Source organism: Bacillus sp. AP8, from assembly GCF_000321185.1.
Lineage (GTDB): Bacteria > Bacillota > Bacilli > Bacillales > DSM-1321 > Bacillus_AD > Bacillus_AD massilioanorexius.
Genome location: NZ_CAPG01000065.1, coordinates 57,672 through 115,342, shown reverse-complemented (window position 1 = coordinate 115,342; position 57,671 = coordinate 57,672). Strand labels below are relative to the sequence as shown.

The following is a 57,671-nucleotide window of genomic DNA, read 5'->3' as shown; positions in this document are numbered from 1 at the left end:
GAAACAAGCAATAAGGAGGAAAAAACGTTTGAAAAAGCGAATATTGCTTATAGTTGGTCTTGTTTTTGTTATGGCATTATTATCTGGCTGTACAGAAATTAACCAACCGATTAATGCTAAGAGTGAAGGTTTCTGGAACGAATTTATCGTATATCCGCTATCGATGTTAATCACTACTGTATCTCATGCATTGGGAAATAGCTTTGGAGCGGGAATTATCGTTGTTACGATTTTAATTCGTTTATTGATTTTACCGTTAATGATTAAACAAACTAGAAGTACAAAAGCTATGCAAGCAATTCAACCAGAAATGCAAAAGCTTAAAGAAAAATACGCATCAAAAGATGCAGCGACTCAACAAAAATTGCAACAAGAAACAATGGCTTTATTCCAAAAGCATGGAGTAAATCCATTAGCTGGATGTTTTCCACTGATTATACAAATGCCAATTTTAATTGGTTTCTATCACGCAATTATGCGTACAGAAGAAATTAAACAATATAGTTTTCTATGGTTTGATTTAGGAGATAAAGATCCGTATTTTATCTTACCAATTATTGCTGGTATAACAACTTTTATTCAACAAAAAATGATGATGGCTGGTCAACAAAACAATCCACAAATGGCAATGATGCTTTGGTTAATGCCAATCATGATCGTTGTATTTGCTATCAATTTTCCAGCAGCACTTTCATTATACTGGGTAGTTGGTAATATCTTTATGATTGTACAAACGTACTTCATAAAAGGTCCAGATTTGAAGAAAACACAAACTGGAAAAGCGGGAGGAGCGAAGAAGTGAGAGAAATAACTGCTACAGGACAAAATGTCGAAGAAGCAGTGGAATCAGCTTTAGCTCAGTTAAAAACAACAAGAGACCGCGTTGAAATTGAAATACTAGATGAAGGAAAAAAGGGATTATTTGGACTTATTGGCTCTCGTAAAGCGATTGTAAAAGTAACTCAACAACCTGATCCAGTAGAAGAAGCACATAAATTTCTGAAAGAAGTCTGTGAAAATATGGGCTTGAAAGTAGCAATTGATGTGGTAAAGGATGGAAAGTATATTACCTTTAAGCTTTCTGGAGAAAAAATTGCGCTTCTAATTGGAAAAAGGGGACAGACGTTAAATTCTCTTCAATACTTAACGCAATTAGTTGCAAATCGTCAGTCAAAACAATATTTAACAATTATGTTGGATGCTGAAGATTATAGGAAAAGACGAAATGAAACGCTTGTTCAGCTTGCGGAAAAAATGGCTCAAAAAGTTCTTAAAACTAGAAAAGAAGTTGCTTTGGAACCTATGCCTTCATATGAGCGAAAAGTAATTCATACTGCATTAATGAAGTATAAACAAATTGAAACATATTCTAGAGGAACAGATCCATATCGTCATTTAGTTATTACAAATAAAAAATAAGAGAAAAACCTTTTTAGTGAAAACTAAAAAGGTTTTTTTAAATTTCTAAAAATAATAGGGTCAATCAATATTAATAATCGCTGCTTGTGAATAATAGAAGGGTGAGTTCGGGGTTTGTTATTCACATGTGGATAAGTTACAATAATCGATGGAAACTAATAAAAAACAGCTTTGTGGATAACTGGGTTTAGAATGTAGTTTGACTTTTTTTCGAAAAAAGTCTGTGTTATTGTATTTATTTAGGACTTTATATTTTGTAAATGTCTATAATTGCTTAAATATAGATAACCTATTTAAGAGGTGAGGTGACAATATGGAATTTGATACAATTGCAGCAATTTCAACTCCAATGGGAGAAGGAGCAATTGCTATTGTTCGATTAAGTGGTGATGATTCATTAGCTATTATCGATCGAATATATAAAGGGGCACGTGGAAAAAAGCTTTCTGAAGTGCCTACGCATACTATTCATTATGGCCATTTATTTGATCCGAAAACAGAAAAAGTTGTGGAAGAAGTAATGGTTTCAGTAATGAAAGGACCGAAGACTTTTACAAGAGAAGACGTTGTTGAAATAAATTGTCATGGTGGACTCGTATCAGTCAAAAAGGTGCTTAATCTTGTCCTAACAAATGGTGCGAGATTGGCTGAACCGGGTGAATTTACAAAGAGAGCATTTTTAAATGGTCGGATTGATTTGTCACAAGCTGAAGCTGTAATGGATTTAATCCGCGCAAAAACAGATCGTGCCATGAATGTCGCATTAAACCAAATGGAAGGTCGCTTATCCAATTTAATTAGTAGGCTCCGACAGGAGATTTTAGAAACTCTCGCTCACGTTGAAGTAAATATAGATTATCCAGAATATGATGATGTAGAAGAAATGACTCATCATATGCTTATTGAAAAAGCATCTTATGTAAAAGATCAACTGAAAAAACTTTTGCAAACAGCGGAACAAGGAAAAATACTACGAGAAGGTTTATCTACAGTTATTGTTGGTCGACCAAATGTAGGAAAATCATCTTTGTTAAATAGTTTTGTTCAAGAAAATAAAGCAATTGTTACGGATATTCCAGGAACAACACGTGATGTTATTGAAGAATATGTTAACGTTAGAGGCGTACCATTACGATTATTAGATACGGCAGGAATTCGAGAGACAGAAGATATCGTTGAACGAATTGGTGTAGAGAAATCAAGAGCTGTTTTGAAAGAGGCTGATTTAATTCTACTTGTTTTAAATTATTCTGAGCAGTTAACAAAAGAAGATGAAAAGCTATTTGAAGCGATAAAGGGTATGGATTTTATTGTAATAGTTAATAAAACTGATTTACCTCAGAAAATTGATATTGATCGAGTAAAAGATTTGGCAGGTAATGCTTCTGTGATGACTACATCACTATTAGAAGATAAAGGTGTAAATGAACTAGAAGAAGCTATATCAGATCTATTTTTCGAAGGGGAACTAGAGGCTAGTGATTTAACATATGTATCTAATACTAGGCATGTAGCATTAATTTCTCAGGCGTTAAATACTATTGAAGATGCAATAGAAGCGATTGAAAATGGAGTACCAATTGACTTAGTTCAAATTGATCTAACAAGAGCCTGGGAACTACTAGGAGAAATTATTGGTGATAGTGTTAGTGAAAGTTTAATTGATCAGCTATTTTCTCAATTCTGTTTAGGAAAATAGAAAAGTTCTTTCTAATAGAAAATATGAGATTGCTGTACGGATATAAAAGTAAATTCTCAGTGATAAAAAATCACTATTATGCAAAGGAGAAAGAGAAATGTCATATGAAGCAGGTAATTATGATGTTATAGTTATCGGAGCAGGTCATGCGGGCTGTGAAGCGGGATTAGCAGCAGCAAGACTTGGAGCGAAAACATTAATGCTTACAATAAACTTGGATATGGTAGCTTTTATGCCGTGTAATCCATCTGTCGGTGGACCAGCTAAGGGAATCGTTGTACGAGAAATCGATGCTTTAGGTGGAGAAATGGGGAAAAATATAGATAAAACCCATATTCAAATGCGCATGCTTAATACGGGAAAAGGTCCGGCTGTACGTGCTTTGCGTGCTCAAGCAGATAAATTACTTTATCAACAAGAAATGAAGCTAACCATTGAAAAAGAAGAAAATCTATCGCTTATGCAAGGGATGGTTGAACGATTAATCATTGAAGATGGCAAATGTAAAGGTGTTATTACTCAAACTGGTGCCATTTATCATGCGAAATGCGTTGTTATTACAACAGGAACTTTCTTACGAGGAGAAATTATACTAGGAGAACTGAAATATTCTAGTGGTCCGAACAATCAACAACCTTCTATTAAGCTTTCCGAGCATTTAGAGGAATTAGGTTTTGATTTAGTGCGTTTTAAAACAGGTACACCTCCACGTGTAAATAGTGATACGATTGATTACAGTAAAACGGAAATTCAACCAGGTGATGATGTTCCACGCGCATTTTCTTATGAAACAACTTCATTTATTATGGATCAATTGCCTTGTTGGTTAACATATACTAGTGCTGAAACACATCAAATCATAGATGATAATTTACATCGTTCACCTATGTATTCAGGTATGATTAAAGGTACAGGACCGCGATATTGTCCTTCTATTGAAGATAAAGTCGTTCGTTTCAATGATAAACCTCGCCATCAAATCTTCCTTGAACCAGAAGGTAGAAATACAAAAGAAGTATATGTACAAGGATTGTCTACAAGTCTTCCAGAAGATGTTCAAAAACGTATGTTAGCATCGATTCCAGGTCTTGAGAACGTTCAACTAATGCGTTCAGGATACGCGATTGAATATGATGCAATTGTACCAACACAATTATGGCCAACATTAGAAACGAAAAAAATCGAATCTTTATATACAGCTGGACAAATCAATGGTACTTCAGGATATGAGGAAGCAGCTGGTCAAGGTTTAATGGCTGGTATTAATGCTGCTTTAAAAGCACTTGGTAAAGAAGAATTAATATTAGGGCGTGCTGATGCTTATATTGGTGTTCTAATCGATGATTTAGTAACCAAAGGAACCAATGAACCATACAGATTATTAACATCAAGAGCAGAATATCGTTTGCTTTTAAGACATGATAACGCTGATCTTCGTTTAACTGATATTGGAGCAAAAATTGGGTTAATTAAAGAAGAACGCTATCATGCCTTTGAAGAGAAGAAAAAGATGATTTATGAAGAAAAAGCTCGATTAAAAGAAGTGATGTTGAAGCCTACTAAAGAATTACAAGAGTTGATTGTCTCAGTTGGTGGTAGTGAGTTGAAAGATGGTATTAGAGCGGCTGATCTATTAAAACGTCCTGAAATGAATTATAGCCATATTGAACAATTAGTTCCGAGCGAATTACCTTTAACAGATGAAATAAAAGAACAGGTAGAAATTCAAATCAAGTATGAAGGATACATTGAGAAATCCTTACAACAGGTTGAAAAACTCAAAAAAATGGAAAATAAAAAAATTCCAGAGGATATAGATTATGATGCTATCAATAGTTTAGCTTCTGAAGCACGTCAAAAATTAAAACAAGTACGTCCGTTAACAGTAGCTCAAGCTTCTCGAATTTCAGGAGTAAATCCTGCGGATGTTTCTATTTTACTTGTATATCTAGAACAAGGAAAAATTGCTCGAATTACAAATTAAGCGTATAGGTGTGGAAAAGAATGAACGAACAAGTATTTAAGGATATGTTAGCGGAGAAGGGTATTATTCTTTCTCCGTGGCAATTAGAACAATTTCAACTATATTTCACTACTTTAGTTGAGTGGAATGAAAAAATGAACTTAACAGCCATAACTGAAAAAGAAGAGGTTTATTTAAAACATTTTTTTGACTCGATTTCTGCTGCATTTTATTTTGATTTTACAAAAGTAGACAAAATTTGTGATGTTGGAGCTGGAGCAGGTTTTCCGAGTATTCCATTGAAGATTTGTTTCCCACATCTCTCAGTTTCTATTGTTGATTCTTTAAATAAGAGAATTTCATTTTTACATCACTTAGCTGATGTATTAAAATTAGAGCATGTATCATTTTATCATGACCGTGCGGAAACATTTGGACAAAATCCAAAGCATAGAGAGCAGTATGATCTTGTAACGGCAAGAGCGGTGGCAAGGCTATCTGTATTAACAGAATTATGTCTTCCATTAGCTAAGGTAGATGGTTATTTTGTAGCCATGAAAGCTTCGAGTGCAGAGGATGAATTAAAGGTTGCTACAAAAGCTATAACAACACTAGGTGGAAAGTTAGAAAAAGTAGAAAGTATGAATTTACCTATAGAAAATAGTGAAAGAAATATTATTACGATAAAAAAAGTAAAAGCAACTCCAAAAAAATATCCACGTAAACCAGGTACACCTGGTAAATTACCAATTGAATAGAAATAGCTATACATTCATTTATTTTAGATTTAGTTTTGAAAACATGTGCTCGAAGTATACATATTTGAGTAGTAGAGAAATTTGTTAGTTTGTTAAAAAATTCATTTATAAGCTAGGGTTATTATTGATTCTAGCTTATGGATGTAGGAATGAATTAGAAATAGATTAGGAAAAGTAATAAATCTCTTAGTCTATTAAAATATGCTTTTTTAAGTTTCACGTGAAACTTAAAAAGTAATAATGAGTTTTTTGTTTGTTTTTGTCGTTAGAAAATAGAAGGAACTTGTCATTTCAATAAAGAATATGTATGAAGGGAGTTTCTTAAAGGTGGTGTTGGGGATATGAAGCATCCTTTTTCGCGATTTTTTGGTGTTAGTGAAAAAGAAGAAACAATTGTAGAAGAAGAGCAAGTGGAAGAGGTTAGTTCTAGTAATAATCAAGAAATAAAGCAAATTCCTATTTCAGATATTGTTCCAAACCGTTATCAACCAAGAACAATTTTTAACGAAGATAAAATTACTGAATTAGCCCAAACGATCCATACACATGGTATTATACAGCCTATCGTAGTAAGAGAATATGAAATAGGGAAGTTTGAATTAATTGCCGGAGAGCGACGTTTCAGAGCAATGCAGAAGCTTGGTTGGGAGTTTGCACCAGTTATTATTAAAAATTTCAATGATACTGAAACTGCGTCCGTTGCACTTATTGAAAACTTACAACGTGAAGAACTTTCTCCAATTGAGGAGGCAATTGCTTATAGTAAATTGTTGGAGCTCCATCAACTTACTCAAGAAGCGTTAGCACAACGATTAGGTATTGGACAATCAACAGTGGCTAACAAACTTCGATTACTTAAGCTTCCTAATGAAGTGAGAAATGCGTTATTAAGTAAGACAATAACAGAACGTCATGCTCGTTCATTAATACCATTAAAAGAAGAAGCAAAGCAAATTGCACTTCTTAATGAAATTATTGAAAAAAATCTTAATGTAAAGCAAACAGAAGAAAGAGTACAAAAATTATTATCAACTGCTGAAAAAAAACCTAAGCCAAAAAGAAAAGCTTTTAGTAAGGATATGAGAATTGCGGTTAATACAATACGTCAGTCTCTTACAATGGTTGTAGATAATGGTATTCAATTAGATTCTGAAGAAGAAGAGCATGAAGAGTACTATCAGTTTACGATAAAAATTCCAAAAACAAAGAAATAATTCAAAACTATCATTAAGTGTTTTTTCATTTGAAAAAGCTCGCTTTCCTCTGTATTTTTTTCATTGCTACTTTTTTAGAAAACGTGCAAGTAGTATTTAAAGAGTAAATAAAGGTAAACTACCAGTTTAGCCAATCATGAAAGGTTAATGAATAGTAGATTGATAAAAGGAGCTTAGTGTGGCAGAAAATAGCCAAAGCTCCTTTATTTTAATTGTAAAAGAGAAATATTTTTGCAGAAATAAGCCTTTTCCTCATAAAAATACAGAATTAATGAAGAATTTCCATTTAACTGATAGAAAAGTTATTGAATTTAAAAATATAAAGTTCAATTTTTATGTTAAAATGAGTTACATGTGAGATGTTTGTTTCTCTTAATTTAATAGTTTTACACTTTAATATACTTATTTGTATTTTATGAAGGAGTAAAGGTAGGTGACATCGTGGGAAAGGTAATATCCATCGCTAACCAAAAGGGTGGAGTAGGTAAAACTACTACTTCTGTAAATCTTGCTGCTTGTTTAGCGTATATAGGTAAAAAGGTATTAATGGTAGATATTGATCCACAAGGCAATGCGACAAGTGGTGTTGGTATTGATAAAGCTGATGTTGATCAATGTATTTATGATGTACTTGTTGATGATTTAGAAGCGGCTGATGTAATAAAACATGCTAAAGTAGAAAATCTACATGTCATTCCTGCTACCATTCAGTTGGCTGGTGCAGAGATTGAATTGGTACCTACTATATCTCGAGAAGTAAGATTAAAGCGGGCATTGGAGAAAGTAAAAGCTAATTATGATTATATTATTATCGACTGTCCTCCTTCTTTGGGATTGCTAACAATTAACTCACTAACAGCTTCAGATGCCGTGATTATTCCAGTTCAATGTGAGTACTATGCACTTGAAGGTTTAAGTCAATTATTAAATACAGTTCGTCTTGTGCAAAAGCACTTAAATGAAGACTTGAAAATTGAAGGTGTACTACTTACGATGCTGGATGCGAGAACAAATCTTGGTATTCAAGTAATTGAAGAAGTAAAAAAATACTTTCAAGACAAGGTATATCAAACGATTATTCCGAGAAATATTCGCCTGAGTGAAGCACCAAGTCATGGTGAACCAATTATTATTTATGATCCAAAGTCAAGGGGAGCGGAAGTATATTTAGACTTGGCAAAGGAAGTGATGTCAAATGGCTAAAGGATTAGGAAAAGGAATTAATGCATTATTTACTAGTATGGAGACTAGTAGAGAAGATGTAGTGCAAGAAGTGGCTATAAAAGAATTAAGACCCAACCCTTATCAGCCTCGAAAGATATTTACAGAAGAAGGAATTGAAGATTTAAAGCAATCTATTCTTTCACATGGCATTCTTCAACCGATTATAGTAAAGAAAAGTATTAAAGGGTATGAAATTGTTGTAGGTGAGCGTCGTTTTCGTGCAGCTAAAGCAGCTGGATTAAAAACTGTTCCTGTCGTTGTTAAAGACTTTAATAACCAACAAATGATGGAATTGGCTATTATCGAGAACTTACAACGTGAAGATTTAACACCGATAGAAGAAGCAGTAGCTTATCAAACTCTTTTAGATAAATTAGATGTTACACAAGAAGAACTTGCAAAGAGACTTGGGAAAAGTAGACCGCATATTACCAATCATATACGTTTGCTAGCACTTCCAGAGAATATCCAAGAGTTAATAACTCAAGGGAAAATATCAATGGGACACGGTAGAGCGCTATTAGGATTGAAAAAGAAAAATGTTCTCGAAGCAGTAGTTGAAAAAATTGTGAAAGATGGACTTAATGTTCGTCAATTAGAACAGCTTATACAACAAATAAATGAAAATGTTCCACGTGAAACGAAGAAAAAACCAATAAAAAAAGATATTTTTATTGAAGAACAAGAAGGTTTGTTAAGAGAGCGTTTTGGAACAACTGTTACTATTACTCAAAAGAAGAAAAAAGGAAAAATTGAAATTGAATTTTTCTCACCTGAAGATTTAAATCGAATATTAGAGCTATTAGATAGATAAAAAGGAGTTCCGAGGGTTTACCTCGGGTACTCTTTTTTTTTGCATCTAGCTTATTATATGAAAGTTAGAGAGCAAATTCATATATTATGACACTAACTTATCTGAAAATTCTTGAATTATGTGGTAAAATGGAGCATCTTCCTTTTTTATAAGTAGAATCTGTTTAATAATATAGATGATTTATAAATATAGTGAATAAATGCAATAGCAAGGATTGAGTGTTGAAAATACTCGGGAAAAAAAGGATTATGTCTAAAAAATCGACCTTGTTTAACAGGGCTTAGGAAATCGATTGAATATTTAGGAGATGCAATCATGGTATTACTAGGAACTATAGTTAATGGAATTTGTATCATTATGGGCACATTAATTGGAAGGGGTTTCCGTAACATACAGGAGAAGGTTAGACAAACTGTTATGTATGCTATTGGTTTAGCCGTAGTATTAATTGGCTTACAAATGGGCCTAAAGAGTGAACAATTTTTAATTGTCATCTTAAGCCTTGTAATAGGTGCTGTTTTAGGAGAATGGATTGATTTAGATGATAAGCTAAACAAATTAGGTCAATGGTTAGAAAATAAGCTTCAAGCTGAAAAAGAAAGCTATATTGCAGAAGGGTTTGTGACGGCCACTTTAATTTTTGTTATTGGGGCAATGGCCATTTTAGGAGCACTTGATAGCGGAATTCGTGGGGATCATAATATTCTTTATACGAAGGCTATTATTGATGGGTTTACAGCAATAGTACTAGCAAGTACACTCGGAATTGGAGTGATTTTCTCAGCGGTACCAGTGGTTTTATATCAGGGAACAATTGCTTTATTTGCCACACAAATAGACAAGGTGGTTCCTAGTCAATTAATGGATTTTTTTATTACTGAAATGACGGCAACTGGAGGGATAATGATTGTTGCTATTGGTTTAAATATTATGGGGATTACAAAGATTAGAGTGGCTAATCTATTACCAGCTATTATCATTGTAGCTCTGTTGACAACGATTTTTCATTATGTTCATATTCAAATATAAAATTTCGTATCTTTTAGAGAACAGAAGGAAGCGTTTATATATAAGGGTGTTTACCCGAACCAGTGACTGCAGATTAAAGTGAATTTTGCTTCCAGATGCTAGGCAGGCTTTTCACGGAGAAAGCGGTGAGCCTCCTCGGTGCATGGAAAGCCTGTGGAATCTCACCAATCTCGCTTTTCTTGGTTTTATTTATCGACCTTATGTTAAAACATCAATCTTTAAAACAGCTTAAAAAAGTTTAAGTCATCCTTTTTATTGACTAGCTTTTTCTGAATGTAACGGCCATTTTATTTGAGAAGAATAATGTTGAGTGGTAACACGCTGTCCGGCAAAATAAATACCATCAGCTATCGTTCTTGCCATATTTAAAACAAGAGATAATCTGGTATTTTGTAAGACAAAAAACTCCATAAACCCACTGACATTTACAATCCCATTTATATGTATGTTACCAACTTCAGGCAAGTCTTTATTTACGCCAGCTCCTGGTTTGACAGGTCCATTACAAACTTGAATACTACCAACATTTTTCATTCTACCTAAACAAGCATCGACAGCAATAATAAATGCATTTGGATGATTTGATTTTATTTCAAGGAGCTTCTCTTTTAAATTGACTGCATGAATAGGATCTTCTAGGGTACCGTATATATGGAAAGGAAGCTTTGTTTTTTCAGAAAGGAAGGTTCCAACTAATGGTCCAAGTGAATCTCCTGTTGAGCGATCTGTACCAATACATACAATAACAATAGGATTTTGATTATTAGTAGGAAGGTATGTTAATAGATTATTGGAAATTTGCTCTTTTGCGTTCGTTTCTTCAATTAAAATACGATTAGATTGACTACTGGTTTCAAAAAGCCTACGTTTAACGCTCATAATACTTCCACTCCTTTAATTCTGGTAGTAACAGTATACGGACATAAAGTAAAATGTATACGTACTTCGAAAAAAATGGCAAAGGTTTTTATGTCAAATTTCTAGTTTTTTCGCATATATATCTGTTAAAATATTGAGAATGTCAATACCTAAGCGTCATAGTAAAGAAAATGATATAAGTAGTAATCATAGGAGAAGGTGAAAAAAGTTGGATTTCTCAAGTAAAGTTGTCGATAGATTTATTAGTAAATTTACGGATGAAGAGCTATGGTTAAACATAATGGATGTTTCCATTAAGATTATGCTGATTTTAATTATTGCTGGAATCGTTGTTAAAATAGGGAAGAAAATTATTACGAATATATTTGTATTAAGAGATAAAAGCCCTTTACGAACTTCGGAACGAAGAGAAATAACAATGGCTAGGCTGTTAAAAAGTGTATTGTCCTATTGTATATACTTTATTGCGCTAATGACGATCTTAGATTCATTAGGTATTCCTGTTAAAGGACTAATCGCTGGGGCTGGGGTTCTGGGTCTAGCAGTCGGTTTTGGAGCGCAAAGTCTTGTGAAGGATATTATTACAGGATTTTTTATTATTTTTGAAGATCAATTTGCTGTTGGGGATTATGTGCGAATTGGAACAGTAGAAGGTACCGTTGAAGAGATTGGCCTTCGTACTTCAAAAATTAAAGGAATATCAGGCGAGCTGAATGTTATTCCAAATGGGAACATTTTAGAAGTTACTAATTTTTCCATTCATAATAGTGTAGCGATAGTTGATATAGGCATTGCTTATGAAGGTGATGTTGACCAGGCAGAACGAGTAATCAATCACTTACTTGAAAGTATGCCAGACAGATATGAAGATTTAGTAAAGGCCCCAGAATTATTAGGAGTTCAAAGCTTTGGTCCATCAGAAGTTGTACTTCGTATTACGGCGGAAACTCTTCCAATGCGACATTTTTATATTGCTAGACAGCTTCGTAGGGAATTAAAAGAAACATTAGATGCTAATGGTATTGAAATTCCATTTCCACGTATGGTCATGTATAATCGACAAGAGAAGGATCATAACGGCCAAACTGCTAAGCAATTGTAGGGGGAATTTGAATGGAAGACAAACAATATAATTTAAATGATATTGTTGAAATGAAAAAACCTCATCCATGTGGAGCAAATAAATGGAAAATCATTCGTTTAGGTATGGATATTCGTATAAAATGTGAAGGCTGCGGACATAGTGTGTTAATTCCACGTAAGGATTTTACGCGTAAGTTGAAGAAAATTTTGGTGAAGCATGAGGAGTAAATCATGCTTCTTTTTTTTACCGAACGGTATAATGTAGTCGTGAATTTTTATTCATATGTAGTACGTGGAAGGAAATAGCGAGCGTTTTGCACTTATTACAACCTTATTTCTTTATGGGAGCCTGATTATTAGAATAGTCTTTTTCAGTGTAGCTTGTTTTTTCTTATGAAGAATGGTTAGTGGTCTTTCTCAGTATCTATACTTGTCTTTTTTTGTGGTAATCTCTATAATTGGTAGAGATTTATGGTGGATTTTTTGTATTTAATTTTTATGAAAAACACCTTTAGAGCAATGATATTGTTTTTTATAAGAAGTATGAATTATCAAGATAGATATTAATGAAATATTTGCTACGGCTTTTGAAGAATTTTTGAGGATTTTTCGTTTGTAGTAGCTCAATTTATAGAGGAGTGAATGTATTTATGGCTTTAACAGCTGGAATCGTAGGTTTACCAAACGTAGGAAAATCGACATTATTTAATGCAATTACACAAGCGGGTGCGGAATCTGCCAACTATCCATTCTGTACAATTGACCCGAACGTGGGTATTGTAGAAGTTCCTGATGCACGTTTACAAAAATTAACTGAGCTTGTTCAACCAAAGAAAACTGTTCCAACTACATTTGAATTTACAGATATCGCTGGAATTGTTAAAGGAGCAAGTAAGGGTGAAGGCTTAGGAAATAAATTCTTATCACATATTCGTCAAGTGGACGCAATTTGCCAAGTAGTACGTTGTTTTGAGGACGAAAATATCACACATGTTGCTGGTAAAGTAGATCCGATTGAAGATATTGAAGTTATTAACTTAGAGCTTATTTTAGCTGACTTAGAATCTGTTGATAAAAGAATCGCACGTGTAGCTAAAATGGCTAAACAAAAAGATAAAGAAGCAATGTTTGAGCATGATATTTTAGTTCGTTTAAAAGAAGCTTTTGAAAATGAACAGCCAGCTCGTACAGTGGAATTTACTGAAGAAGAGATGCGTGTAGTCAAAATGATGCACTTATTAACGATAAAACCTGTTTTATACGTAGCTAACGTTAGTGAAGATGATGTGGCTGATCCTTCAGGAAATCCTCATGTTCAAAAAGTACGTGAATTTGCAGAAAAAGATAATGCTGAAGTAATTGTTGTATGTGCGAAAATCGAATCTGAAATTGCTGAACTTGAAGGTGAAGAAAAAGAAATGTTCTTATCTGAGCTCGGAATCGCAGAATCTGGTTTAGACCAATTAATTCGTGCAGCATACCACTTATTAGGTTTAGCGACGTATTTTACTGCAGGTGTACAGGAAGTACGTGCTTGGACATTTATCCAAGGAATGAAGGCTCCTCAATGTGCTGGAATTATTCACTCTGATTTTGAAAGAGGATTTATCCGTGCTGAAACAGTATCGTATGAAGACTTACTTGCAGGTGGAAATATGGCAGCAGCTCGTGAAGCTGGGAAAGTTCGTTTGGAAGGTAAGGACTATATTGTTAAAGATGGAGATGTTATTCACTTCCGTTTTAATGTGTAAAGATAGGTAACACCTTGATATTGAAATACCAGAGAAAGCCTAACTCTAATATGCGAGTTAGGCTTTGTTGTTTAACTGGACGGCTTTTTTTCTTGGAAAGAAGTTTGCTTGTTTCTTGATGATTGATAGGTTACACAAAGTAGGTACATGGTGTTATCAAAACAAATAATGCAGCGCATTGCATTAGTTAAAAACATATGATATAATTCATATTCGTGAGTAATTAATTTAAATTGCTCCTTGCCCATATATGGGCCGTTAGTCCAAAAGGAGGTGACAGTGATGAGAAAATACGAAATTATGTACATCATCCGTCCAAATATCGAAGATGAAGCTAAAAAAGCTTTAGTTGAACGTTTCAACACAGTTCTAACTGATAATGGTGCGGAAATTACAGAAACAAAAGATTGGGGTAAGCGTCGTCTAGCTTACGAAATCAATGACTTCCGTGATGGTTTCTACACTCTTGTAAAAGTACAAGCAGAAGCAGCGGCAGTTCAAGAATTTGATCGTCTTGCTAAAATTAGCGAAGACATCATTCGTCATATGGTAACTAAAGAAGAAGCATAATATAGATTTTAATATCGATTCAAAATATCAACGAAATATTTTGAATGGTAGGAGTTGATTCTGATGATGAACCGTGTTGTCCTAGTAGGACGCTTAACAAAAGATCCAGATTTGCGCTACACACCTAATGGAGTACCTGTGGCAACCTTCACTCTTGCAGTGAATCGAAATTTTTCGAATCAGCAAGGCGATCGTGAAGCAGATTTTATTAACTGTGTAGTTTGGCGTAAACCGGCAGAAAACGTAGCAAACTTCCTAAAAAAAGGTAGTCTTGCTGGTGTTGATGGCCGTATTCAAACACGCAACTATGAAGGACAAGATGGTAAGCGAGTGTATGTAACTGAAATAGTGGCTGAAAGTGTTCAATTCCTTGAACCTAGAAGCGCTAACGGTGGCAGAAACGAAGGCGGTTCGTTCGGTGCTGCACCAGGTCCAAGAGATGATTATTCTTCTTATGGTCAAGGTCAAAATCGAAATCAGAATCAAAACCAACGTAGTGGCAACTACACTCGTGTAGATGATGATCCATTTGCAAATGGTGGTCAAACGATTGACATTTCTGATGATGATCTGCCATTTTAAAAATATAAATAATTAAGGAGGGAAAAACCAATGGCAATGGGTGGACGCAGAGGTGGCCGTGCTAAACGTCGTAAAGTTTGTTACTTTACTTCAAACGGTATCACTCACATCGATTATAAAGATGTAGATTTACTTAAAAAATTCATTTCTGAGCGTGGTAAAATTTTACCTCGTCGTGTAACTGGTACAAGTGCTAAATATCAACGTAAATTAACAGTTGCTATCAAACGCGCACGTACTATGGCATTACTACCATACGTATCTGGTGAATAATAACGAATCAAAACACATGAAGGACTGCCTTCATGTGTTTTTTTTTACGATAAAATATAAGCACAAGTAGCCTTGAAACTTTCTAAGTGGTATATACATAACAAGTCATACAACAATGTTTTAAGCATTTGGCGCGTAAGTATGATTAAATAAAAAAAGCAGTTTTCTAAAAAGATTGTTGTTCCAATACGTTCAGTAATAAAACCAGTGGATAAAGAACTCTATTGATTGGAGCGTGCGGTACGAGACTTCTATGGGAGTGGCCTTGCCGAAAGTGAGTAACCTGGAGCAAAATTTGGCCTATATGTAAATTTACTGTTCATAGGCGATAAAGTTTGCAGAAACAGTCAATATAAAAGAAATAACGTTATTATTTGAGGTGAAAGAGTGAAGCAACATTTTACAATAGGGGAGTTTGCTAAATTACATGATATTTCAGAATCAACATTGCGATATTATGATCAAAAGGGAATTTTTCAACCCAAAAAGGTAGATCCTCATACGCAATATCGATATTATACGATTGATCAATTTCCAATGATGGATACAATTAAATTTCTTAGGCATCTAGATATCTCCTTAAACGAAATTAAAGATTATGTGGAACATCGAACACCAGATATTGCATTAGCTTTACTGGAGAAGCAAATGCAAAAATTGCTTGAAAGACAAAAAGAAATTGATCTTATGATGCTTATGACTCAAAGGAAAATCGATTTAATAAAAGATGGTACTAATCGTGAACCAGGGATCGTAACATATAAAAAGTTACCTAAACGGTTAATCTATGGTAGAGAAATTCAAAGCTATATATCGGATGATGTTTTCTTTATGTATCTAAATGATTTAGAAAAAAAACTTCATAAAATAGCTCCTATATTCGTTTTGAATAAGATTGGGATGTTTGTTTCAAAAGAAGGACTATTGAAGGGAGATTATCTAGATTATAGCGGCCTGTTCATTCCTCTTGATGGCATCGATTTCGTACCTGAGAGTAGTTCTTATATCAATGAAGGATATTGCATGTACATATCATATTGGTGATTATGAAAAGAATAGCCATACATATGACAGGTTTTTAGCAAACATTTCTCGTGATGGATATGAAATTATTGGTGACGCCATTGAGATTGGCATTATTGATTATTCAATTACGTTACAAGAAGAAGAATTAGTAATAGAATATCAAATACCTGTTAGAAAAATTAGGTAGTTGTGAGCCTTAAAAGACGACTTCTTCTATCATGATTCGTGATTACGAAAAAATTCTATGTTAACCTCTTGACCTTAAAGTAGCTTTAAGGTTTACACTAAGTAGCGTTACATTAGGAGGTTATACAATGACAGAATCAACTATAGAACTTCGAGAAACCCCTGTTAAAAAATTGTTTATATCTTATTTAATACCTTCTGTTCTAGGTATGTTACTCATGTCAGTAAATATATTAGTGGATGGAATCTTTGTAAGTCACGGTGTTGGAGAAGAAGCATTAGCAGGTGTAAATATTGCTGTTCCGATTTTTTCAGTATTTTTATCGATTTCTTTATGGATAGGAATGGGAGGCGCCACTCTTTATTCTATATCATTAGGAGAAAATCAATTTCAAAAAGCAAGAGCTATCTTTACACAGTCTTTTGTATTAGCGATAGTTATCGTTCAAGTTTTAGCGGTTTTAAGTTTATGGAAAGAAACTGAATTAGCGTATTTCTTTGGAGCGAATGATCATATTCTTCCTTACGTATTAGATTATTTACATGTAATCTTACTGTACGGAGTTGTATTTGTTTTAGAGAATATTTTCAGTATATTTGTTCGAAATGATGGAAATCCAAGATTAGCTATGATTGGTTTAATTATTACATCAATCTTGAATATTATTTTTAACTATATCTTTATTTTCCAAATGGGGATGGGAGTAAAAGGTGCGGCATATGCTACAGTTCTATCAGCAGCCATTGGTTTCATCGTATTACTGACACACTTTTTCCGTAAAAAAAGCGTATTGAAATTTGTAAAATTAAAATTTGAAAAAAACATCATTCATCAAATTTTAAATATTGGTTTTCCTAGTTTTGTGGTAGAAAGCTCTGCAGCGATTTTAACGATGGGTTATAATATTTCATTTATGCATTTTATTGGTGAAATAGGAGTTACATCATTTGCGGTAGTGAATTATATTCATGTCATGTTTATCTTATTGTTTTTAGGCGTAGGGGCAGCATTACAGCCGATTGCAAGCTTTCATCATGGAGCGCGCTTATTTGAGAGACTAAGAAAGTTCTTACGACTAGCTGTAAAGACTAGCTTGATAATAGGACTTCTTACATTTTTATTTGGCTTGTTTTTCGGACATATATTTGTTTCTATGTTTGGAGTAGAGTCAAAAGAAGTTTATCGATTTACAGTACAAGGAATAGGGATATTTTTTATTAGTTATTTATTTTTAGGCTACAATTTAGTGTATATAGAATACTTCCAAGCAACGCGAAAAATTCGTCTAGCTGTTATTCTGGTGTTAGCTCGAAGTATCATTTTACTTCTTCCATTGCTTTGGATTTTACCTAGTTTATTTGGAGCAGTTGGAATATGGTTAGCTTTACCGATATCAGAAGGAATTACGTCCTTATGTTTATATATATGGAATCGAAAGAAGAATCCAGTTCCTCAACGGGAAACAAAAGAAGTACTCTTATAAAAATGTAATAGTTTCATGTGAAACAAAGACGATAGCAATTTAAAGCTGCTATCGTCTTTTTTACTGAAATTTATTAACTGCTTTTCTAAAAAGTTGTAGTTTTTACATAAGTTTGGTGAACAAAATGAGCAAAAAATTGATTGAGTGTAAGGCGTGGGATCTAACAGGCAATCGGCATCGAAGCTGTTCTTCCCATCTTCGGAAAGCTGGCATCTTAGAGCGGAATTCAACTTAGCCTATATTCGCTCACTTGTTTATAGTCAACAAAATGTGAAAACAATAAATTCAATAGTCACCATTATGGGATTTAAATATTTGTTATAAACGAGATGTGAATTGACTTATTATAAACCAAGTATTAAAATGTTTGTAATAAAACAAACAAAACAAAGAGGTGTTTGTATTGTCTAATTCGGAGCTGTTTTGGAATGCTACCCATGATGAGCTGAAAAAAGGGTATATTGAAAAAGAAAAAGAATATATCTGTTTATTGTGTAATCAAAAAGTTGAAAAAGGTTTGATATATCCATTGAATGATCGTTTACTTGAAGCTTCGAAATATATGGAAATGCATATAGAACACGAGCATCATTCTGTTTTTGAATATTTAATTGGACTAGATAAAAAGCTAACGGGATTAACTGATCATCAAAATAATTTATTGAAGCTATTTTACCAAGGTAAGAGTGATCAAGAAGTACAAAAAGAATTAGGTATTGGTAGTGCCTCAACTATACGCAATCATCGATTTGTGCTAAAAGAGAAAGAAAGACAAGCAAAAATATTTCTACTCTTAATGGATCTTTTAAAGGAACGAGATGCACATGCACCTGCATTTGTGGAAATTCCTAAAAATGCAACTATGATTGATGATCGCTATCGAGTAACAGAAACAGAAAATGAAGAGGTTATTAAAAAGTACTTTAAAGATGGGCGTTTGACGAAATTTTCTATGAAGCAAAAGTATAAAATAATCGTACTACGTGAAATCATCAAACGATTTGAAGCAGATAAAATGTATAGTGAAAAAGAAGTGAATACCATTCTCCAAACCATTTTTGAGGACTTTGTAACGCTACGTAGATACTTAATTGAATATGGCTTTTTAGATCGTAAACCAGATGGAAGCCGATATTGGTTGAAAAAATAAAAGAAAAAGGATAATAGCGGGTTGTAACTACTACGTGACAGCTCGCTATTATCCTTTATTTTAATTCATAGTACTTTTTAGATAGATGTATCAATAAGGTTAAAAATCTATCTATAGGGTAATTGCAAAAGGATATACTAAATATAGTGACTTTTTTGGGCTCTGTTGATTACGGTTGGAAATCTGAAAGATGAAATGAAAAGACAAGATTAATAAGTGAAAAATGAGCGATGATGCGTGTCTTTGTCTAAAAAATGGAAAGGATAGGGTCTATTCTCCAATAAACGCAGACTTAAAGAATCCTTTTTCACTGTCATTACATGTGAATAAAAATGAATAGTATAGCGTAACTAAGCTTCGTAAAAATGAAAAAAGTTTAATATTTATGCGTAATGACTTAAAATGTATAAATGAAACCTAATTGATAGGTTCACGTAATACATATGAAATGAGGAAATGGAAATTTCCTGATATGTAAAGAGGGGAGTTTTACAGTTTTGAATAAAGGCAAACTATTGACAGAGAGTGGAGTTTTATTAGCTCTATATGCTGTTATGCTTTTTTTAGTCGTTTACATACCGGTTTTAGGTATAATTCTAATGTTTTTATTACCGATACCGTTCGTTTTAATTGCGACAAAGCAAAATCTTGGTTGGTCTTTTGGCAGTTTTTTTGTTGCCATTTTATTAACCGTATTAATCGGTTCGTTTGCTGCAATACCTATAACAATGATTTTTGGATTAATTGGTATAACAATGGGTTATTATTTACAAAAAGGTAAAAGTAATCTTCAAATGTTTATTGTTTCGGTATTAGTATTTATAGTATGTACACTGCTTATATTTATTGGATCGATTGTCTTAATGGATGTGAATCTCTTTGAGACATCGAAACAAATTATAGAACAATCCATTAAACAGTCTTCAGAGATGTTAACAACTTTAGGACAAAATAAAGAACAAATTGAGAAATTAACAGAGCAAGTAATGGTTACTATTCAAACGATGGGGACCTTGTTACCAAGCTATCTTGTTTTATCCTCGGTTATTATGGTAGGGATTGTTTTTGTGGCTTGTAAACCGATTATCAATCGATTTAGTAACAAAAAACTATCTATTGCACCTATTCGAGATATACAACTACCAAAGAGTCTTTTATGGTATTATTTAATTATTATGATTGCCTCGTTATTCATTCAAGTAGAACGAGGAGACTATTTATATTCAGTATTGCTAAATCTAGGTTTTACTTTACAATTTTTTATTTTCTTACAAGGGATATCGTTTGTCTTTTTCTTTTCCAATGCCAAAAAGTGGCCGAAGCCTATTCCTGTTATCGTTATTATTTTTGCGATGATAACAGCACTATCTCCATTTATTCGTATTTTGGGTATAATGGATTTAGGGTTCCCATTTAGAGAAAATATTCAAAAAAAATCTTAAGTTTTTTTATTGGTATGTAGAGTTGGAGAAACTAGGAGCTTTTAGGAGCTGAAACAATGTTGTCGAACATTAATAATAAGTCTATTCGCTATCCGATGTATGGATTGATAGCAGTAGTAACCGTATTGCTTATTTCTCTTATGTTTTACAAATGGTGGATTGCTCTAATAGGTATTCCACTTGTTTGCATGTTATTTTATCAGATATTGAGTATTGAGCTTAACAACAGAAGAGAAACAGAAAAATATATTTCTACACTATCCTACCGCTTGAAAAAAGTTGGTGAAGAAGCACTATTGGAAATGCCCATAGGGATCATGCTCATTAATGATGACTATTGTATAGAATGGACGAATCCATTTATGGCTTCTTGTTTTCATGAAGATACGCTTGTAGGTCGATCATTATACGATGTAGCAGAAATTCTTATTCCGCTTCTTAAACAGGAAGTGGAAACAGAAGCTGTTACCCTTAATGATCGTAAATTTAAAGTGGTTCATAAAAAAGCGGAAAAATTGCTTTATTTTTTCGATGTAACAGAACAAGTTGAAATTGAAAAAATGTACGAAGATGAAAGAACAGTCATCAGTATTATTTTCTTGGATAATTATGATGAATTAACACAAGCGATGGACGATCAAAGAAGAAGTAGCTTAAATAGTTTAGTCACATCCCTTTTAGACAAGTGGGCTAGGGATAATGGGGTATTTTTAAAAAGAACTTCATCTGACAGGTTTATTGGTATTTTCAATGAAAGTATTCTACAAAAGTTAGAGAAGACAAAATTTACTATTCTAGATGAAATTAGAGAAACAACTGCTAAGCAGCATGTTCCATTAACTTTAAGTATAGGTGTAGGCTGTGGAGCATCATCATTGCCGGAATTAGGAACAATTGCCCAATCTAGTTTAGATTTAGCGTTAGGTCGTGGTGGTGATCAGGTAGCCATCAAACTACCAAATGGAAAAGCAAAATTTTTTGGTGGTAAAACAAACCCTATGGAAAAAAGAACAAGAGTCCGTGCACGCGTTATTTCCCATGCTTTAAAGGATATTATTCTTGATAGTGATAAGGTTATCGTCATGGGACATAAATACCCTGATATGGATGCCATAGGAGCGGCTATCGGTATATCAAAAGTGGCAAATATGAATAATCGAGATTCTTACGTCGTAGTGAATTTTCAAGAGTTAGATACTGGAGTTAGACGCATGATGTCTGAAATTCAGGGAAAACCGGAATTGTATTCTAGATTCATCACACCAGAAGATGCGTATGAACTTATTACAGATGATACATTATTAGTTATAGTAGATACCCATAAACCTTCTATGGTTATTGATGATAAATTATTACGAAGTATTGATAAGGTGGTCGTAATTGATCATCACCGCAGGGGAGAAGAGTTTATTAATCGCTCTTTACTTGTATATATGGAACCATATGCTTCCTCCACAGCGGAACTTGTTACAGAATTGTTAGAGTATCAAGAGAAGAATAGTAAGATTGATATGTTAGAGGCCACGGCATTATTGGCAGGTATAATTGTTGATACAAAAAGTTTTACGATGAGAACAGGCTCTAGAACGTTTGATGCTGCATCCTACTTACGAGCACATGGTGCAGATACAGTCCTCGTTCAAAGGTTTTTAAAGGAAGATCTAGAAACGTATATAAGACGTGCAAAGCTTATAGAGACTTTTTCTTTTTATAGAAATGGTATTGTCATTGCTAAAGGAGCACCAGATCAAATAAATGATCAAATTTTAATTGCGCAAGCAGCAGATACTCTTCTAACAATGGAAGGTGTTGGAGCAGCTTTTGTTGTTTCAAAACGAGATGAAAATGTTATTGGCATTAGTGCTCGTTCATTGGGAGATATAAATGTACAAATTATTATGGAAGCTCTAAATGGAGGAGGACATTTAACGAATGCCGCTACTCAAATTGAAAATAGCACTGTAGATGAAGCTGTAGATAAGCTACAACTTGCAATAGATGATTATCTAGGAGGGCATAAAGAATGAAAGTAATTTTTCTTAAAGATGTAAAAGGTAAAGGCAAAAAAGGTGAAGTGAAAAATGTATCTGATGGATACGCACAAAACTTCCTATTAAAAAATCAAGTTGCCATTGAAGCAACTCCAGCAAATATGAAAAAATTAGAAGCACAAAAAAATAAACAAAATCAATTAGCGGCTGAAGAATTACAATTAGCTAAAGAGTTAAAAGCAAAGCTTGAAAAGGTAACAGTTGAAATTGAAGCAAAAGCTGGAGAAGGCGGCCGCTTATTCGGTTCTATTACAACAAAACAAATTTCAGAGGCTCTAAATGCAGCTGAAAAAATTAAAATCGATAAACGTAAAATGGAGCTTCCAGATGGTATTAGATCATTAGGATATACAAAAGTACCTGTTAAGCTACATCACGAAGTAATGGCTACATTGAATGTACATGTAAAAGAAGCAAAATAAAAATAATATGTATGTAGGACGACTCCTGTTCATGATATAGTGATATAAGGAGTCGTCTTATATATTTAAAGGAAAAAATGATAAATGAGGGATGATAATGATATAATAATTCCTTATCCATGTTTCTCATTTAAAAAGGACTGCTGCGGTTTTTTTGTAAGAAAAGAAAGTTAATCATTTTGAATATAGAGTAAGGTCTAGCTCTAGAGTGTTTCTTTTGTCTGACCTCATACCTGTTAAGATCGGTAAGTCGATCCTTTGTGGTGAAATAATAGTAAGGTATAGAACATGATAGTGAATAATATTTTTTAGAACTAGATCAAAAAAGGGCCGGTGACGGTTTTTCTTAATAAGATAGGAGGTTGTAAATGGTGAGTGAAGCTTTTCAAAATCAGATACCACCGCAAAATATTGAAGCAGAACAAGCTGTATTAGGAGCAATATTTTTACAGCCTTCTTCTTTAATAGTTGCATCAGAGTTATTAATTCCAGAAGACTTCTATCGAATAGCACATCAAAAAATCTTTGAAGTTATGCTTAAACTGAATAATAGTGGAAGTGTCGTGGATTTAATTACCGTTACAGAGGAACTCGCTGCAACGAAAAGTTTAGAAGATGTTGGTGGGGTAGCATATCTAAGTGAATTGGCAGATTCAACACCTACAGCAGCGAATATAGAATACTATGCGAAGATAGTGGATGAAAAATCTTTATTGCGTAGAACGATTCGTGTGGCTACTCAAATTGTACAAGATGGTTACAGTAGAGAAGATGAAGTTGAAGCATACATTAGTGAAGCTGAGAAAAGCATTATGGAAGTTGCTCAGCAGAAAAATGCAGGTGCTTTTCAAAATATTAAAGATGTACTAGTTAGCGCATATGATAATATCGAGGTTCTTGCTAATAGAAAGGGAGATATAACGGGTATTCCTACAGGATTTGCAGAATTAGATCGAATGACAGCAGGATTTCAACGAAATGATTTAATTATCGTAGGAGCCAGACCTTCTGTTGGTAAAACCGCGTTTGCTCTTAATATTGCACAAAATGTTGCCACTAAGACTGAAGAAAACGTAGCGATATTTAGTTTGGAGATGGGAGCAGAACAGTTAGTTATGCGTATGATTTGTGCGGAAGGTAATATTAATGCGCAAAACTTAAGAACGGGTGCGTTAACAGATGAAGATTGGCGGAAACTCACCATGGCAATGGGAAGTTTATCAAATGCGGGAATTTTTATCGATGATACACCTGGTGTACGTATAGGAGATATTCGTTCAAAATGTCGTCGATTAAAACAAGAGCATGGCCTTGGAATGATTCTAATTGATTATTTGCAATTAATTCGAGGGGACGGTAATTCTGGAGAAAATCGTCAACAGGAAGTATCAGAGATTTCTCGTTCATTGAAAGCATTAGCTCGTGAATTGAAAGTACCTGTTATTGCCTTATCACAGCTCTCCCGTGGTGTTGAACAACGACAAGATAAAAGACCTATGATGTCTGATATCCGTGAATCTGGTAGTATTGAGCAGGATGCAGACATTGTAGCCTTTCTATATCGTGATGATTACTATGATAAAGAATCAGAGAACAAAAATATTATCGAAATCATCATTGCCAAACAACGTAACGGCCCAGTAGGAACGGTATCTCTCGCATTTGTTAAGGAATATAATAAATTCGTAAATTTAGAAACACGTTATGACGACTCAAATGTTCCACCTGGAGCATAAAAAAGGAAGCGATAAAATTTCGCTTCCTTTTTTTAATTATTGTTCATTACTAGAAGGCGCTTGCGCTTTTACAGTCCAATCTGACATCTGTCATGCTAGGGTTATAAGTCACTCTTAAGATGCTGGTTTATTTAAAAATACTTGACCTGGAACGTTGTTTGCTTGATCTTCAATTTCTAATAATTGACTAACAGTAACAAATTGATAGCCTTTTTGACTTAATTCTGTTAACACGCTATCTAGGGCTTGAGCAGTTGCGCTATGAATATCATGCATAAGAATGATACTTCCATTGCGTGTTTTTTCTCTTACAATTTTTTTAATCATCTCTTTATTATGATGTTTCCAATCCAGTGTATCCACAGACCAATTTACGATAGGACCGTTTAATACTTGTTTAACTTGGTCGTTGAATGCACCATATGGTGGTCGAATAGTAGCAGGAGCAACACCAGTAATTTTGGCAACAGCACTTGACGTATGATATATTTGATTTCGCAATTCCTGTTGACTTAAGCTTGTTAACTTTGGATGACTCCATGAATGATTTCCAATTTCATGTCCTTCATCAAAAGTACGCTTAACAATTTCAGGATAATACTCTACGCGGTTACCTAATACAAAGAACGTTGCTTTCGCCTTATGTTTTTTAAGAATATCTAAAATATAAGGTGTTAATTGATGATGAGGTCCATCATCAAATGTAATGGCAACATATTTTCCATCTGGTGATAAAGAGGATTTTTTCTCTTCTTTATTAGTCGTTGTATTAGATAGGATTTCTGTTTCATTTGAAAATACTTGTTCTAATGAGTGCATATATGAATCTTTTACGATACCATTTAAATCGTTTATAGCTACTTCTACTTTATATGGACCAATGGATTTAGGACCGATTTGTTTTTCTTTAAAATAAAAATCAAGAGAGTGGTTAGAGAAACTAAAGGATTCATAGTTGGCCACTTTAGGTGCAGTACCATCTATTACTCGATCATAGTTTGTTAATTTCATAGTTTTAGCGTCTTGAAGAATCTTATTCTGAGAAATATCAGCAATTTGCTGTAAGGACGAGTAATCTAGAAGTAATTCTTCTAAGGAAATTTGTTTCCCACTATTTAATTGGAAATTAAGCGTGTAATTTCTTTCGGTGCTTTCTTTTCCCGCTAATTTTACATTATTATTAAAAACAATGGATATGATATTATCAGATAGGTGGGTGATATCATAGTCTAATAAAAGCTCTGAATAGTCATTTCCTTTTGGCTGAATCTTTTGTGCATCATTTAGAAACTGTTTCTTATGCTCCTTTATAAATTCTCTAATTGTTAAATTAATTTGTTTTTGCTTTGTTCTTGGAAAATGAATGGCATATTTATATTTGTCGTACTCACCAATTTCTGTTTCGATTTCCATATTAGGATATTTGGATTCTTTAACAAAAGTTTGAATATGAGAATTTTCCTTTTTGCCTATCCCTTTTTCTTCCGATGTCCCTACACATGCAGTCGTAAATAACATTACAATAAGTGCAAGAATGACTGTTTTCCAATGCATTGTTGCAATCCCCCAGACGGTATTAATATATATAAATTAATGTTTATACATAAAATAGAAAGTAATAACTGATTTTTAGCTGTTGTTTATAGAATAGTTCGATTGTATTCGACATTTTCATTATACATGAAAAAGATGTATATTGATGTATTAAATTAGAAATTTATTACAATTGCACTATTACGAACAAATGAGTGTTTATTTAATATTAATGTTCGGTTTTGGTTGACTTTTTGGTAGTCAAACTGATAAAATAAGTATGTTTGATAGTATTTGTACAAATGTGAACCTTTGGAGGTGCAAGGATATGTCTTCAGTAGTAGTTGTGGGAACACAATGGGGAGATGAAGGTAAGGGCAAAATTACAGATTTTTTGTCAGAACATGCAGAAGCAATTGCTCGATATCAAGGTGGTAATAATGCTGGTCATACAATTAAATTTAATGGTGTAACGTATAAATTGCATCTAATTCCATCAGGAATTTTTTATAGTGATAAAATTTGTGTTATTGGAAATGGAATGGTAGTTGATCCAAAGGCACTTATTCAAGAGTTAGAATATTTGCACAAACAAGGGATTACGACTGATAATCTTCGTATAAGCAACCGTGCACACATTATTCTACCTTATCATATCAAGCTTGATGAGGTTGAAGAAGATCGTAAAGGTGATAATAAAATTGGTACTACGAAAAAAGGTATCGGCCCTGCATACATGGATAAAGCAGCTCGCATGGGTATCCGTATGGCGGATCTTTTAGATCGTGAAGTATTTGAAGAAAAATTAGCACATAACTTAAAAGAAAAAAATCGCCTACTTGAAAAGTTTTATGAAACAGAAGGCTTTACTTTAGAAGAAATTTTAGATGAGTATTATGAATATGGTCAACAAATTGAAAAATATGTTTGTGATACTTCTGTTGTATTAAATGATGCACTAGATGAAGGACGTCGTGTTCTTTTTGAAGGTGCACAAGGTGTAATGCTTGATATCGATCAAGGTACGTATCCATTCGTTACTTCTTCAAATCCTGTAGCAGGTGGGGTAACGATCGGATCTGGTGTAGGTCCATCTAAAATTGACCATGTAGTAGGTGTATGTAAGGCATATACTTCTCGTGTTGGTGATGGCCCGTTCCCTACAGAATTACATGATGAAATCGGTCATCAAATTCGTGAAGTAGGTCGTGAATACGGTACAACAACAGGGCGTCCACGCCGTGTAGGTTGGTTTGACTCTGTCGTTGTTCGCCACGCTCGTCGTGTAAGTGGTATTACAGATTTATCACTAAATTCAATCGATGTATTGACAGGTATTGAAACAGTGAAAATTTGTGTAGCATACCGTTATGGTGATCAAGTGATTGAAGAATATCCAGCAAACTTACGTATTCTTGCGAAATGTGAGCCAATTTATGAAGAATTACCAGGTTGGACAGAAGACATTACAGGAGTTAAATCATTAGGAGAACTTCCTGCTAATGCTCGTCATTATGTTGAACGAGTTTCACAATTAACTGGTATTCCATTATCTACATTCTCTGTTGGTCCAGACCGTACACAAACAAACGTAGTTAACAATCCTTGGAGAAGATAATAAATTATGAAACAATCTTTCCTTTCTTAGAGAGGGAAGATTGTTTTATTTTATAGAAGGCTGTTTTTATATAAGTTCAGTGAATAAAATTAGCATCCAAAAGCGGAATTCAGCTCAGCCTATTCACTACTTGTTCATAGGCAGCAAACTATACAAAAAGGTTTATAGAAACATCATTTCATTAGCTAGTAGCCATATTAGCTAATTTTTTTATGTTGTAGGGCTCAACTATACGCTAAGTAAAAGTAAAACTCTAAAAGAAACAATTTTGTTACCTATAAATAGCTTATAGTATAAAAGTAGGAATATAAAAAATCACCGTTTCACGTGAAACTATGCAGAAGCTTTATCCGTACGTATAGTTATCGAATGGAGGGATAAATTGGAACGAATCAGTAGAGTATTGGAATATCGTTTATGGAAAGGTCACGATCAATATATTCCGTTATATTTTTATGAAAATATAGAATTAGAACAAATATTAGCTCGAAGAGAATGCGAGTTCTTTGTGAAAAATGGGGTGACTTATAAGCAACTATCATCTGCCATTGAGCAAGATTTATATGTTATTTATGTTGAGATATTTGAAGAGAATGCACCAGAAATATTACAAGAAGAAAAAAATAAGGGCATTTCTTTAGAAATTCGTGAATTAAATGCGATGAAGAATCATCCAATAGTTCAAATAGTAAGTAAGGAAAATCATTTAGATATATTGAGTATGATTGGATCATCCTTTTTATATGTAAATCATCAAGAATGGCAAAGGGATAGTGCAGAGTTAGATGAAGATCGTTTAACTTATGTCTTATACGGTACGCCTACTGGATATGAGTGGGAGGGTGAATGGAAGTGAAGAAGACAACAAAAATGATGGCTGGAGTAATGGCCACATTAATGACAGTTACCACAACGGCTTGTGAAAATGAAAGTCGCCCTGATAAACCAAAAGATACATCGTGTGATGATTGGGAATGGGATAAAGAAACGGGAACTTATTATTGTGATGATAGTAGTTCAAGTGTGTATAGAAGTTACTATCATGGAGGAAGGGTTTATAAATCCAAAACGTCATTGAAAGCCGATGATACGTACAAAACTTACAAAAGTAGTTATAAATCTGGAATTGGCAGTGGAACTAAGGGAGGTTTTGGAGGTTAAAGATGAATAGTCATGCTCTAAAACGAAAAGAAGTCTATGAAAATGTTCAAGATTTTTGGCATGATCTCTATGATACAGAATATGCATTATTGGATGTGAAAATTGAGAGTAAAAAGAAAATAGCTAATATTCGAACAGCTACGGATCGTATTGGTCATATTTTTTTCAAAATGGCGTTCTTATTACGTCAGTTGGATGATCAAACTCTTCTTCAGCTTGGTTTTCCTAGACAAACGCTATCATTCATTCGATTCAAGCAAATTCCATTTGAAACCGTCATTGCTAGAATAGATTTAGTAGTCTTAAATAATGAAATAAAATTATTAGAATTAAATAGTGATACACCAACTTTTATTAAAGAAACCTTTCATGTTAATCAATTTATTTGTAATGAACTATTTTGTGATAATCCTAATCATTTATTAGAAAAGCAATTATCGTATAGTATTCATCAGGCAATTCTTTCTTCATTACAAAGTATTGGAGCACCTGAAAATGGAAAGGTTGTATTTACTTCACATGGCGATCATGAAGAAGACTATTATACGACTCTTTATCTTATGGAGATTTGTCAAATAGAAGCCGAATACGTACCTTTGCATCACCTGAAGATTGTTCCTGAAAATATTAGCAAGGACGGAAAAGTTGTATTGGAAAAAGGTGTTTATACAGCTAATAATGAAAAAATTGCTGTTTTATACAGACAAACGTATCCAATTGAACATTTAGTAGACGATAAAGATCCTGATACAGATGAACAAGTAGGAGAAATGTTACTTAAATTAGTAGAAGAGAAGCAAGTGGCTATTCTTAATCCTCCTTCTAGTTTTTTATTACAATCCAAAGCTATTATGGCAATTATTTGGGGTCTTCATGAACAGAACCATGAGTACTATTCAAAGGAAGAGCATGAATGGATTCAAGCATATTTTTTACCAACCTATTTAGATGCAGAACCATTTCTGGAAAAAGAGGAAGCGTTTGTAAGAAAACCTTCCTTTGGTCGAGAAGGAGATACGATTGAGATATATAGCGGTGATGGAACAAAGCAATTAGAGGACCAAAATAAAACTTATAATCAATCATTATCAGTGTATCAAAAGTATATTGATCTTCCGGAGTGCAGTGTGAAAACAGTAGAGGGTGAAAAATTATTTCGTTATATGTACGGTTGCTTCTTGTTAAATGGAAAATCTGCTGCAATAGGTGTTCGAGTGGGCGGTCAAATTACCAATAATGCTTCATATTTTTTACCTGTCGGAATTGAAAAAGGAGGAAAATCATAAATGTCACAGTTTATTTCAGTAGATGCCATGTTGAATTTTTTAGCACATGCTGGTGTTGGTTTTATATTAATTATTTTAGGGTTGATAGCTTTTGCTTTAACAACCAAGTTTTCCGAGCTTCAACTTATTAAGGAAGGAAATTTAGCAGTTGCTCTGAAATTATGGGGGAAGGCTATAGGGTTAGCTATTATTATATATACAGTTTGGTCCGATAGTATAAGTTTACTGGATGCTTTTATTTGGGGTTTGATTGGAATTGCTGTTCAAGTGTTTTCTTACTTAATTATTGAATTAATTCTTAGACCTATTATTAAGCTAGAACAGAAAGTGGAAGAGGGTAATCTTGCTGTCGGTTTTAGTCTGTTTTCTCTAGCCATTGTTGTTGGAATTGTCGTTGGAGCTAGTTTAACGTATTAATTATTTTAATAAAATGATTATCAGAATGAGGGCACTTTTTTATCAAATATTTTTTATGAAGTCTCTCTAAATGTACAAAAGCTCCTTTTAAATGAGAGACTTGATAAAAAATTGCTAGATAGTTATATAGTTGATCAAAGGGAAATGAGAAGGATTGTTACACGATAAATTTTCAGAATAAACTTTTTTAGAAAAACATATTGCAATTAAAATAGAAGCTATGCTATTATTAAAAACGTCGCTGATGACAGTAATTGTTTTGAGCCATTAGCTCAGTTGGTAGAGCATCTGACTTTTAATCAGAGGGTCGAAGGTTCGAATCCTTCATGGCTCACCATTTTGTGTGGCCCGTTGGTCAAGCGGTTAAGACACCGCCCTTTCACGGCGGTAACACGGGTTCGAATCCCGTACGGGTCATCGGCAACGTAAAAGCTAGCAAATAACTGGCAAGGACGGTTAGACTGTTAGCTTTTACTTTATATAGATTAGTAGTTTTTGGTCCCGTGGTGTAGCGGTTAACATGCCTGCCTGTCACGCAGGAGATCGCGGGTTCGATTCCCGTCGGGACCGTCTCAAATAAAAACGCCTATTTTAGGCGTTTTTATTTTTGTCTGAGATGCAGAGAGTAATGAAGATGAATTTTTATTACAAAATCATTATTTTTGTAATAAAGAAGAAGTGTGGTTTCGACAAAAATTAATAAATATATGGGGAAAAAGAGCTTTTTTTTATGAAATTTGATACACAAGCATGTATTATGTAACTATTTATACATTTATATTACATTATAGAGACTCCTCCTTTTTTAAATCTGAATTATGTTAAAGTTTAGTAGGTGTAATGGTGGACTAGTAAGTAGGCCATAAGTGATACACTTAAGAACTTTCAAGCAGACATAAGGAGGAAGTTTGGTGTCGTTGTTACAAAAATTCGATTTAGCAAATTACAAAAATCAAATGAAGAAGGCAATGCTCTTAACAATTGCATTCTCAACATTTTCAATACAACATACTGCATCAGCAGAAGAAAATAATGATATTACAACTATTTATCATGTTTATAAAGATGGAACTCTTCTAGGGAGCATTACTGAAAATGATAAGCAGAAATTATATCAACAATTATCTCAAAAAATAGATCAAACGAAAAAAACTTTTCCAAAATATCAATTAGAAATTGATCCTGATGTGACTTTTATCCCAGAACAAGTTTTCCATGTTCCTGAGGAACTACCTCAAATAGTTGATAATCTAGCAAATACAATCCAAGTAGAAACAAATGTTCAAGCTTTACAAATAGATGGAAAAGAAACCGTATATCTTCCAACAGAAGCTGAAATGAATCAACTTTTACGCAAGTTTACTTTGCAATTTGTAACGGAATTAGAGCTTACTCAATATGAAAAAGAGAAGACACAAAATACTAACGCATTAACAGCGGTAGGAACAAAAATTAAAAATATTGAACTTTTAAATGAAGTGAAAATAGTAAATTCAGCTGTTTTACCGGACAAAATTTTTACGGAATCAGAGGCTTTGAATTATTTAAATAAAGGTACGACTGAATTAAAATCATATACGGTTCAAAGTGGAGATGTACTTAGTTCAATAGCAAAAGCTTACCAAGTAAGTACTGAAGAGCTGTTAGTTATTAATCCGTCTTTGAATGAAGATACAGTACTAAAAACTGGACAAAGAATACAAGTCAAAACTTCTAAACCAGCTCTTCAAATGAGAGTTGTTAAAGAAGTTTTTAAAGAACAGGATATTCCTTTTGAAAAGAGAGTTGTAGAGTCTAATTCTTTAGAAAAGGGAAAAACTAAAATTCAACAAGCTGGTCAAAATGGTGTAAAACAACTTCATTATGAAGTGACACAAACAAACGGTAAACAAACATCTCAAAATATCTTTTCTAATGCAGTAACGAAAGAACCAACAGAGGAAATTAGTATAAGAGGTACAAAAGAAACTTCAATTGGTAGTGGACAGTTAACTTGGCCAACTGTTGGAGGTTATGTAACTAGTGAGGTAGGAACTCGTTGGGGGAAAATGCATAAAGGGATTGATATTGCAGGTCCAAGTAACCGTGCCATAAAAGCTGCTGATAATGGAGTAGTTGTTTCAGCTGGATATAATAATGGAGGTTATGGAAATAAAGTTGTCATTGATCATGGTAATGGTATGAGAACTATATATGCTCATTTAAATTCTATTAGTGTGAAGGCAGGTCAAATCGTATCTGCAGGCTCCCAAATTGGTATTATGGGTTCTACAGGTAATTCGACAGGTGTTCATTTACACTTTGAATTATATGTAAATGGTCAGTTAACGAATCCGATGAGTTATTTTAACTAAGTGGATTAAATAAAGTCTTTTACCATAAAACACATTCATTTTATGCATATGAGAGGGTATCCAAAAGTTATCGTTTTTTGGATACCCTCTTACCTTTTATTTAAGGCTTTGTTTGGCTTCTTTATAGTTTCTCATTTCAATATTGTATTAATAAAAGTGGCGAAGCTCTTATAAGAAAATCAATAGATGAAAAATAAATACAATATAAAGTGTTAAGAAGTTACAAAAGTAAATGACCATTGTATTTGGTAGCCTATCTTTTTAGAAGAGTGGAAAATGCTAGATTTTTGTCTATATAAATCAGCCATATTATTAAATAGAGCTTATTTTAAAAAGATGAATTACACCCGTTTACATGATAAAGTATTATATAGGATAGAGTTTAATCATTCTTAGTTTACGTTCATATAGAAGAAATACAAAAGAGCAAAGGAGATTTTCAAATGGAAAAAAAGATCCTTGTAATAGACGATGAAAAACCAATTGCAGATATAATCGAATTCAATCTTAAAAAGGAAGGTTTCGAAGTACACTGTGCGTATGACGGAAATGAAGCTTTACTTAAAGTAGAAGAAATTCATCCAGATTTAATTCTACTAGATATCATGCTTCCAGGAAGAGATGGAATGGAAGTTTGTCGAGAAGTGCGTAAAAAATATGACACACCTATCATTATGCTGACAGCGAAAGATTCAGAAATCGACAAGGTTCTTGGTCTAGAGCTAGGGGCAGATGATTATGTAACAAAACCATTTAGTACCCGCGAGCTGTTGGCAAGGGTAAAAGCAAATTTAAGAAGACAGCAAACAATCGTGAATCAAAGTGTTGAAGAAGAGGAGCCAAAAGAAATATCAATTGGTTCTCTTACGATACATCCTGATGCTTATGTTGTTTCGAAGCGTGAGGAAACAATTGAGCTTACCCACAGAGAATTTGAACTGCTGCATTATCTAGCAAAACATATTGGACAGGTAATGACTAGAGAGCATTTACTACAAACGGTATGGGGTTACGATTACTATGGTGATGTACGTACAGTGGATGTAACAGTTCGCCGTTTACGAGAAAAGATTGAGGACAATCCAAGTCATCCTGGCTGGATCGTAACGAGAAGAGGAGTAGGTTACTACTTGCGTAATCCTGAACAGGAGTAAAAACAAATGAAAAAAGTAGGATTTTTTCGTTCTATTCACTTAAAGTTTGTACTGATTTATGTACTACTTATACTTGTTGCGATGCAAATAATTGGTGTGTACTTTGTCGATCGTCTAGAAGATCGATTGATTACCAATTTTAAAAACTCGTTAAAGGAAAAAGTAAATTTATTAGCATATAACGTGGAAGAAGAAATGGTCAAAGAGCGTGTTGAAGGGGAGTCATCAAAACTAGAAGATGATATTAAGTCCATCTTGTATGATTTTACTTCTGGTGATATTTCAGAAGTACGTGTAATTGATAGTCGTAGTCGAATTCTAGGAACGTCAGATTCTGAAAATCAAGGAGTCGTTGGAAAAAGAACAAAGGATCGTTTGATTTCACAAACTATTGTATTAGGGCAAGAAAATGGACGAGTAGTATTTGATCCTGAAACGAAAAAGCGTGTTTGGATCCTTTCTACACCTATCGAATCCAACGATGAAGTAATTGGAGCTATATACTTAGAAGCCAAAATTGAGAATGTCTTTGTACAGTTGCGAGAAATTAATAATATTTTTGCAACTGGGACAGCTATTGCACTTGGTGTAACAGCTGTGTTAGGAATTCTATTAGCTCAAACCGTTACTCGACCAATGTCAGATATGAGAAAGCAAGCTTTGGCGATGGCAAAAGGAAACTTCACTCGAAAAGTTAAAGTATATGGTGATGACGAAATTGGTCAGTTAGCCATTACCTTTAATAGTTTGACGAAAAAAATACAAGATGCGCAGTCTACAACAGAAGGCGAGAGAAGAAAGCTAGCATCGGTATTAGCCTTTATGACAGATGGTGTTATTGCATCTGATCGTAAAGGACGAGTTATTTTAATTAATGAGCCAGCTGCTCAATTATTAGATGTTTCACGTGAAACAGTATTATCGACTTCTATTGTTTCTTTGTTAGGTTTAGAAAAAGAATATACATTTGAAGATTTATTAGCCCTCCAAGACTCTATTACATTAGACTTTAGCACGGAAGAAGAGCATTACGTATTACGAGCAAATTTTTCTGTTATTCAAAAAGAAACAGGCTTTGTAAATGGTCTTATAACCGTTCTACATGATATTACAGAGCAAGAAAAAATTGACGAAGAGCGTCGAGAATTTGTTGCAAATGTTTCACATGAATTAAGAACACCATTAACAACTATGAGAAGTTATTTGGAAGCTTTAGCCGATGGTGCGTGGAAGGATGAAAATTTGGCGCCTAATTTCCTAAGCGTTACTCAAAATGAAACAGAACGAATGATTCGATTAGTAAATGATTTACTACAGTTATCTAAGATGGATAGCAAAGATTATAAGCTGAAGAAAGACTGGGTAGATTTTAGCGAGTTCTTTAACCATATTATTGATCGTTTTGAGATGGGAAAAGAAGGTCATATTACCTTCAAGCGCATCATACCGAAGAAAACGATTTTTGTCGAAATAGATGAAGATAAGATTACACAAGTTTTATACAATACGATATCCAATGCAATTAAATATTCTCCAGAGGGTGGACAATTAACCTTCAAGTTACGAGAATTAGAAGGTTATATTGAAGTGAGTATACGAGATCAAGGTGTTGGGATACCTAAAGATAAGCTAGATAAGATTTTTGAACGTTTTTATCGCGTAGATAAAGCGCGTGCGAGAAATTTAGGTGGGACTGGATTAGGTCTAGCGATTGCCAAGGAGATGGTGATTGCACATGAAGGGAAAATATGGGCAAAAAGTCAAGAGGGAGTGGGAACAACGATTTTCTTCACTCTACCTTATGATATAGACCAAGAGGACGAGTGGTTATGAATAAAGAAATAATTAAATCGTTTATCCTTGCCGTTTTAGTTGCATTAAGTGCGTTTTTAACATGGAATATTTGGACATACTCACCTAATATATCGAAAATAGGTCAAAAAGAATATATACAAGAGGTTGCTATTTCGAATAAGCAAGAAATTGCTAGTATTATTAAACCTTTTCAATTTGTTTATCATAGTGGAAATCAATTATATGGTACGAAGGAAGAAGATACGATTAATCGAATCATGAAAGATATCTCTTCATGGACATTTTATGGTTTTAAAGATATATCTGGAAGTATTTCAACTCATGACTGGCAAGGCTTCTTACAAGAGCCTGGTATGAGTGAATTATTATTTTCAAGTAGTATTCCATTCTCATTATATAAACAAGTTATCAACATCGAAGATCGTGAAATACCTGATTTAGACTTTGATCGAATTTTTATTCAAACTTCTGATGAAGAAAAAGAAAACCAAGTATTTTTTGTTTCTGAATCGAAAAAAAGAGTGTATAAATTTAGTGTAGATATATCTCATTTAAATAAGTACACAACGCATTTGGAAGATTTAATGACGAAAATGAGTCTTTATACTGAAATTAAAGTACGGGATAGTAAGTTTATTTATTTACCAAGTGATGAAACAAAAATTAGTAAATACAAATATAAGCCTAAAACAATTCCACTTGAAAAATTTAAGGCTGCTTTGTTTTCTGATCCAAGTAGTGTAAAACAAGAGTATACAGCTAGAGGCGATGAGTATACAGATGGATCTAGCTTAATGACTGTAAATAACGATACGATGAAATTAAATTATATTAATCCACGAAGAAATAAGGATTATTCGATTACGCCTTCTGAGTTATTAAAGAAAAGCATTGATTTTATTAATGAGCATTCAGGTTGGGAAGATAATTATCGATTTGCAGAATTGGACGAAAAGGCACAAAAAACCACATTTCGTTTATTTGTCCATGGGTTACCAGTTTTTAATGACGCTGGAATGTCGGAAGTGGAACAAATTTGGTCGAAAGATGAGATATTGACATACAATCGTCCATTTTTTACTTTAGATACACCTTTAGCCTTTGAGAGTGAGAAAGTAACTTTACCTTCTGGCCAAAAGGCATTTGATATGATAAAAAATATGAAGGAATTTAAACCAGATTTATTAGAAAATATGTCGATTGGTTATAAAATGTTTAAAGACCCAGAAGAACCACAACTGTTGGCTTTAGAACCAGCTTGGTTTTATAAGTATAATGGAGAATGGAAACAATTAAATGTGCAGCAATCAGGAGGAATGATAAATGGATTGGAGTAAAACAAAAACAATCTTCATTGCAGTTTTCCTCGTGCTAAATATATTCCTTCTCTATCAATATGTTGAAAAGGTTAGTTCAAATAAGTTAGAGACTTTATCAGAATCTACCTTAGATGAATTATTAGCTGAAAATGAAATCAAAATTAATGAGCTGCCTAAGAAGGTAACGAAAGAGCAATATTTAAGCGGAAAAAGTAAAACGTTTAAAAGAGAAGACTTAAAAAAGCTTAAAGGTCAGAAAAAGGCTATTATTTTCAATGAGGTAAAAATCTACTCGAAGCTGGATAAGCCTTTTCCTTTAGGAGAAAAGCTTCATTCAGAAGCGCTAGATGCTCTAGTAAAAGAAAGTGTTCTTAACGGAGATCAGTATAAGTTCTGGAAGGTTGAAGAGGACTCAAATAGTATTGTGTATTATCAAACCTACGAGGATAAAGTTATTTTTGATAATACGAATGCTAAATTAACTTTGTATATCAATGGTAAAAGAGAAGTTGATTCATACGAGCAAACATATATCGAAAATATTGAGCCATTTAATGAAAAAGAAGAGGTTTTAACAGCTGAAAAAGCGATTGAAACGATCTATAAGAAAGGTTTTTTACCTGCTAAAAGTGAGATTTCAAAGGTTGAAATCGGCTATTATAATCTAGCATTGCTAACCGCTTCTCATGTATTGACGCCTACCTGGCATATTGTTTTGAACGGTGAAGAAGATTTATTTGTTAATGCAATTGATGGACAAATTATTCAGCTAGATGAAGAAGATGAGGAAATACCTAATACAGAAGATACAGATGAAACAAATGAGATATTAAATGGAGATCAACATAAATTGGAGTGAAGGTAGATGGCCATGCATTTTAGTGTACTTGCAAGCGGAAGTACGGGAAATGCGTTTTATGTAGAGACAGAAAAAGAACGTATTTTAGTAGATGCTGGATTGAGTGGAAAAGGGATGGAGGGGCTGTTTCAACAAATCGGAAGAAACCTTTCTGACTTAACAGCTGTGCTAGTGACTCATGAACATAGTGATCATATTAAAGGTTTAGGAGTTATTGCTCGAAAATATAAATTGCCTATATATGCTAATGAGAAAACATGGAGAGCAATGGAAAGTCATATTGGTGAAATTGCTACCGATCAGAAGTTTGTTTTTAATATGGAAACTGTTAAAACATTTGGTAATTTAGACGTAGAATCATTTGGAGTTTCACATGATGCTGCAGAGCCTATGTTTTATGTTTTTCATCACGAGGGAAAAAAGGTCGCTTTAATGACGGATACAGGCTATGTAAGCGATCGTATGAAAGGTGTCATTTCGAACGCAAATTGTTTTGTATTCGAAAGTAATCATGACGTAGGAATGCTTCGAATGGGAAGATATCCATGGAGTGTAAAGCGAAGAATACTTAGTGATGTTGGACATGTATCGAATGAAGATGCAGCGTTAGCAATGAGCGAAGTGATTGGTGATCAAACAAAACGTATTTATTTGGCACATTTAAGTCTTGACAACAATATGAAAGACTTAGCACGAATGTCTGTTACGCAAACTTTAGAAGGTCAAGGTCTCATAGTAGGAGAAGGCTTTTCTTTATATGATACAGATCCCAAAAAGGCAACTGAGTTAGTATTAGTCTAGTATGAAAAAAGAGTATCAAACATGGTAAACCATGTTTGATACTCTTTTTTATTTTGCAGATATAAATGGAATTAACAAGCTGGATACTAGTCAGTCTGACAGAAGAATTTCATCCTATATATAAGACTTATCTATTGTAATTTAGATAGTTAATCTCGAAAAAAATTGGCAATAATAATAGAGGACTATAGCAGTAGAAAAGTATGATGTGAAAGGTGCTGAGGAGAATGGATGATTATAATCAAGATTTTGATTATGCTCCAAAGAGAAAACATAAGAAATTTAATAAAACAGGTTATTTTTTATCAGGTTTAGCTGGTGTCATAGTAGGAGCATTATTGGTAGGATTTTTATTTCCCAATTTAGGAAATGATGATGGAAACACTTCATTTGTACAACCAAAAAATAAACAAACTATGTCTGTAGATATAACAACATCTGTAACAGCAGCCTATAAAAAAGCCGCTGATGCTGTTGTAGGGATTACAAATATTCAAGAAGCGACTATATTGAATCAAGGTGGAGCAGCCGGGACAGGATCGGGTGTTGTCTATAAAAAGGAAAATGGAAAAGCTTTTATTATTACAAATCATCACGTAATCGAAGGGGCAACTACTTTGGAAGTATCTTTAACGGATGGCACAAAAGTTCCAGCGAAGATACTAGGAAGTGATATTTGGACTGATTTGGCTGTCATTCAAATTGATGCAAAAGATGTGAAAACGGTAGCGGAATTTGGTGATTCAGATGCATTAAAACCAGGAGAGCCTGTAATAGCTATAGGAAATCCGCTAGGTTTACAATTCTCTGGATCAGTGACTCAAGGTATCATTTCAGGTTTAGAGAGAACAATCGAAATCGATATCAATGAAGATGGAGTTGTTGATTGGAATGCTGAAGTACTTCAAACAGATGCAGCCATTAATCCAGGAAATAGTGGAGGAGCGCTAGTTAATATGGATGGACAGCTTGTTGGTATTAACTCCATGAAGATTGCAGAGCAAGCTGTAGAAGGAATTGGGCTAGCCATTCCGGTTAATGCAGCCATTCCTATTGTTGAAGCTATTGAAAAATATGGTGAAGTAAAACGACCATATTTAGGAGTAAGTCTACTTCCTTTAACGGATGTTTCACAATACCACCGGAACCAGACGCTTCATCTCCCAGCTGATGTAAAAGAAGGAATTGCTATTACAAATGTAGAACCAAATTCTCCAGCTGCAAGAGGGGGGATTAAATTATACGATGTAATCGTAGAAATGGATGGAGAAAAAATAAACGACATGGCGAGTTTCCGGACACATTTATACGAAAAGAAAAAAATTGGAGATACATTAGAAATAAAGCTTTATCGTAATGGAAAAGCTCAGACAATTAAAGTCACGTTACAAGGAGAAACTTTATAAATTCTTGAATAGTGTGGAGAGTATATTTTGAAGAAGCGTGTTAAAAGTAAGTGTAAAACAACTTTTAACACGTTTTTTCTCTTCAATCTTTTATACGTTGTGGATCATTTATATTGAAATAAACGCGTGGAAATCTCTGAGACTCTTATGGAAAGAAAATTAGTTAACAAGAGCTTATAAAAGTGGACCACGGAACAGAAAGTAATGATAAATGAGTTGTAAGCAAATAAAGGCAAAAGGAAGAACGGGCTATAAAATAGTTATATGTTGATAACTTTTTCTGTTATGTTATTATGACAAGTGTAAAAGCGTGAGATAGTAATTATGAATAAAATGCTATCTTGTGGATAACTGAAAGCGTTTTACAAAAATTTTTTCTAATTTAAATGTGTAAAACATATAGAAAAACAATTGAAAATGGAGGAATATAAGATGATCTATTGCTGCAAAGAACACGTAGAACTTGCATTAGATGTAGTTGTTGATGAATATGAGGTAGCACCTGTATTAAGAGAACTTTCTGATGAAGAAAAGTTATCAACAGGCTGTGAATATTGTGATGAGATGGCAACATATATTGTGGGGAACTAATATTCGTATACAAAATGTGGACAAAGAATGTGGATATGTGGATAACTAATGTGGATATCTTGTTTGTAAAATGTGCGTAAAGTGAGGATAAGTTGTGAATATCTCTATTATTACCGTAGGGAAACTAAAAGAAAAATACTTAAAGCAAGGAATTGCAGAATATACAAAAAGGCTTTCTGCTTATGCGAAAATAGATATTATTGAGCTCGCTGATGAAAAAGCACCAGAAAATTTAAGCGAAACAGATATGCAAATCGTTAAGCAAAAAGAGGGAGAGCGCATTCTAGCAAAGATTTCTTCGGATACGCATGTCATTGCTCTTGCAATTGAAGGAAGTATGAAAACTTCTGAGCAGTTAGCTGATAATCTAGATAAGCTTGCTACATATGGAAAGAGTAAAATTGCTTTTGTAATCGGTGGATCATTAGGACTAAGTGATGAAGTTATGAAGAGAAGTAATGAAACCCTGAGCTTTTCAAAAATGACTTTTCCACATCAACTAATGAGATTAATATTAGTGGAGCAAATCTATCGAGCGTTTCGTATTAATCGTGGTGAACCGTATCATAAGTGATGGTAAACAAAAAATCAGAGTGTACCATTGAATTTGATAAATTAAATGAAATTAAAAATATGTTAAATAGGTAGAAATGTGACGTGAAAGAGGAAGGATGTAGTCTTCCTCTTTTTAGTGTTTATTGATTCTTCAAATAAGATAACTAAAAATACAATATTTAAAAATAATTACAACAAAAACAAATAATTTAAAATAAAAATTTTTAAATTATTTGTTTTTTTACATAATAAACTGTATAGAACTAAATACTTCTAAATTGTACAATAATTGGAGGAATTTATGGCTAAAATAGAAGAAGCATATAGTAAAGAATACAATGAAATAATTGATGTTGAAAAAGCTTATGAACTTTATTGGGATGGTCTAATAACAGATAAAAGAGCATTTGAATGCCCGAAATGTAGTTTGAAAATAACCGCAGCAAATATTGATAAAGTAAGAGTAGAGATGAAAAATACTCCCCATTTCAAGGCTTATGGTGAGCATGAATTGGGTTGTAGTTATCAACTTGAAGCACTAAATAAAAGAAATACAAAAAGTGAGATTACAAATAATGAACAATCATATATAGATAGTCAGATAGATGCTTTATTTTTAGAAAGACCTAAGACACATCAATATGTAAGAAATAACCACAATGTGAAGACGAAAGAAAATCATAGTGAATTCTTTAGGCAAAATAAATCCCAAAAAGAAGACTATCAAAAGAAAACTTCTAATTATTATAGTATAAAGCCTTTAATTTCAAAGTTTATAAAATATAAAAATGAAAATAAAACAAAAGAAAAATATATAGAAATAAAAAATTTTAAAATATCTTATGAAGAAATGTTTAATGACCTAATATACACAGACTTAGATAACATAAGTAACTATAAAAGAATTTACTACGGTGAAGGAAATATTGTCCGTTTAAAAAAGAATGAGGGTGACTATCTTATTTTTTTTAAATCTGGGATTACAAATAGACAAAATAAAAAGACTGCGCTATATATATCAGCAAAAATAATACAAGATAGTTTAACTAGCAAGAAATGGATTACAGAATTAGATAGTTTATGTGAAGAAAAAAGGGATGTAAAGTTTTTTGCTTATTGTAAAATTTCTCAGAATGAAACAGGAAAGTATATTTATCTAACTAGCTTATCAAACTTGGATTTTTTTGATTTTAGAATATAATAATTTGAGCCGTATTTTAAATAATGATAAAACATAGAAAAGCCACAACCATTTGTAAGGGTTGTGTTTTTTTGTTGTTTTTAATAAGTTTGTCAGATAAAACCAGCATAAAAAAGGCGAATGGAGCGGAAGGTGTGAGTCTCCTGCGGGAGCAGCGAAACAAGTGACACCCACAGGTACTGTGTCCCGAGGATGATCGACGCTCTTCCCACTAAAAAGCGAGTAAACTGAAGCGGAACTCAACTCAACCTATATTCACTGTTCGTTCATGGACAACCAAATATACGAAAACAGCCTTTGTTTATAGAAAGTCCCAAAACATCATAATAGGTGTTGTCTCTTTGTATAAGGACACTTTTTATTTGTGAAACAGGCGATTTCCTCTAGATATTCCAAATTGAATCATAAGGACAGCTCAAGACCGAATACTTTAGCTTAAAGGGCACTTTTAAAACATTGGAAATTTTGGATAAAAGGGGGATAAATTTTGAAAGTAGGAAGCAGTCAGAGGAATCATTATATTAATTTGATAGATATTGCTTTAGAGAAAGGAATGGCTGCAAAAGAAGTGGTTTGCTCTATTACAACTGGTTTTCGTTCGATTCCTTCGTTACGGAATGCACCAGGATTGAACAGCTATCACTCTACTGTGGCTGACATTGGCTACGGTTTTGACGCTGTCAGAGGGACAATTGAACGACTTCGAAAGGATGAAAGCATTTCTCTAGGTAAAGAAATGCTTGTATTGGACTTAGATACTTTGAGAATCAGCAATATTCAATTGATCCCTAATTTTGAACTAGTCGCAAAGGAAGTAACACCGAATACTTATTATTTAATCGAGCAAAGTCGGTTATTAAATCAACAAATTGCTAAAAAAGTTCATGAGGCCAATAAGTTCGGGAAGAAACTTTTAGGAAAGGAATGGAATGTGATTCTGAAACGTGTCCAAAAGGTTCAAGCCATTCCGCGACTTTAGTAGACTATTTTAAGGGAGAGAAGGAAATGCCACAACCATCTTCTAACCATATGAGTGAAGAGGAACAACAGCGTTTATTAGAATGGTGGAAAGCAACGGAGCAAGGTGCATTAGTAGTAAAGCGTTTAGTATCTTCTATTACAGAACTGAGATTGCATCCTGAATCAAGTCGAGCGGATGGGATGATTTTATTTTATCGCGCGGCATCAGAGGTTTCCTATGGGTATGCTGGAATGAGAGGATGCATCCGACGCGCCTTTACACCTGAATACTCTGAGTTTCTCCGAAATAATATTGTCAGGTGCCATAGCTTTGCACGCAGATTTTCGGTTGATACTAAGGTTCTCCTAGAAAGAGTTGCTGAACAAATTACAGGGATAAATGCTATGCAAATTGTAGATGAAATTCGTCAAATCCTTCGCGAAAATGATGCAATCTTAACAGAAATAGAAAATAGAGCAAATGCATTTTTCGGTAAGGAAGCCTTCGAAACATTGCAAACTAGCATGATATAACGTATTACTTTGCAAAAATCATTATCTAAACTCTAACCATGCAATTATCATTAATTTGAATGTTATCGTTTCAAAATTATTAGACACTGTATATTTTAATTATATAAAAATAGTTTTATAGATATTGTTTATAAAGCTTTTAACCGTATCCTTAATAAGGTACGGTTTTTTGTGTTTAGGAAAATATATTGTTCATACTTTTTTAGGCTATTTTCTAAATTTTTATAAGTTTGTCGGATAAAACTAGCATAAAAAGTCGAAAGGAGCGTAAGGTGCCAGACTTCTGTGGAAAGCGAGCGACCTAGGGAGGAATTTAATTCAAACATATTTATTAATTGATTATAGGAAACAAAATTTTCTTTATTAGAATCAGACAAGGACGGGAAGAAGAGAATCATGTATGATTAACATAGGTTAAAAAGGAGGGATTTAATTGATCGTGGGAAGTCATAAGCACGAGAAAAAAAAGACTTGGATTTTTAGAATTGTATTGGGATTACTGATTATATCCGTTTTATATGCCATATATATGTTGATCATTGCTCCATCAGGACCTGCTCAAAATGAGTATGAGCGGGTGAAAAGTGATTATGTATTAATGATTCTACAATGTGTCGTAGGAAGTATTATTATTTTTCTTCCGTCAAAAGTAGAGAAACGGTTTCATATAGATATACCCGACATAATTGAAATTATCTTTTTTATCTTTTTGTTTTGTGCCATTTATTTAGGAGAAGTTCAAAATTTTTATTTTAAAATTCCTTATTGGGATTTAATTCTTCATTGTTTCAGTGCAGTTATGTTAGGAGCGTTAGGCTTTGTTATTGTTAATTTCTTAAATGATACCGAAAAGCTGAACATTCAATTACCTCCGTTTTTTGTGGCTCTTTTTGCTTTTTGTTTTGCTTTAACTTGTGGAACGCTATGGGAAATTTACGAATTTACGGCAGATGGTATGCTGGGAACAAATATGCAGAAATTTATTACGGCAGATGGAGTTGTACTTATTGGAAGGGAAGCTCTTGCAGACACGATGGAGGATTGTATAGTCGACGCTATAGGCGCATTATTCATATCAGCCATTGGCTATTTTAATTTAAAAAAGCAACAAAAGAGTAGTGTTAAGCAGTTACAGTCAAAGGTCATGTAAAGGAAGATATACATAGAGGGCTTGTTAAATAAAGTGCTAGGAACTTAACTAAAAAGAGGGTAACATTTAGGTTACCCTCTTTTTAGTGTATAGGGTACAGTGTTATCTAATTACTTCCATATTTTTCAATAAATGCATCTCTACCGCTTGCTTTTCGATCTTCTTGATAATGTTTAGGCTGTTTCTTATAGAAATCTTGATGGTAGTCTTCTGCAGGATAAAAGATTGCTGCATCTATTATTTCTGTTACAATTTCTTTTTTAAATCGACCTGATTCTGCCATTTGTTTTTTTGATTGTTTTGCCGCTGTTTTTTGTGATTCATTTGTTACAAAAATAGCCGTTCTATACTGTGCACCTCTATCCTGAAACTGTCCTTCAGGATCAGTTGGATCAATTTGCGACCAATAGATATCCAAAATATTTTTTAATGAAAATTGCTTTTCATTGTAAATAATCTCTACAACTTCATAATGTCCCGTTGTTCCTGTTTTTACTTGTTCATATGTAGGATTTTCAACTGTACCACCCATATATCCCGAAACAACAGATTGAATGCCTTCATAGGAATCAAAGGGTTTTACCATACACCAAAAACATCCACCAGCAAAATATATTTTCTCCATAGTCATTCTCCTATATTTTTGATACATCTATTATACAATGTTAGCTGTCTAGCTATATGATAAACCCCTTTAACCACAATCAATTGCCCGTTTGTTGTAAACACCCCTAATATCCTTTATACTTTTTCTAAAGAATAATGGATATTACATAGATAAAGGATGAGCATAGATGACTTTTGAAGAAATATTACCACGTTTGAAAAACGGTGAAAAAGTAATTCGTGAAGGATGGCATGGTGCGGAGTTATATGTGAAGCTTGTAGGACAAAGTGAACATGACGGAGAGAATTTAAATCCGTATTTTTTAATCAATGTACGAGGCGAAGGCTACACGATGTTTACACCTACTGTGTGTGATTTATTAGCAGAAGATTGGAAAGTAGTTGAATAATAATGATAAGAGCCCATGAACAATCGTGGGCTTTTTAGTGCTTGATGAGAAAAAAATAGGAAAGTATAAGACGTATGCACTTGTTCATTTGGTGATAAGTCGTGTTTTTAAGAAGGTGATATTATGAAGTTTGAAGAGTATAAAGGAAAGAAAGTATTTATAACCGGCGCTGCATCAGGAATTGGGCAAGCTCAAGCCATGGCTTTTTTGGAAAACGGAGCGTATGTATTTGCGCTTGATCTCGATGAGGATGGTTTATTGCACATAAAACAAAAGTACAACGAGCGTTTTTATTATATAGTTGGCAATGTAAGTAAATCGGAAGATATTAGACAAGCAGTCGATTTAGTATTAACGAAAACAGATTCCATTGATATTTTACTTAATACAGCTGGTGTATTAGATGGTTTTGCGAAAACACTTGATACGGATGAAGCACTTTGGGATCATATTATGAACACAAATGTTAAGGGAACTTATTTAGTTACGAACGCCATTTTACCTCATATGCTGAAGAAAAAATCGGGCGTCGTAGTAAATATGGCTTCTATTGCAGGATTAGTTGCTGGGGGTGGTGGGGCCGCTTATACAGCATCCAAACATGCCATTATCGGCTACACCAAACAGTTAGATTATGATTATTGTCGTGAAGGAATACGAGCTAATGCTATTGCTCCCGGTGCTATTCAAACACCGATGAATAAGGCAGATTTTGAAGGTGATGGTGAAATGGCAAAGTGGGTAGCTGAAGAGACACCTGCAGGACGTTGGGCACAACCAAGTGAAGTAGCTAACTTAACGCTCTACCTAGCTAGTCAGGCAGCTGATTATATGCATGGAACAACTGTACCGATTGATGGCGGTTGGATTATGAAATAACATGTTCATTGAACCATTCTTCTGTTATAATACGCAGGTAAGCAAAAAATGCTTGCACTACGGCACTTCAGATGGAGTAATAAACTCCCTTCCTTTGGTCGTAGTTATTACTAAAGTGGCATATCGCTACTTTACAAAGGAGAATTCAAATGAATACGTCTATTTCAAAAGAGTCATCGCGGACGTCAGTAAGTGAACTTACGAAGACGTCTATTGTAGCTGCCTTATATGTGGCAGTAACGCTTGTATTATCTGTTATCAGCTTTGGAGCAGTACAATTACGATTATCGGAGATGTTCAATTATTTAGCGTTGTATAATAAGCGCTACGTTGTTGCAGTCACATTAGGAGTAGTACTTGCAAATTTTATGTCACCTACTTGGATTCTTGACGTGCCAATTGGCGGTATTGCAACATTTCTTGTATTAATTCTATGTCGTTTTGCTACGAAAAAGATTACAAATGATATTTTGAAAATGGTCATTACCGCATTGATATTTGCTTTATCTATGTTTACAGTGGCAGGACAATTAACTATCCTTTATGATCTTCCGTTCTGGGCGACATATTTTACAGTTGGGATTGGTGAATTATTGTCTATGACTATTGGAGGTATGGTGATTTATTTTTTAAATAAAAAAATAGACTTAACAAAGTAAAAAATAGAGGGCTCATAATAGCCAACTTTTAAGAGGGTGTCCAAAGGTAAAATTTGATGGATACCCTCTTGTTTTGTAATTTCCATATTATTAGTTTTCGCAGCTATTGGGGAAGGTATTTCGATCATTTAGTTGAAAGATCGTTAATTTTCTATGGTTACTGAATATCTTTTAGAAGAAAGTATTTACTTGCTATTCAAGTTGAGATTTGCTTTATAGTATCTGGGAAAGTATAAATAATAAAATGCATGTTTGTGAGTGAATAGGAGAATTAGCTATAATTTAGGAAGCAGAATGGAAAGTTGAAGGAGTATGAAAATTGAATTCGAAGAAAAGTGTTATAGAAAAATTAAATCTTACGAAATATCCAACAAAGGCTATTTTAAATGTTCCAGATGATATTGGAGATTTTGCTGAGCTATCATATGATTCTCAACTTAAAAAGAACCAATATGACTTAATTTTTATTTTTATTTTTAGTCTAGAGGAGTTTTTAAATTATTTACAAGAGATAATTGAAAAGCAATTGGTCAGCGATAAGGGCTACTTGTTTTTTGCTTATCCGAAGAAAAATAATAAAAAATATGATCAATATATCGATCGCGATGTTTTCTTTGAGGAAATCCCAGTAGACGATGAAGGATATGTGAAGGATAGCCAGATAAAATTTGCAAGAATGGTTAGTCTGAATAATGTTTTCACGATCGTCGGTTTAAAATCAGAGCCTAAGAAAGTGAAAAAGAAGACTAGTGAGAAGAAGAGCCAATGTGTAGATGACTATATTATTCATGTTGATGATATTAAAGCATACTTGTGTAAAAAAGAAGATCTTCTCAAGATATATAACGAATTAACTTTTGGTTATCAAAAGGATTGGGCACGCTACGTATATAGTGCCAAAAGAAAAGAAACACAAACAAAACGATTATTGGAAATGGAAACAATCTTAGCTGAAGGATATAAATCAATCGCTTTGTATAGAAGAAAGTAGAACGACAAAAAGGGTGAGATATATCTATCTTGTCCTTTTTATTTATATAAAAATAAAGAGTCCTCACTTGCTGAAGAATATGTATGTTCCTTTTTTATCATTCTTAAAGGTTTAAATGGTAAGCAAGTGAGTACAACTATTAATGAAATGACTTATATAAATTGCGTCATTTTTCATCATTATTTTTGGAATGTAAAAATTCTCTTACCTCCTCAATGGTTAATCCTAATTTCTTTGCTTCTAATATTAACGCTGCCCATTCTTTTTCTAATGTTGCAATCAAGTCAATACCCCCCAGATATTTAACAGAATCCCTTTTTAAGCTACCATTAATAACAATTTCATTTTTATTAGCGTAATAACGTTGTTTTATTTCTATTGTTTAACCTTATCTTATAAAGGTTAAAAATAAGTTAAACTTTTAAAAATATAATAAATTAAATTTCTGTAAAAAAAGTAAAAAGAACCAGAAAACTATCTGATTCTTTATCGCTTATGATTAATGTTCGTTTTATTACGTTGCAAATTTATAACCAAATCCTCTTACAGTTTGAATGTATTGTGGGTTTTTAGGATTCTCTTCAATTTTTTTCCGTAAAGTACTAATATGGACTAGAACAGTTTTTAATTCTGCATCAGAATCCATCCCCCATATATAATCAAATAATTGTTCAGCTGTAAAAACTTGATTTGGATGTTCTGCTAAATAGAAAAGCAACATTCTTTCCTTTGTAAAGAGGTTAATTTTTTCACTATTTTTTTGAACGCTCTTATCTGAAAAATTTATCGTCAAATTTCCTAATGTTAATAAAGAGCGAGAACTGATGCCACTTCTTCGGACACTAGCTTTGATTCTAGCAATTAACTCCGGGGGATCAAAAGGTTTTGTAATATAGTCATCGCATCCAATCTCAAATCCATGAAGAATGGTACTCTTTGTTCTTTCCCCAGTAATAAAAATAAGGATACCATCAGAAAGTTCACGATATCTCTGTGCTAGTTTAAACCCATTTTGATCAGGAAGATTAATATCTAATAAGAGAATATCAGGAGTTATTTCTTCAATTAAACGCAATCCTTCAGTAGCATTCAATGATGAATAAACTGTATAGCCTTCACGTTCAAGATAAAGACGTATTATTTCCAGAATTGTATACTCATCTTCAATTAATAAAACTTTGATTGGATGCATCTTTTTTCCCCCTTTTTTCTTCTGATATAAATATCCTATATTTACCATCAATATACCATATTGAGTAAGCATTCATCTATGTTAAAGAACTATAAATTTACCCTTTTTTTATAATTTATCATACTTTGATACTGTGATTTTACATGATATATAAATTATAACATGTTAAAAAATGGTACTATTAGAATAGAGCAGAGAAAATCAAAAAGGATGTTTATTATGAAGTTTAAACCAGTTATCTTCTATTTTTAGTTATGTTAGGATTTTTTCTATTAGTTGGATGCTCAAAGATAGATGAGAAAGAAAAAGCAGAGGAAGGGGTATTAACTATTCAATCTTTTCCTGAAAAAGAGTCTTTAAAGTTAAATGGAGAATGGGAATTTTATTGGGAACATTTATATACTCCAAAAGACTTTCAGAATAAGGATCTTCTTCTAAATCCTCATTTTGCTGACATTCCTAGTTCATGGAGTCGCTATAAAATCAATGGGCAACGTATAGCTTCAACAGGTTTTGCTACTTATCGTATAAAAATAGATTTGGGACTCGCTATTTCTAAGGAAATGATTGAATACTATCAAGGAAAAATAGCGGTAGAAAGCATAATGGAAAATGGGGCAACATTTTATTTTACGTTACCAAGAATTAAGGAAGATGCGTAGAGACAACTTTGCTAAATTTTCCTTTTCATTCATCGAATAAAAAGAGAATTAAGTTTTTTGCTGCACTGTTGCCAGAAACAAAGGCGAAGAATCAACAAGAAAAAGCAAATGCTGCTGCATAATTTATAAAATTCCTTTGTAATAATTAAGAAAAAAGAAGCTAAACTTCAGTTTGGCTTCTTTTCTGTTGAATTTCGGTGAAAAGTATGAAGTATATCATAGTTTTATAATTCAAATTTTTTGAAGATAAGCGTAGCATTATGTCCACCAAACCCTAATGAATTAGATAGTACAGCTTTTACTTTAGATTTTCTTGCCTTGTTAGGAACATAATCTAAATCTAGATTTTCATCTGGGCATTCATAATTGATAGTCGGAGGAATAATCCCATCTTGAATGGTTTTTACAGCAAATATAGCTTCTAGAGCGCCAGTAGCTCCCATTAAATGCCCTGTCATTGATTTTGTAGAGCTAATAGGTATGCTAAAGGCATAATCCCCGAATAATGTTTTAATTGCTTGCGTTTCATATAAATCATTGTAGTACGTAGAAGTACCATGAGCATTTATGTAATCAATCTGTTCAGGTTGTAATCCAGCATTTTGAAGAGCCAGTTTCATGGCGCGTACAGCACCTTCGCCACCAGGTGCTGGAGTTGTAAAGTGATAGGCATCACCTGTTGATCCGTAACCGACTATTTCTGCATATATAGGAGCATTTCGTTGTAAAGCATGCTCTAATTCTTCCAATACGATAATGCCCGCACCTTCTCCTAAAACGAAACCGTCCCGATTTTTATCAAATGGACGACTTGCTTTATAGGGATCGGGATTTTTGGAGATAGCATTCATATTTGAAAAGCTAGCTAGAGCCATTCTTGAAATAGATGCTTCAGATCCACCTGATATCATAATATCTACATCACCATACTGAATGGCTCGGAAGGAATCACCGATAGAATTAGCACCGCTAGCACAAGCTGTTACCGAACAATTATTGATTCCTTTTGCACCTATAGCTATAGAAACTTGTCCGCTAGCCATATCAGGAATAATAGTAGGGACTAAAATGGGACTAATCTTTCTTGTTCCATTTTCAAATAAGTTTTGGCACTCTTTTTCGAATGTCAGTGTACCACCAATACCAGAACCAATCCAAACACCAACTCGTTCTGCATTTGATTGATCGATAATAAGTTTTGAATCATTTAATGCCATTATGCTTGCTGCAACGGCAAATTCAGTGAATCGATCCATTTTCTTTCTTTTTCGGTTTGTACCCATATATTTCTCTAATTCAAATCCATCGACTTCTGCTGCCACTTTTACTGGAATCGTATCATCTTGAACGCATTTTACAAAATCAATACCCGACTGCCCGCTTATAATTCTTTCCCAAGTTTCTTCTGCTGAGAGTCCTAGCGGGCTAATTGCTCCAATACCTGTAATGACAACTCGTCTTTTCATAATTTTTCCCCGATTCTATTTCTATTTTTAGTAGACAATAATTTTATGTTTATTGTACTTCATAACATACAATTTTTTACAATTTTCTCGAAATTGTTAAAAATTTTTTTCATTGTCGAATCTCTATGCATGATCCATGACATGATTTATTCCTACTATCTATTAACAATAAGTTCTAGTCGTTTTCTCGAATGTTCCTCAGATCTTGGTAGTAATGATAAGAAAGTGCTTTTCACTTTTTCATAAAAACCTTTTGTTAATCAACTTTTGTCGAAAATACCACTTGTCATCTAGACGAGCGCAAGCCTCAAGAAATTGTGGCTGCCATATTACTTTTAGCAAGCGATGAATCTAGTTACATTAATGGACATGTTCGGGTATGTATCATCGATAATTTTTTCCTGGTATTCGTGGTTACGTTACTAGAAAAGAGACCGAAGGAAGTATAGTCTATATTTCAGAGTGTTTATATGCAGAAAAACTTGTAGAACAATCTCTTATTAAAAAAGTTGGCTACAAGTTTTTTTATTTGTCATGAATAGGACAAATTATGCATATGAATAGATTGCAACAATTATATGAAAAGGGGAGGAATGGCAAGTGGTAGGAAATAGAGCAGTAGCTTATATGGGGCCAGGGAAGGTAGAGGTTCAGGATATTGGCTTTCCAGATTTAATTTTAAGAGACGGACCGGGTGTAAATCCACTTAATGTAGGGCGTAAATGCGATCATGGAGTAATCTTAAAAGTGGTGACAACGAATATATGTGGAAGCGATCAACATATGGTGAGAGGAAGAACTACAGCTCCAACAGGTTTAGTACTTGGACATGAAATAACAGGGGAAGTTATTGAAGTAGGAAGTGATGTAGAATTTATTAAAAAAGGTGATTTAGTATCAGTGCCGTTTAATATTGCCTGTGGTCGGTGCCGTAGTTGTAAAGAACGAAATACTCATATTTGTGAAAACGTAAACCCAGATCGTCCTGGTTCAGCATATGGTTATGTCGATATGGGAGGATGGGTTGGCGGTCAATCTGAATATGTAATGGTTCCTTATGCAGATTTCCAACTATTAAAATTTCCAGATAAAGATCAAGCTATGGAGAAAATAAGAGATTTAACGATGCTTTCTGATATATTCCCAACTGGCTATCATGGTGCAGTAAGTGCAGGAGTTAAACCAGGATCAACAGTATATATTGCAGGTGCGGGTCCAGTTGGACTAGCAGCGGCTCATTCAGCACAATTATTAGGAGCCGCTGTCGTGATTGTTGGTGATTTAAATGAAGAAAGACTTGCACAAGCGAAAAGCTTTGGATGTGAAACGGTGAATCTTCGCAATCATCCAGATTTAGGGGAGCAAATTGATCAAATATTAGGAGCACCTGAAGTAGATTGCGCGGTAGATTGTGTAGGCTTTGAAGCCTCTGGGCATGGAGCCAATGCTATTGAAGCGCCAGCGACAGTCTTAAATTCTATTATGCAGGTGACACGTGCAGGAGGTAGACTAGGTATTCCAGGATTATATGTAACAGGAGATCCAGGTGGAATTGACGAAGATGCGAAAATTGGAACGTTAAAAATTCGTCTTGGCTTAGGTTGGGCAAAAGCTCATACATTTGTAACTGGACAAACACCTGTTATGAAATATCATCGTGATTTAATGGCAGCTATTTTAAGCGGAAGAGCTCAAATTGCAAAAGCTGTTAACGCAACGGTCATTTCTTTAGATGAGTCCCCAAAAGGATATCAGGATTTTGATCAAGGAGCTGCAAGAAAATATGTTATTGATCCACATGGCCTTGTGAAATAAGAGATTCTCATTAAATAAGCTCTCTTGAAGAAGAAATCATCAAGAGAGCTACATTTATTTTTTAAATAATAAATACATAAAGTATGGGGCTCCTATTAGAGCTACCATTATCCCCGCTGGAATTCCATCAGAATCAAGTATATTTCGACCAATTGTATCAGCTATTAGCAAAAGTTCACCGCCAATTAAAATGGCAACAGGTAGAAATAATTGGTTACGAGGTCCAACGAGTGCTTTTGCAATATGTGGAGCTACCAATCCAACAAAGGCGATGCCTCCTGTAACAGAAACAGCAGAAGCAGCTAATGCGACAGCAGTTAATAACAACACAATGCGTTCTTTTTCGATTGACACACCAACACCTACAGGTGAATTGAATGATATTTCTATTGATGAAGTAGTTATTAATCATGGTTATGATCGAGATACTTCACTACTTCAAAATAGTAATCTAAAAATTGATATGATAGATGACTATTATATTGCAGGAAATGCCACAAGTGAATCTTCTGTAGCAGGATTGTATACAGCGGGAGATATCAAGATGCAGCTAATGCTGTGAATAAAGCCAAAAGATATATAGAGCCAGATGCTACAAACGGTGGTATGGTTTCCTCTCATACACTTTTTTAAGAGAGAAACCGTGAGATTGTAAGACTATTAACGAAATAAAAAATAGATAAAAGGAGCCTTATTCCATATTTTGATGGAATAGGGCTTTTTAAATACGAACTTCTTAGTTTTTATGGAAAATAATATTGTGAAATAATTTCGCGGCATTAGGTGGATAATATGTAAACATTCGGAAAAAATAAGCCGGACTGGTTCATTAATCTACTTACATGAGGTGAAAAAAGTGACATGGTTTATTAATGCTTTGAAGGATTATCCGGAACTAGCCTTTTTTCTTACCCTTGCGATTGGTTATGCGGTGGGAAAGATTCAAATTGGTAAATTTAAAGTTGGTTCTGTGACAGGTGTATTAATTACAGGTGTTGTAATTGGTCAATTAAATATTACGATTAATCCAACCGTAAAGGCTGTATTTTTCTTATTGTTTTTATTCGCATTAGGCTATAATGCCGGACCACAGTTTTTTAAAGGACTGAAAAAAGATGGTCTTCCTCAAGTTTTATTTTCAATCATTGTATGCGTCATAGGCCTTGCTGCAACTATCATTGTGGCAAAAATACTTGGTTATAATGCCGGACAAGCTGGTGGGTTAGCTGCAGGAGCATTAACACAATCCGCAACGATTGGAGTGGCTCAAGATGCTATTTCAAAATTGACACTTTCAGCTGCGGATAAGAAATCTATGTCCGATTTCGTTCCAGTTGGCTATGCGGTTACTTATATTTTTGGAACGATTGGAACAGCTTTTATTCTATCATCAATAGGGCCAAAAATATTAGGAGTAGATTTAGAGGAAGAAAGTAAAAAGCTTGAAAGTAATCAGAATGAAGTAGAGGAAGGACATGGTGTATTTTCAGGAGCATCAGATTTAGACTATCGTGCTTATGTATTAAATGATAAATTTATTGGCAAAACAGTAGAGGAAATTGAAAAAGATGTCGCTTGTTGTAATATTCGAGCATTTATTCTTCGGATAAGAAGGAATGATGAAATGATTACTCCTGATGAAAATACTGTTGTCCAAGATGATGATCGAGTGGTTTTTTCTTTTAAAACAGAAGAGTTAAACAAAGTGGATCTATTAGAATTAGGTCAAGAAATATCTGATTTTCGCTTATTAAATTTCCCAATTGAAAGACTTAAGGTTTATGTGAAAAGTGATAAAGTAATTAATCAAACGATTGGTGCAATTCGCGATAAAACGCTAACACGTGGAGTATACATTTCTAAGCTGCAGGCAACAGGTGAGGAGGTACCGTATGATCACGATACGGTTATTCATAAAAAAGACGTTGTTACTTTGACAGGTCCAAAAGAAGAAGTAGAAAAGATAGCTTATAAGATTGGAAAGCCAGCTCGTGATTCATCAGAAACAGATATGATTTTTGTAGGATTAGGAATTTTATTAGGAGGATTAATAGGCATTCCAGCTCTAACAATTGCTGGAGTAGGCATTACTTTATCGACGAGTGGTGGAGCATTGATTATGGGATTGATTTTTGGATTAATCCATTCACGTAGACCCACGATTGGTCGTATTCCAGAGGGAACGATTTGGTTTTTAACAAATGTGGGTCTTGCGTCTTTTGTAGCAGTAGTTGGAATAAATGCTGGACCTGGATTTATATCGGGAATTAAAACGTCCGGAATAAGTTTTTTGATAGCGGGTATCGTAGTGACGATGATTCCTACTTTTGCAGGAATTCTATTAGGAAAATATGTATTTAAATGGAAGGCTCCCATTATTTTAGGAGCGTGTGCAGGGGCATTAACAACGACGGCTGCCATCGGTGCTATTACCGAGAAAGCAAAAAGTAATGCACCTGTTTTAGGCTATACGGTGACATATGCAGTTGGCAATATTTTATTAACTGTATGGGGTTCCATCATTATATTATTTTTTTCTAAATAACACCTGAAAAGAAAGGACACTAGCTATGAATTTAGATAAAGAGCGTAAACGAAAAGAGTTAATCGAGAGGGTCCAAAAACTGAGCCCATTCGAATTAAAAGATGAGCTTATTAGTATGGCTAAACAGTCAGAAAAGAAAGGAGTAAGAGTTTTATTAAATGCCGGTAGAGGTAATCCAAACTGGACAGCGGCAACTCCTAGACAAGCATTTTTTACACTAGGGCATTTTGCTGTCTCTGAAACAAAACATATGTGGAGCGATGGTGACCTAGCAGGCATGCCTGAAAAACCTGGTATATATGAGCGCTTTAAGCAATACTATCATGCACATAAGGAAGCAGATGGAATAGAGTTATTAAATAACATTATTGAATACGGAATTCAACATCATAAATTTGATCCAGATAGCTGGGTATTCGAATTGGTAGATGGAATAATAGGAGATAATTATCCTGTTCCTGATCGAATGCTAGTGCAAATAGAAAAAGTAGTGAAAGAGTATGTGATTAAGGAGATGGGGGGAGATCCAAAAACTGCTACACATGACTTATTTGCTGTTGAAGGTGGAACAGCTGCGATGTGTTATATTTTTGATTCACTCATGGCTAACCGTCTGATGAATAAAGGAGATAAGCTAGCATTAATGGTGCCTATTTTTACTCCTTATATTGATATTCCAAGGCTTCCTAGATACAGTTTTGACGTTGTAGAAGTACACGCATCTGCAGTTAATCATGAAGGGAGGCATACGTGGCAATATCCGAAAGAAGAATTAGATAAGCTAGCTGATCCAAGTGTAAAAGTCATATGTGTTGTAAATCCTAGCAATCCTCCTTCGGTTGCAATGGATGAGGAATCGATGAATTATTTTAAAAAGGTAATAGAAGAGAAGAATCCGAAAGCGATGATTATTACGGATGATGTGTATGGAACATTTGCAGATCGTTTTAAATCATTAATGATAACAATGTCTTATA

At 33.8% G+C, this 57,671-nt stretch carries 54 protein-coding genes, 3 tRNA genes and 3 pseudogenes (1 of these 60 only partly in view); 53 read left to right on the top strand and 7 right to left on the bottom strand.

Going from position 1 to position 57,671, the window contains the following annotated elements; translation table 11 throughout:
- The first annotated feature begins 28 nt into the window (after positions 1–28).
- From spoIIIJ to BN349_RS16255, 9 genes are all read left to right on the top strand, one after another.
- Positions 29–802: a YidC family membrane integrase SpoIIIJ gene (gene spoIIIJ, locus BN349_RS16300; protein ID WP_019243400.1), complete on the top strand. Its 774-nt coding sequence runs from the start codon at positions 29–31 to the stop codon at positions 800–802.
- Positions 799–1,419, top strand: a complete 621-nt coding sequence (gene jag, locus BN349_RS16295) for an RNA-binding cell elongation regulator Jag/EloR (RefSeq protein ID WP_019243399.1) — start codon at positions 799–801, stop codon at positions 1,417–1,419. The genes spoIIIJ and jag overlap by 4 nt, the downstream gene beginning before the upstream one ends.
- A 313-nt stretch (positions 1,420–1,732) precedes the next feature.
- Positions 1,733–3,118, top strand: coding sequence for a tRNA uridine-5-carboxymethylaminomethyl(34) synthesis GTPase MnmE (mnmE, locus tag BN349_RS16290; RefSeq protein ID WP_019243398.1), 1,386 nt, complete (start codon positions 1,733–1,735; stop codon positions 3,116–3,118).
- Between the two features lie 97 nt (positions 3,119–3,215).
- On the top strand, positions 3,216–5,102 hold the full coding sequence (mnmG, locus tag BN349_RS16285) for a tRNA uridine-5-carboxymethylaminomethyl(34) synthesis enzyme MnmG (RefSeq protein WP_019243397.1): 1,887 nt from the start codon (positions 3,216–3,218) through the stop codon (positions 5,100–5,102).
- Positions 5,103–5,122: 20 nt separating this feature from the next.
- Complete coding sequence (rsmG, locus tag BN349_RS16280; RefSeq protein WP_019243396.1) at positions 5,123–5,839, top strand: 16S rRNA (guanine(527)-N(7))-methyltransferase RsmG; 717 nt, start codon at positions 5,123–5,125, stop codon at positions 5,837–5,839.
- A gap of 341 nt (positions 5,840–6,180) precedes the next feature.
- Positions 6,181–7,053, top strand: coding sequence for a nucleoid occlusion protein (gene noc / locus BN349_RS16275; protein WP_019243395.1), 873 nt, complete (start codon positions 6,181–6,183; stop codon positions 7,051–7,053).
- 441 nt (positions 7,054–7,494) lie between these two features.
- A complete protein-coding gene (locus tag BN349_RS16265) occupies positions 7,495–8,256 on the top strand; it encodes a ParA family protein (RefSeq protein ID WP_019243393.1) in 762 nt (253 codons plus the stop codon).
- Positions 8,249–9,091 (top strand): ParB/RepB/Spo0J family partition protein, encoded by an 843-nt coding sequence (locus BN349_RS16260; protein WP_019243392.1) that lies wholly within the window; start codon positions 8,249–8,251, stop codon positions 9,089–9,091. The genes BN349_RS16265 and BN349_RS16260 overlap by 8 nt, the downstream gene beginning before the upstream one ends.
- Before the next feature lie 315 nt (positions 9,092–9,406).
- Complete coding sequence (locus BN349_RS16255) at positions 9,407–10,120, top strand: DUF554 domain-containing protein (protein WP_019243391.1); 714 nt, start codon at positions 9,407–9,409, stop codon at positions 10,118–10,120.
- Between the two features lie 252 nt (positions 10,121–10,372).
- Here the strand turns inward: BN349_RS16255 and yyaC are convergent, their stop codons facing one another.
- The gene (gene yyaC, locus BN349_RS16250) at positions 10,373–10,999 is read right to left on the bottom strand and encodes a spore protease YyaC (RefSeq protein WP_019243390.1); all 627 of its coding nucleotides are present in this window, start codon (positions 10,997–10,999) and stop codon (positions 10,373–10,375) included.
- 208 nt (positions 11,000–11,207) lie between these two features.
- Between yyaC and BN349_RS16245 the strand changes: the two genes are divergently transcribed.
- The 14 genes from BN349_RS16245 (at position 11,208) to dnaB (ending at position 24,755) form a co-directional block, all read left to right on the top strand.
- Positions 11,208–12,101 (top strand): mechanosensitive ion channel family protein, encoded by an 894-nt coding sequence (locus tag BN349_RS16245; protein ID WP_019243389.1) that lies wholly within the window; start codon positions 11,208–11,210, stop codon positions 12,099–12,101.
- An 11-nt stretch (positions 12,102–12,112) separates the two neighbouring features.
- Positions 12,113–12,310, top strand: a complete 198-nt coding sequence (locus BN349_RS16240; protein WP_019243388.1) for a DUF951 domain-containing protein — start codon at positions 12,113–12,115, stop codon at positions 12,308–12,310.
- A 422-nt stretch (positions 12,311–12,732) separates the two neighbouring features.
- Positions 12,733–13,833 carry a redox-regulated ATPase YchF gene (gene ychF / locus BN349_RS16235; protein ID WP_019243387.1) on the top strand — a complete coding sequence of 367 codons (1,101 nt, stop codon included), beginning with the start codon at positions 12,733–12,735 and terminating at the stop codon, positions 13,831–13,833.
- Between the two features lie 282 nt (positions 13,834–14,115).
- Positions 14,116–14,403, top strand: a complete 288-nt coding sequence (rpsF, locus tag BN349_RS16230; RefSeq protein WP_019243386.1) for a 30S ribosomal protein S6 — start codon at positions 14,116–14,118, stop codon at positions 14,401–14,403.
- A gap of 63 nt (positions 14,404–14,466) precedes the next feature.
- Positions 14,467–14,985 carry a single-stranded DNA-binding protein gene (ssb, locus tag BN349_RS16225; RefSeq protein WP_019243385.1) on the top strand — a complete coding sequence of 173 codons (519 nt, stop codon included), beginning with the start codon at positions 14,467–14,469 and terminating at the stop codon, positions 14,983–14,985.
- Positions 14,986–15,021: 36 nt separating this feature from the next.
- Positions 15,022–15,258: a 30S ribosomal protein S18 gene (gene rpsR / locus BN349_RS16220; protein ID WP_026089348.1), complete on the top strand. Its 237-nt coding sequence runs from the start codon at positions 15,022–15,024 to the stop codon at positions 15,256–15,258.
- Positions 15,259–15,645: 387 nt separating this feature from the next.
- Entirely contained in the window at positions 15,646–16,302 is a 657-nt protein-coding gene (locus tag BN349_RS24120; RefSeq protein ID WP_232423569.1) for a MerR family transcriptional regulator, read from the top strand.
- On the top strand, positions 16,268–16,471 hold the full coding sequence (locus tag BN349_RS26430; RefSeq protein WP_232423568.1) for a hypothetical protein: 204 nt from the start codon (positions 16,268–16,270) through the stop codon (positions 16,469–16,471). The genes BN349_RS24120 and BN349_RS26430 overlap by 35 nt, the downstream gene beginning before the upstream one ends.
- A gap of 127 nt (positions 16,472–16,598) precedes the next feature.
- On the top strand, positions 16,599–17,954 hold the full coding sequence (locus tag BN349_RS16210; RefSeq protein ID WP_019243383.1) for an MATE family efflux transporter: 1,356 nt from the start codon (positions 16,599–16,601) through the stop codon (positions 17,952–17,954).
- Between the two features lie 403 nt (positions 17,955–18,357).
- Positions 18,358–19,104 (top strand): DUF2087 domain-containing protein, encoded by a 747-nt coding sequence (locus BN349_RS16205; RefSeq protein ID WP_019243382.1) that lies wholly within the window; start codon positions 18,358–18,360, stop codon positions 19,102–19,104.
- Positions 19,105–19,601: 497 nt separating this feature from the next.
- A complete protein-coding gene (locus BN349_RS16200) occupies positions 19,602–20,546 on the top strand; it encodes a YybS family protein (protein ID WP_019243381.1) in 945 nt (314 codons plus the stop codon).
- A 56-nt stretch (positions 20,547–20,602) separates the two neighbouring features.
- Positions 20,603–22,573: a DHH family phosphoesterase gene (locus BN349_RS16195; protein ID WP_019243380.1), complete on the top strand. Its 1,971-nt coding sequence runs from the start codon at positions 20,603–20,605 to the stop codon at positions 22,571–22,573.
- Positions 22,570–23,019 carry a 50S ribosomal protein L9 gene (rplI, locus tag BN349_RS16190; RefSeq protein WP_019243379.1) on the top strand — a complete coding sequence of 150 codons (450 nt, stop codon included), beginning with the start codon at positions 22,570–22,572 and terminating at the stop codon, positions 23,017–23,019. Before BN349_RS16195 ends, rplI begins: the two co-directional genes overlap by 4 nt.
- Before the next feature lie 368 nt (positions 23,020–23,387).
- A complete protein-coding gene (gene dnaB, locus BN349_RS16185) occupies positions 23,388–24,755 on the top strand; it encodes a replicative DNA helicase (RefSeq protein ID WP_019243378.1) in 1,368 nt (455 codons plus the stop codon).
- A 114-nt stretch (positions 24,756–24,869) separates the two neighbouring features.
- Here the strand turns inward: dnaB and BN349_RS16180 are convergent, their stop codons facing one another.
- The gene (locus BN349_RS16180; RefSeq protein ID WP_019243377.1) at positions 24,870–26,309 is read right to left on the bottom strand and encodes a polysaccharide deacetylase family protein; all 1,440 of its coding nucleotides are present in this window, start codon (positions 26,307–26,309) and stop codon (positions 24,870–24,872) included.
- A gap of 307 nt (positions 26,310–26,616) precedes the next feature.
- Between BN349_RS16180 and BN349_RS16175 the strand changes: the two genes are divergently transcribed.
- From BN349_RS16175 to BN349_RS16075, 21 genes are all read left to right on the top strand, one after another.
- Positions 26,617–27,906, top strand: coding sequence for an adenylosuccinate synthase (locus BN349_RS16175; RefSeq protein WP_019243376.1), 1,290 nt, complete (start codon positions 26,617–26,619; stop codon positions 27,904–27,906).
- A gap of 382 nt (positions 27,907–28,288) precedes the next feature.
- Positions 28,289–28,762: a hypothetical protein gene (locus BN349_RS16170; protein WP_019243375.1), complete on the top strand. Its 474-nt coding sequence runs from the start codon at positions 28,289–28,291 to the stop codon at positions 28,760–28,762.
- The gene (locus tag BN349_RS16165) at positions 28,753–29,067 is read left to right on the top strand and encodes a hypothetical protein (protein WP_019243374.1); all 315 of its coding nucleotides are present in this window, start codon (positions 28,753–28,755) and stop codon (positions 29,065–29,067) included. The genes BN349_RS16170 and BN349_RS16165 overlap by 10 nt, the downstream gene beginning before the upstream one ends.
- Positions 29,068–29,069: 2 nt before the next feature.
- A complete protein-coding gene (locus BN349_RS16160; RefSeq protein WP_019243373.1) occupies positions 29,070–30,353 on the top strand; it encodes a glutathionylspermidine synthase family protein in 1,284 nt (427 codons plus the stop codon).
- Positions 30,354–30,770 carry a DUF350 domain-containing protein gene (locus tag BN349_RS16155; protein ID WP_019243372.1) on the top strand — a complete coding sequence of 139 codons (417 nt, stop codon included), beginning with the start codon at positions 30,354–30,356 and terminating at the stop codon, positions 30,768–30,770.
- A 261-nt stretch (positions 30,771–31,031) separates the two neighbouring features.
- Positions 31,032–31,107 (top strand) — tRNA-Lys (locus BN349_RS16150).
- Between the two features lie 8 nt (positions 31,108–31,115).
- A tRNA-Glu gene (locus tag BN349_RS16145) sits at positions 31,116–31,187 on the top strand.
- Positions 31,188–31,267: 80 nt separating this feature from the next.
- A tRNA-Asp gene (locus BN349_RS16140) sits at positions 31,268–31,340 on the top strand.
- Positions 31,341–31,681: 341 nt separating this feature from the next.
- Positions 31,682–33,124 (top strand): M23 family metallopeptidase, encoded by a 1,443-nt coding sequence (locus BN349_RS24115; protein WP_019243371.1) that lies wholly within the window; start codon positions 31,682–31,684, stop codon positions 33,122–33,124.
- Positions 33,125–33,567: 443 nt separating this feature from the next.
- Positions 33,568–34,278 carry a response regulator YycF gene (gene yycF / locus BN349_RS16130; protein ID WP_019243370.1) on the top strand — a complete coding sequence of 237 codons (711 nt, stop codon included), beginning with the start codon at positions 33,568–33,570 and terminating at the stop codon, positions 34,276–34,278.
- 6 nt (positions 34,279–34,284) lie between these two features.
- Positions 34,285–36,111 (top strand): cell wall metabolism sensor histidine kinase WalK, encoded by a 1,827-nt coding sequence (gene walK / locus BN349_RS16125; RefSeq protein WP_019243369.1) that lies wholly within the window; start codon positions 34,285–34,287, stop codon positions 36,109–36,111.
- A complete protein-coding gene (locus BN349_RS16120; protein WP_019243368.1) occupies positions 36,108–37,430 on the top strand; it encodes a YycH family regulatory protein in 1,323 nt (440 codons plus the stop codon). Before walK ends, BN349_RS16120 begins: the two co-directional genes overlap by 4 nt.
- The gene (locus BN349_RS24110) at positions 37,417–38,271 is read left to right on the top strand and encodes a two-component system regulatory protein YycI (protein WP_019243367.1); all 855 of its coding nucleotides are present in this window, start codon (positions 37,417–37,419) and stop codon (positions 38,269–38,271) included. The genes BN349_RS16120 and BN349_RS24110 overlap by 14 nt, the downstream gene beginning before the upstream one ends.
- A 6-nt stretch (positions 38,272–38,277) precedes the next feature.
- A complete protein-coding gene (locus tag BN349_RS16110) occupies positions 38,278–39,072 on the top strand; it encodes an MBL fold metallo-hydrolase (RefSeq protein ID WP_019243366.1) in 795 nt (264 codons plus the stop codon).
- A gap of 227 nt (positions 39,073–39,299) precedes the next feature.
- Entirely contained in the window at positions 39,300–40,478 is a 1,179-nt protein-coding gene (locus tag BN349_RS16105) for a S1C family serine protease (RefSeq protein ID WP_019243365.1), read from the top strand.
- Between the two features lie 432 nt (positions 40,479–40,910).
- On the top strand, positions 40,911–41,069 hold the full coding sequence (locus BN349_RS25465; protein WP_019243364.1) for a CxxH/CxxC protein: 159 nt from the start codon (positions 40,911–40,913) through the stop codon (positions 41,067–41,069).
- A 94-nt stretch (positions 41,070–41,163) separates the two neighbouring features.
- Positions 41,164–41,643 (top strand): 23S rRNA (pseudouridine(1915)-N(3))-methyltransferase RlmH, encoded by a 480-nt coding sequence (rlmH, locus tag BN349_RS16095; protein ID WP_019243363.1) that lies wholly within the window; start codon positions 41,164–41,166, stop codon positions 41,641–41,643.
- A 282-nt stretch (positions 41,644–41,925) separates the two neighbouring features.
- On the top strand, positions 41,926–42,825 hold the full coding sequence (locus BN349_RS16090; RefSeq protein ID WP_019243362.1) for a hypothetical protein: 900 nt from the start codon (positions 41,926–41,928) through the stop codon (positions 42,823–42,825).
- Positions 42,826–43,312: 487 nt separating this feature from the next.
- On the top strand, positions 43,313–43,804 hold the full coding sequence (locus tag BN349_RS16085; protein ID WP_019243361.1) for a hypothetical protein: 492 nt from the start codon (positions 43,313–43,315) through the stop codon (positions 43,802–43,804).
- 26 nt (positions 43,805–43,830) lie between these two features.
- Positions 43,831–44,319, top strand: coding sequence for a hypothetical protein (locus BN349_RS16080; RefSeq protein WP_019243360.1), 489 nt, complete (start codon positions 43,831–43,833; stop codon positions 44,317–44,319).
- 433 nt (positions 44,320–44,752) lie between these two features.
- Positions 44,753–45,469, top strand: coding sequence for a hypothetical protein (locus tag BN349_RS16075; protein WP_019243359.1), 717 nt, complete (start codon positions 44,753–44,755; stop codon positions 45,467–45,469).
- A gap of 106 nt (positions 45,470–45,575) precedes the next feature.
- Here the strand turns inward: BN349_RS16075 and msrA are convergent, their stop codons facing one another.
- Complete coding sequence (gene msrA, locus BN349_RS16070) at positions 45,576–46,094, bottom strand: peptide-methionine (S)-S-oxide reductase MsrA (RefSeq protein ID WP_019243358.1); 519 nt, start codon at positions 46,092–46,094, stop codon at positions 45,576–45,578.
- A 169-nt stretch (positions 46,095–46,263) separates the two neighbouring features.
- Here msrA and BN349_RS16065 point away from each other — a divergent pair, with 169 nt between their 5' ends.
- The 4 genes from BN349_RS16065 (at position 46,264) to BN349_RS16050 (ending at position 49,014) form a co-directional block, all read left to right on the top strand.
- Positions 46,264–46,485 carry a DUF2829 domain-containing protein gene (locus BN349_RS16065; RefSeq protein ID WP_019243357.1) on the top strand — a complete coding sequence of 74 codons (222 nt, stop codon included), beginning with the start codon at positions 46,264–46,266 and terminating at the stop codon, positions 46,483–46,485.
- Between the two features lie 123 nt (positions 46,486–46,608).
- On the top strand, positions 46,609–47,364 hold the full coding sequence (locus BN349_RS16060) for a 3-oxoacyl-ACP reductase (protein ID WP_019243356.1): 756 nt from the start codon (positions 46,609–46,611) through the stop codon (positions 47,362–47,364).
- Between the two features lie 149 nt (positions 47,365–47,513).
- Positions 47,514–48,023 carry a QueT transporter family protein gene (locus tag BN349_RS16055; protein WP_019243355.1) on the top strand — a complete coding sequence of 170 codons (510 nt, stop codon included), beginning with the start codon at positions 47,514–47,516 and terminating at the stop codon, positions 48,021–48,023.
- Positions 48,024–48,342: 319 nt separating this feature from the next.
- Entirely contained in the window at positions 48,343–49,014 is a 672-nt protein-coding gene (locus BN349_RS16050) for a YdeI/OmpD-associated family protein (protein ID WP_019243354.1), read from the top strand.
- A 166-nt stretch (positions 49,015–49,180) separates the two neighbouring features.
- On the opposite strand, the gene BN349_RS25460 is transcribed toward BN349_RS16050, so the two are convergent.
- Both BN349_RS25460 and BN349_RS16040 read right to left on the bottom strand, forming a co-directional pair.
- On the bottom strand, positions 49,181–49,297 hold the full coding sequence (locus BN349_RS25460; protein ID WP_019243353.1) for an anti-repressor SinI family protein: 117 nt from the start codon (positions 49,295–49,297) through the stop codon (positions 49,181–49,183).
- A gap of 231 nt (positions 49,298–49,528) precedes the next feature.
- Positions 49,529–50,206 carry a response regulator transcription factor gene (locus BN349_RS16040; RefSeq protein ID WP_019243352.1) on the bottom strand — a complete coding sequence of 226 codons (678 nt, stop codon included), beginning with the start codon at positions 50,204–50,206 and terminating at the stop codon, positions 49,529–49,531.
- 254 nt (positions 50,207–50,460) lie between these two features.
- On the opposite strand from BN349_RS16040, the gene BN349_RS16035 reads away from it, so the two are divergent.
- Entirely contained in the window at positions 50,461–50,868 is a 408-nt protein-coding gene (locus BN349_RS16035) for a HAMP domain-containing histidine kinase (RefSeq protein WP_019243351.1), read from the top strand.
- Positions 50,869–51,092: 224 nt separating this feature from the next.
- On the opposite strand, the gene fabF is transcribed toward BN349_RS16035, so the two are convergent.
- Positions 51,093–52,337, bottom strand: coding sequence for a beta-ketoacyl-ACP synthase II (gene fabF / locus BN349_RS16025; protein WP_026089345.1), 1,245 nt, complete (start codon positions 52,335–52,337; stop codon positions 51,093–51,095).
- A gap of 575 nt (positions 52,338–52,912) precedes the next feature.
- Here fabF and fdhA point away from each other — a divergent pair.
- Positions 52,913–54,149: pseudogene (gene fdhA, locus BN349_RS16020) on the top strand (formaldehyde dehydrogenase, glutathione-independent).
- Positions 54,150–54,203: 54 nt separating this feature from the next.
- Here the strand turns inward: fdhA and BN349_RS24105 are convergent.
- Positions 54,204–54,515 (bottom strand): annotated as a pseudogene (locus BN349_RS24105) (iron chelate uptake ABC transporter family permease subunit); the annotation flags it as partial.
- On the opposite strand from BN349_RS24105, the pseudogene BN349_RS24100 reads away from it, so the two are divergent.
- From BN349_RS24100 to aspD, 3 genes and pseudogenes are all read left to right on the top strand, one after another.
- Positions 54,514–54,782, top strand: a pseudogene (locus BN349_RS24100) (thioredoxin reductase); the annotation flags it as partial. The pseudogenes BN349_RS24105 and BN349_RS24100 sit on opposite strands and share 2 nt — an antisense overlap.
- A 223-nt stretch (positions 54,783–55,005) precedes the next feature.
- A complete protein-coding gene (gene aspT / locus BN349_RS16005; protein WP_019243345.1) occupies positions 55,006–56,694 on the top strand; it encodes an aspartate-alanine antiporter in 1,689 nt (562 codons plus the stop codon).
- Between the two features lie 25 nt (positions 56,695–56,719).
- Positions 56,720–57,671 carry the 5' portion of an aspartate 4-decarboxylase gene (gene aspD, locus BN349_RS16000; protein WP_019243344.1) on the top strand. It continues 683 nt past the right edge of the window, so only the first 952 of its 1,635 coding nucleotides appear in the window; it begins with the start codon at positions 56,720–56,722; its stop codon lies off the right edge, out of view.

Excerpts from the sequence above, each read along its gene's own strand:
- mnmE (WP_019243398.1), top strand. The coding sequence starts at position 1,733 with ATGGAATTTGATACAATTGCAGCAATTTCAACTCCAATGGGAGAAGGA.
- mnmG (WP_019243397.1), top strand. The coding sequence starts at position 3,216 with ATGTCATATGAAGCAGGTAATTATGATGTTATAGTTATCGGAGCAGGT.
- rsmG (WP_019243396.1), top strand. The coding sequence starts at position 5,123 with ATGAACGAACAAGTATTTAAGGATATGTTAGCGGAGAAGGGTATTATT.
- noc (WP_019243395.1), top strand. The coding sequence starts at position 6,181 with ATGAAGCATCCTTTTTCGCGATTTTTTGGTGTTAGTGAAAAAGAAGAA.
- BN349_RS16260 (WP_019243392.1), top strand. The coding sequence starts at position 8,249 with ATGGCTAAAGGATTAGGAAAAGGAATTAATGCATTATTTACTAGTATG.
- BN349_RS16255 (WP_019243391.1), top strand. The coding sequence starts at position 9,407 with ATGGTATTACTAGGAACTATAGTTAATGGAATTTGTATCATTATGGGC.
- yyaC (WP_019243390.1), bottom strand. The coding sequence starts at position 10,999 with ATGAGCGTTAAACGTAGGCTTTTTGAAACCAGTAGTCAATCTAATCGT.
- BN349_RS16240 (WP_019243388.1), top strand. The coding sequence starts at position 12,113 with ATGGAAGACAAACAATATAATTTAAATGATATTGTTGAAATGAAAAAA.
- ychF (WP_019243387.1), top strand. The coding sequence starts at position 12,733 with ATGGCTTTAACAGCTGGAATCGTAGGTTTACCAAACGTAGGAAAATCG.
- rpsF (WP_019243386.1), top strand. The coding sequence starts at position 14,116 with ATGAGAAAATACGAAATTATGTACATCATCCGTCCAAATATCGAAGAT.
- ssb (WP_019243385.1), top strand. The coding sequence starts at position 14,467 with ATGATGAACCGTGTTGTCCTAGTAGGACGCTTAACAAAAGATCCAGAT.
- rpsR (WP_026089348.1), top strand. The coding sequence starts at position 15,022 with ATGGGTGGACGCAGAGGTGGCCGTGCTAAACGTCGTAAAGTTTGTTAC.
- BN349_RS26430 (WP_232423568.1), top strand. The coding sequence starts at position 16,268 with ATGAAGGATATTGCATGTACATATCATATTGGTGATTATGAAAAGAAT.
- BN349_RS16210 (WP_019243383.1), top strand. The coding sequence starts at position 16,599 with ATGACAGAATCAACTATAGAACTTCGAGAAACCCCTGTTAAAAAATTG.
- BN349_RS16195 (WP_019243380.1), top strand. The coding sequence starts at position 20,603 with ATGTTGTCGAACATTAATAATAAGTCTATTCGCTATCCGATGTATGGA.
- rplI (WP_019243379.1), top strand. The coding sequence starts at position 22,570 with ATGAAAGTAATTTTTCTTAAAGATGTAAAAGGTAAAGGCAAAAAAGGT.
- dnaB (WP_019243378.1), top strand. The coding sequence starts at position 23,388 with ATGGTGAGTGAAGCTTTTCAAAATCAGATACCACCGCAAAATATTGAA.
- BN349_RS16180 (WP_019243377.1), bottom strand. The coding sequence starts at position 26,309 with ATGCATTGGAAAACAGTCATTCTTGCACTTATTGTAATGTTATTTACG.
- BN349_RS16175 (WP_019243376.1), top strand. The coding sequence starts at position 26,617 with ATGTCTTCAGTAGTAGTTGTGGGAACACAATGGGGAGATGAAGGTAAG.
- BN349_RS16165 (WP_019243374.1), top strand. The coding sequence starts at position 28,753 with ATGGAAGTGAAGAAGACAACAAAAATGATGGCTGGAGTAATGGCCACA.
- BN349_RS16160 (WP_019243373.1), top strand. The coding sequence starts at position 29,070 with ATGAATAGTCATGCTCTAAAACGAAAAGAAGTCTATGAAAATGTTCAA.
- BN349_RS16155 (WP_019243372.1), top strand. The coding sequence starts at position 30,354 with ATGTCACAGTTTATTTCAGTAGATGCCATGTTGAATTTTTTAGCACAT.
- yycF (WP_019243370.1), top strand. The coding sequence starts at position 33,568 with ATGGAAAAAAAGATCCTTGTAATAGACGATGAAAAACCAATTGCAGAT.
- walK (WP_019243369.1), top strand. The coding sequence starts at position 34,285 with ATGAAAAAAGTAGGATTTTTTCGTTCTATTCACTTAAAGTTTGTACTG.
- BN349_RS16120 (WP_019243368.1), top strand. The coding sequence starts at position 36,108 with ATGAATAAAGAAATAATTAAATCGTTTATCCTTGCCGTTTTAGTTGCA.
- BN349_RS24110 (WP_019243367.1), top strand. The coding sequence starts at position 37,417 with ATGGATTGGAGTAAAACAAAAACAATCTTCATTGCAGTTTTCCTCGTG.
- BN349_RS16110 (WP_019243366.1), top strand. The coding sequence starts at position 38,278 with ATGGCCATGCATTTTAGTGTACTTGCAAGCGGAAGTACGGGAAATGCG.
- BN349_RS16105 (WP_019243365.1), top strand. The coding sequence starts at position 39,300 with ATGGATGATTATAATCAAGATTTTGATTATGCTCCAAAGAGAAAACAT.
- BN349_RS25465 (WP_019243364.1), top strand. The coding sequence starts at position 40,911 with ATGATCTATTGCTGCAAAGAACACGTAGAACTTGCATTAGATGTAGTT.
- BN349_RS16090 (WP_019243362.1), top strand. The coding sequence starts at position 41,926 with ATGGCTAAAATAGAAGAAGCATATAGTAAAGAATACAATGAAATAATT.
- BN349_RS16080 (WP_019243360.1), top strand. The coding sequence starts at position 43,831 with ATGCCACAACCATCTTCTAACCATATGAGTGAAGAGGAACAACAGCGT.
- msrA (WP_019243358.1), bottom strand. The coding sequence starts at position 46,094 with ATGGAGAAAATATATTTTGCTGGTGGATGTTTTTGGTGTATGGTAAAA.
- BN349_RS16065 (WP_019243357.1), top strand. The coding sequence starts at position 46,264 with ATGACTTTTGAAGAAATATTACCACGTTTGAAAAACGGTGAAAAAGTA.
- BN349_RS16060 (WP_019243356.1), top strand. The coding sequence starts at position 46,609 with ATGAAGTTTGAAGAGTATAAAGGAAAGAAAGTATTTATAACCGGCGCT.
- BN349_RS16055 (WP_019243355.1), top strand. The coding sequence starts at position 47,514 with ATGAATACGTCTATTTCAAAAGAGTCATCGCGGACGTCAGTAAGTGAA.
- BN349_RS16040 (WP_019243352.1), bottom strand. The coding sequence starts at position 50,206 with ATGCATCCAATCAAAGTTTTATTAATTGAAGATGAGTATACAATTCTG.
- BN349_RS16035 (WP_019243351.1), top strand. The coding sequence starts at position 50,461 with ATGTTAGGATTTTTTCTATTAGTTGGATGCTCAAAGATAGATGAGAAA.